The organism is Pseudoalteromonas sp. SWYJZ19, from assembly GCF_015864375.1.
Taxonomy (GTDB): domain Bacteria; phylum Pseudomonadota; class Gammaproteobacteria; order Enterobacterales; family Alteromonadaceae; genus Pseudoalteromonas; species Pseudoalteromonas arctica.
Window position 1 is genome coordinate 1 of record NZ_JADYXI010000023.1, and the last position, 57,671, is coordinate 57,671.

Here is a 57,671-nt window from a genome sequence, read left to right on the forward strand (position 1 = left end):
ACACTTAGTTTTAAACTTTCTTTCGACAATTTAAAACCGAAGTTTTACTTAACTCTCTGAGTTGTTCCTGCCTCGCTATGCGTTGGCGTTTCCCGTCTCAGTGGGGTCGCATTATAGGGAGATTCGAGCGGGGGTCAATGTTTTATTTCAGCTTTTTGACAATTAAATGAATTTAGTATGAAAGCTATACAAATAAAGGGCTGCAGAGCTTTATTTGCCTATTAAACAACCAACATATGAGCAGTTAAACTATGTGCATACATAAAACTACAATATTAGGTGCGTTAGGCTAAGCCAACTACAGTTTTTAGTTGGCGTTTAATAAAGTCTTACGTATGCCGTTAATTAAAAACTATAATTAAAGCCTGCGTAATAGCGTCGTCCTGAATAGCTTGAATTAAGTAACCGTGCATCTGTATCATCACCTAAACGCGTTACCGATTCCGACTTAGTTAAATTAATAACAGCAGCTGTTAAGCTTAGCCCTTCATACAAATTAACCGATGCATTAACATCAACCTGTTCGTACGGATCTTGATATACATTTAAACCACTATTAAGGCCTAATACTGTCTCCCCTCGTTTGTTATATGAAGCGCGCACATTAAAAGCGTCACCTTCATAATAAACAGAGGTGTTGTACTGATACTTTGCACTGCCTATTAATGCCGATTGACCAAACTCTTTACCATTTACGGTTACATCTGCTTTGTTAGTTTTGTTATAAGTGTAGTTTGCGTAAAAACCAAAACCATTATCAAACGCATGCTGAATAAATACTTCCGCGCCTTTAGATATTGCATCGGTACCATTACCTACAGTGCTATACGGAGCTATATTAATAGTATCTGCATCAACTATATTATTTTTACCGGCAAAGCTTTGCTCTGCATCTATTATTAGTGGCACAACAAAGTTATCTACTTTCTTATGAAAAAGTGCCAATCCAACCGCAGAACCCTTTGCATAATAATACTCAATAGATAAATCAGCTTGCACCGATTCAAATGGCTTCAAGTTTTTATTACCACCACTGCCGCTAAAACCTGGCTGTTCATTAAATGCAGCTCTATCATTTGCCCATTCATCCGATACAAACGTAATACGCTGCTGCGCACCTAAATCGCTGTAATCAGGACGAGACATTACTTTTGCTATTGCCCCACGAATAACTAAATCGTCAGTTGCATCCCACGCTATATTAAAGCTTGGTAGTATTTGAGTGTCTTCGTTTTGCTGAGTGACTAATTGATAGTCTTCTACAAAGCGTGCATCACCAGTTACTGGCTCGCCTGTTTCATCATTTGTGTGATCTAATTGGTAGGTATATAAGTCGGTAGATGAAGTAAATGTTTTTGTTTGCACAACACGCACGCCAAAATTACCTCTTACTTCACTAAATTCAAAATCGCCTTGTATATAAAAAGCAGATATCTTCTCTTCAATGTCGTAAACAAAGTTATCTTCAATGCGTGTATAAGGTACATAGTTAGCAGTGACCATATCGCGGTATTTGTCCCAGTCGATACTTGGCATTTGGTTTATATCAAAACCCCCTACTATATTACTCTCACTTGTAAATACATTTTGAGCTAATGGCATTCCACCATTCCATTGGTAGCTATCAAAACGAGTAATACCTTGCTCGCTTGCTTCGCCCGCAGCAATATCAAAATTAGGATCTAAAAAGAAGGTATTACCAGTTTCACGATGAAGCGTGGAGTTACGGTATTTAACACCGGTTCTAATTGTTTTTAAAAAGCCCCAATCAACATAAAAATCCACATCAGCTTGGTAATAATCTTCTTCTAACTCACTGCGTACAAAACTTGAGTTTGAAGAGCCCGCATCACGACCGCCTCCAATTCCATTTTGCAAGTTAGCTAGTGTATTTGGGTCAATATTAAGTGACACATTATTTTGGTTGAGTGACCAGCCTGCCATTTGAGCAGCATTTTGAATAGCAGTGGCGTTTACGCCCGCGTTTGAGCTTTTATATGCAGCTTCCCAGCTTTCTTCCGGCCCCCCTTCTGATTTTGTATTACCCACGACAAAGCGCGCTTTAAAATTATCGCCTTCATAAGTTAAATTAAAATCAAAGGTATCGGAGGTGGATTCTTCACGTACATAACTGCCGCGCATCCATGGAAACTGCATATCACTTTCAATACCGCTTGCCATCGCATCGTATTGCATACCTGTAACAATAGCGCCCGACTCATCAAGATTTACATCAGTTAAAAAATCAGAATTTAAAGACCACTCAGGTATATCAATCACAGATTCAGTTCTGTCTTGGCCGAGTGTAAAGCCAAAGTAATTAAATCCAAGCTCTAAACGATTTGTTGGTCGCCACTGTGTACTAACTTGAATTCCTTCGCGCTCACGTTTTTCGTTAAGAACTGAGCCTCGCACAACTTGTGGAAACCAAACACCATCGTAACTGTTGCCGTTTGCATCATTAATAGTATCCCAACCATTATTGTTATTAACTGCGTTACCATTTATATCTGTAGGTTGTCCACCGCCAGTGTAGCGCCATACATTTGCATCAGTTCCTCCCGAAAGTGTCCTGTTTGTTCGTTCCTGATAGGTATAGCCAACTAATACACCAAAGTTTTCGTTGTCGTTTTTCCATGAATATAAACCCGTAAACTGCGGTTCGTACTCTTTTGTAACATCAGCGTAAGTACTCTCTACATTAAATACACCTGAGTTTGCATCCATACTCAAAGGCTTTCGGCTATGCATTAATACAGTACCACCAACCCCTCCTTCATCTAAGCGTGCCTCTGGCGATTTATAAACCTTTACACTTTCAATCATCGAAGACGGTAACAAAGCATAATCAAACGAACGCGAAGGCTCTCCCGGAGAAGACGCAATAAAATTACCATTAAGCTGTGTAAAAGTTAGCGCCGACGACAAACCACGAATACTGACTGATGAACCTTCTCCGCCGTCACGCTCAATTACCACACCAGGTACACGCTGAAGAGAGTCCGCAACGTTTTTATCAGGGAACTTCCCAATGTCTTCCGCTGTAATTGCATCAACCACTGAGCCAGACATGCGTTTTACATCTAAGTTTTCGGCCATACTTGAACGGATGCCACGTACCTCTATTACTTCCATATCTTTTGTGTGCTGCGAGTTTTCGTTTTCTTGCGCTGCAAAAGCACACGTAGAACCCAAAGCAGAAAAAATTGATACATAAAGTGATGACTTACAAAACGTTGAAAAAGGGAAAGGGTATATACTTGCTACTATCATGTGAGAGGCTGTTCCATTTAAATCTGCTCATAAAACTAAAGCGAGAAGTTAGTCCTTTTACGCAAATTATTCACGTAATGGCAAAAATTGTTCCCAATTCTACACAGCCAAACTTAACCGTTTGTTAACCAACAATATTAAATTAAATAAACGTCTCTTTTAACTGTATTTATACCTATTAAATGAAAGTTAAAACCCAGCCCACACATCAAATCCGCTCTCAATTAACAAACTAAGAGCGGCTTTGTGGTATTTAATAGCTTAATGAAATAATTACAGTGCAAAAATCATCATAAAGTGTATACAAAAAAACGAAGGGGATAATTAGATGTGGTAGTCAGCAGTTTATACTTTAAAAAGCAAAACTGCCGGATGATATTTGAAAGAAGTAACAATTGCTAAATAGCGCTTGGTTAATCAAGCGTAGCAATAACCACTGAAAGCTCGAGTAATGTCGGCTTTCCACCATAATAATTGGTATCTATATGATAGCTATTACCCACCCAGAAAGGTGCTTTAGTTGAGTTATGTCCATGTATTGAAAAGTCGACTCCATGACTTTTAACTACCTTATTTTGTTTAACTACTTCGCGATCCCACAATAGAGATTGCACAATCACCGATTTATCATCAGGGTAATTTTCCCAATCCCACGATTGGGCAAATGTATGAGACAACCCAATTTTATAACCACGATATTCAAGTACTATCGAAAGAGGCTTAGTTAGTAACTCATCGCACATAACATTGAGCTTTTCACTCGATACCGACTTGTGCCAATTGCCACCATTGTCAGTCCATAATTTAAAAGCCGCTTCATCATTACTTAATAATGATTCCAACATTAAATGCTCATGATTACCTAATATCATACATGCCCTAATGGCTTGTAAGTATGTGAATAAGTCATATGTTTTATCCCCGCGATCAACAAAATCGCCTAGGCAAAACAAAGTATCTCTTTCAGGGGTAAAATTTACGTTATTAAGTGCGTTTTTTAAGGCCGGTAAATCACCATCAAGATCGCCAATTACAAACACTCGGCACTCATCATTAATAAATATTGCTTGTTTTGAAGATACAGCCTGAATAGCGTTAATACCTATATGCAAAATAGACTCCTATAGAATGCAATCTAAAACTTAGATTAATACTTGAGTTTATAAAGCCTTAAGGTAACACAATATAATTGATAATTAATGAAGGTAATAAAATTTGATTGAAACTAAAAATGCATGACAGCGGACTTTAACTACAAGCTAAATAAGTAATGTAGATAGTTTTTAGCCAATAGTAAAAAGCGGCTTAGCAAAATACCTGAACAAGTTATAAGTTCGTTAGCAGCACAAACTTATCAGCCAGCTCATCTAAACTTTCACGCTTATTAGGATCGGGCTTTATACAGTCAATAGGGCAAACACTTACACAAGTAGGTTTATCATAATGCCCTACACACTCAGTACATTTACTTGCATCTATTTGGTATATTTTAGCGCCCATATAGATAGCCTCATTAGGGCACTCTGGGTCACACATATCGCAGTTAATGCATTTGCTATTTATGAGTAGAGCCATTTTTTAGCCTTTTCAATTAATATCATTATAAAACAAAAAGATAAGTAAAAACAAATGTGTGTAAAGGCTAACTTTTGTGCAGTTCTAGTTTAATAAAAAACCGCTATTTTTCATTAAATCGTAACACAAATTAGTAACACAAATTTTTATTTTTGGGTGTAAATTACAGCCGCGAATTATGCCTATCTTTCTCTGTTGCTTTGTTGATCTTAATCAATAAAAATCGCCGCAAGGCCTTTATTTATATAGGTTTAATCAAAGTGAAAAAATCACTATCAACGCTTACCAAAGCTCAATACACGAAAGCGAAACTAGAATGGAAGCAACTTAAATCGCCATTTTCTATGCAGCACATAAATCGCTGTGTTATTTTGGCTTCTCAAATCATCTTTTTTGAGGAAAAAGAAAAATCAAAACAAGAGGTTAAGAAACAAGATACGAAGCGATTATCGAAATATGAGGCACAACACAATCTTCGTCTTATATTTACCCTATCTGGAACAGTATCTTTTTACTCAGCTTTCCCTAAATCATCTGGCATAGCTAATACCAAGTTAGGTGAAGCACCTGAATTAACAATAGCAAAAGCGCGTAAGCTTACTGATCAAATGAAGTATGGCGTTTTAAATAATCATAATATTAAAACTGTGTTTGATGCATATGAACAAAGCTTAATAGAGCGTCATAACATCGCACCCACTAAATTTGCAGCTTCATCGCTCAGAACATATCAATGCAGAATAAAAAAGCTCAGGCATCATTTTCCGCTTAAGAGAGCGTTCCAGTCTCTTACAGCTGGAGAGTTAGAAAAGATTGTAGATATAATTATAAAAACAGAGTCTAACAACCAAGCAATTGAGCTTTTTGCACAAATTAGAAGAGTATGGCGATTTGCCAAAAACAAATTTAACTCAGGTAAAAACCCAGCTGCTGATATCGATGACTTTTACGTATCTGACCGTGTAGAAAGCCCCCGTCCTTGCCAAGTTTATACAGACTTAGATTCGATAGCTGAATTATGGATAAATCTAGCATCGGCCCCAAATGTACATCAAAAAAATGCTGCGCGATTTATGATTTTGACAGGCATTCGCCCTATTAATATTCCACAAATGAGGTGGGAGTGGCTCAATAGTATCGACTTTCCAACCATAATTACCTTTCCGGCATCTGTTGTTGGGGTTCGTGGAGAAATGAAAAACCAAAAAGAATATAAGCTACCATTAACCAAAGCCATGCGCGCCATTATTTTAGAGCAGAGAGCCTGGATGGAAAATGCGCTTCCGAACTGTAACCCTGATCACATATTTCTTCAGCCACGGGACGTTAGAAAGCCATTTGCAAAAAGATCGTTAGATAAGGTGATAAAAGATTATTCACCCGTTGATGCAGTAAAAGGTGATCAAAGAAATATTGTAATGAAAGGATCGGCAGGTGCATTTTGCACTATGTGTCGAAGCTTTTTTAAATCCAACACAAAAGCGATTATGGTTGATAACGGCTACCATTTTAGACATGCAGAAGAACTAACCCGACTCGCGCTTCATCACCTAAGAAAAGAGGACGATCCAAACGGCTTGAATTATGATAAATCTGAAGAGCTATTTGGCACTTCAACAAAGCTAAAATTTAATGTATTCAAAATTCATGAAGCCAGTATTTTAAAAAGAGCGAAAGAACTCGAAAGCCAAAAACTCAGACTTACAGGTATGCAAAGTAAACAAGCTAAAAACCTTAAAGAAAACAACCAAAAGAAAGCCCTGAGAGATAGGATTAAAGATCATCTAGTTTATAAACGAGGTTATGTAAACTTCATTAATCAGCCTCTTGGTGATACGGGCAGAGTAGCAAAAGATTTGATCTTAACCGAAGAAGGAAGAGCTGTCGTTGAGAGATATTTAAGTGACCAAGAAGCTAAAGCAAAAAATAATTAAAAAAGTTTAATTTCGACTTACCAAAGTTTTTGTAAAAAAAATTAATTTCATATCATTGCCTTATTAGAGCGATACCTCATCAGTTATTTGATGATTTTAACTTTTTAAGGCTTATATATTAATGGCAACATCAGTATTAAATTCAATAAAACCATGTGAGGTCACGATTAAAAGTCGTGACCTTTACATGGCTGAATTTAATGCATTTAGGCCACCGTATAATGACGAGTCAATGGAAGAGCTAGCCAGCCTTGCGACTATTATATTAGCGCAGGACAAAGGTAGAAGGCTTTCAAAATATCAGCTTAAAGATCAAATAAGAATTGTATTCCAGCATGATGGCATTATTAAATTTTTTACTCATTTTAAAAAAGAACATGGCATAAAAAACACAAAGATTGGTGATTCTAATAATATGAGTTTTTCAGCAGCGAAATTAAAAGCGGCCGAAATATACAAAAAGAACACCTCTAATTACACATTCGAATTTGTAGTGAGTAAACAAATAGAAAACTTACAGGCAATTAATAAACATAGTCCTAGCAAGTTAGCTGAAACCACAGTAACAACATACACCTCTTACCTTAATGCAATTCAAAATGCCTTTGGTAAAAATACGTTATTTCAGACTATTACGCCTGAAATAATAGAAGCAACGCTTGACCAACTACTAACAGAGAAAAGTGGCCCGCATGTGGCTAAGTTATTCGAGCAAATGAAAAAGCTGTGGGTGTTCGCAAAAAATAAATATAATAATGGCGATAATCCATTCCTAGAAGTAGATAAAAATTATATATCTTCTCGAACGGCGAAGCCTATTCCTTGTAAGGCATACACTGATATATCTCTAATTTCTCAGCTATACATAAACCTAAAAACAGCTAAAAATAATACATTAATAAATGCGGTACTGTTGATGATGTTTACTGGGCTAAGACCCATAAATATTTGCAACCTTCATCTATCGTATATAGATGATTTAACTAACCCTAAATTTTTGACGTTTCCTGAAACAACCCATACCACTCGCGGTGCTATGAAAAACCAAAAAGAGTTTAAAATACAACTCACACCCGAGATGAAAAAAGCAATACAGCAAGAGTTAAAATTAAACTCAGACATAAACCGCACCTACTTATTTTGCAAGGTTAAAGACGACTCAAAACCCATCAGTAAAGAGAGTTTAAACCGAAAATTAAAGCAACATGCACCAGAGGGAATGGTAGCTACACCACGTGACAAAATATATATGAAAGGATCTGCCGGAGCATTTCCAACACTGCTGCGCAGCTTTTTAAAATCACATATGAAAGAAGTGCTAACTAAAAAAATTGGGTCATCAACAATTGCTGAAATTGAATCTAAAAAAATGTTACATCACTCTGTTTCAGAACATGATCCAATGAGTAAACATTATGACCACTCCAATATATTATATAACACTGATATAAAAGCACTTTACAAAAACTTTAACCTATTTGAGAAGGGAATTCTTAACGAAGTTAAAAAGCAAACTAAGTTAAGAAAAAAAACAACTCAAAAATCATTTTTAAAATTAAATTGTTTTAATAAGGTTGCTGCCAAGTTAAAAAGTACAACAAGTACTTATTCAACTATCTGGAGTAATATAGTTCAGCAAACCCAAAAGCTTAAAAAGAGCCGCCCTTTGCAAATATTAGAGTAGCGCTTACATATTGCAATACAACTTTTTCTTTGCTTACAAAACCTATAAAGAGCTTTTACTAGGTGGTGCAGATTGATTTCTTATAAAAGCAGGGATATCAAAAATATCAGATGCTTTTGGTTTAGTGGCGACTACTTTAGAGTTTGACTCATTTTTAGTGTCATCAAGTATAATTTTTGAACTCGCGCCCGTAGCAATAACCAGTAGCTCATAATTGGTTGTTAAGTTTTCTATTTTTGATACACCACAAATAACTAACGCATTAGGGCTTACTTGTTGACGCACAGTATCAGTAATAAGGTTATAGCTACTCAGTGAGATTTCATCTTTGCAATTTACTTGTATTATCACGCCAGTACTTGATGACATATCTACCTGATTAACCAGTGGGTTATTGAGTGCACTATCAAGTGCAGTAGTGAGCTCGCTCTCATCATTACACTTGCCTACGCCAAGTACAGCATCGCCTTGGCAATCCATAATTTTCGCAAAATCATTTAAATCAACGTTTATTAAGCCTTGATAGCAAAGCATATCGATGAGTGATTTTATCAGTGAGTGGAGTATTTGGTTTGAATGCTTAAACGCATCGAATAATCCTATATCGTTACCAAGCACCTCAATCAGTTGATCGTTTGGGAGAGTAATAACCGCATTAGCATGCTCTTTAAGCTCATTTAAACCTGCTTGCGCTATATTATTTCTAAACTGCCCTTCACTACTAAATGGTAATGTAGCAACAAATATAATGGGCTTACCTTGCTCACTAGCAAGTTGTGCAATATACGGGCTAGCGCCAGTCCCAGTACCGCCCCCCAACCCTGTAGCACACAGTATTATATCGCAGCCATTAATGAGCGTTAAAAGCTGATCTTTACTTTCTTCTGCCGCTTGCAGTCCAACTTTAGGGTCTGCGCCGGCACCGTAACCATGCGTGAGCTCAGCTCCTATAAGCACTGCTTCATCACTTTGTGTATGCTCAAGTACTACTTTATCGGTATTAACACTGTACAAGAATGCCTGATCAGACTCGCGTTGTTCAAAAATACTGTTCAGCGTATTACAGCCACACCCACCAATACCAAATACACCAATCGATAAACCATCATTTTGTTGAATTAATTGAAACATAGCTACTCCTTAACTTTAAAAGGAGCATACCAAACAGGTGCGTCAAATTTTGACGCACCTAAGTTAATTAGCGTTATTGATAGTTACTAGCAGCCGCTTTAAGCTTTGTGGTAATTCTTTTCCTAATGCGCTCAGGTTGTATGACTTCAAGCCAATGAGCACATTTAAATAGCTCATCGGTTAGTTGTTCCGTATCAATAGCCTGATAGGTAAGTAATACGTTTTTATCGTCAATTTGTTGCTTGTCAGTCTGCTCACCAAGCTCAATAAACCCTTGATTAACAGCCGAATGGGTAGGTACTTTTATTACTAATTCGATAGTTTCTTGCGGCATGCCTTTACTAATAGCACTACGTAACGATTTTAATTGCTCGGCACTTGGCTCACGTCGTGTCTTTTGCAAAATGTGTACATTACGAATGCGGTAAACCGGCATTTGGTAACACTTATCGTGAAGCGTCCCCACCATAAACTGCGCCATTAACACACCGCCTTGCTCAACTATGTTATAAAAACTCAACTCAGCAAACTTTAACCAATGTGCCTCATCGTAAAGTACTCTATAAAGCTCAGTGCTCACTGCACGCTTATGCTTAATCACATGCTCAATTTGCTCAACTAGCTGATTATCAATATTCACTTTTAACGACGACTTTGGAAGGATTGAAAGCCAGTCAGGCACATGGCCATTAAAACGTTTAAGAGCCTGCTCTGCTTTAATATGCACTGACTGCTTAACGTCACCCGGGACTGATTGCGGTAATAACTGCTCCAACAGCAAATAGTGTTCAGCCATTTCACTGCTCATTACTTTTGTATTACCACCTCGCCACTGCGCATTGATAGACCAGCCATAGGGCTTACTGCGGGTATCTTTTTCAAGCCCAAAGCAGCCTTGCTCGTATAGTGATTGAAGATCTCGTTGAAGCATGCGGGTTGATAAAACAATACCGCGATCAACCAGCTTTTGCTGAAGTTGAAGGATCGAGATAGAGCTAGGCGCTATTGGCACAAGCTCTAAAATTGATAAATGGCGGTGTGAGATCATTATATTAAGTGGTGTGGAGTCATTTTTGAATTACTCTAAAGTGCTCTTGGATACTTCGTCCAAATTTTATGTCAGCTGATAAAGCGATGCGGTACCCTCGTAAATAATGTTTATCTAACTTTGATCGATCTTTTAAAGGTACTGTTATGAGCTTTTTTTTCATAACTTCAACCGCATTCCATGCAGAAATATCAACTTCAAGAGAGGCTATTATTACTTGGTTTCCAGGACTCCCTGTAATACCAAGTATTAACGTCGGAGACAGTTTTTTATCTTTAATCCAAGTACCTAGATATTTATCATTTCCTAATTGCCAATATTTTTCTACTCTTTCGACGATTGCATCATCACTAGGTGGGTCTACTAAATTATACCCAACTCTATCGCCTAACGTTTTATCTGTGACCTTAACTAATATAATTGACTCTGTATTCCCTTTAAACAAACGGTCATATTCTAAAGGTTGTTGCTCAAGCCTAGTAATGTATTTTTCTGGCACACCCAAAGGACGAAAACTGTACTTAGAAGACTCTTTTCGCATATTAAATTCAGGCTGGTGAGTAGAAATTAATGCTTCTTCAACAGCAATAGCTGTTTGTTCATTTTCATACGGGCCTGCTATTTCGAGCTTATAGCTTGCTTTTTTCAGCCAATTCTCAAGTTCACTATTATGTGTCTTTTTTTGGTGCGATGAGGCTCGTGTAGCAGACTTGCCCCTCCCCGCATATTTAATTTTGGAAGTCTTTGGGTCTCTGTATATATAGACATACTGTTCATTAACTTTCATAGATACCCTTTTAAGAATTAAAGCTTTTAACTGTTTTTAAGTTATAAGCTGTGAGAAGTCCACTATTCTGTATCGAAAATTAGATGTAATTAATTCTAAAAACTAAATAACAAACCCAATCTTCTGCTTACCACCTTTTTTTAGGTCGTTTTGCTCTTGTAAAATCGATAACATTCGCTCTTGAGTCAGTCTTTTTTTTGAAAACTTCATTTGCCTTTTTACAATCGCGAAGTCACCAGGTGTGAGCTTTGTAAGCTGGAGTAACTCATGCATTAAGTGCTTATTTAACACTCCTGGGCCTAATGTATCTTTAAATAATTGCTTAGCCTGAACCGAGGTTAAATAGGTTAAATTTAAATTAAAATCAAATCGCCTCATTACCGCTTTATCTAAATTTTTAGCAAAGTTAGTTGCTGCAAAAAGTGGGAGTTGAAATTGCTCCATATGGCATAGTAATTCATTAACTATTTGCACCTCCCAATTTGCGTTAGCTTGTTCGCGGCTGCATAGCAAGCTATCCGCCTCATCAATAAATATTGCACTTCCTTCTTGTGTAGCTTGTTTAAATAGTTGAGCAATATTTTGCTCACTTTCGCCAACCCACTTGCTTAATAAGTCAGATGCTTTAACAGATATAAGTTTAAAATCAGCTTTTTCGCATAAGTAATTTACAAAAGCTGTTTTACCCGTGCCAGGCGGGCCTGTTAGCAGAGTTCGTGAACTCGAATATTCAATTACAGCCTCTTCTACCTGTTCGAGTGATGAATATTCAGACTCTATATTCACCATTTTAGGATTAAATTTTTGCGCTGCTTGATAAGTTAATTCGTGAGCCGAAAAGCCGCATGCAGTTAAAGTATCTTGAATATTCTCTTCTATGCAGTCACGCGCGGTTTGTGCTTTAAATCCGCATAACCTAGCTACATGAACAGCTTTAGCAATATGAGCTGGCAGTAAGTTTTGTTGAGTAGCTAATTTACTTATAAAACTATTACCAACACTCAAACCTTTAACATATTTGCCAATCATTTTTTCTTTAGTTGTTTTGTTTAGCTCAGGAATTTCGTAAACAATATTAAATCGCCTAATAACGCTCTGTGGTAACTCTTCTAGATGATTAGTGATCCAAATACTCACAACAGGATGATTTTCAATATAAGTATGAAGTAGCTCTTTTGAGAAGCTTTTAGAGAATAAATCACGCTCAAAAATGTTTTCACATTCATCCAGTAACAGCATTGTTTTTTTACGCTTGCCAACCAACTTACTCACCACATTAAAATGCTCTAAACGCAGCTCAGAGCTTGCGCTCCGGCTATCGAGTTCGTTAGTTGGGTTTATTAAGTTACTACCTTTAGCTTGTACCTTAAGCAACTGCGAACCACAGGCCTGCGCTATATATTTCGCCAATGAAGTTTTACCCGAACCTGGCACACCATAAAATAAAATACTCAATGGTTGCCCACCGGTCTTCGTCGCATTTTGCGTAGCTTTTAGTAAAGTATTTAAATCTAAGTGCGATAAATCAGCAGCGCTAAGTTCAGAAGCCTCACAGAGGGTGACCAAGTTAGATAAAATATCACTTTCACTATTTAACTTACCCTCGAGCAGGCTTTTAGCAATTGCGTTTGGTAATATTAAAAACTCATCTTCCCCAGCAAATATCTCCATATCCATTGAATACATGCTAGATTCAATAATTAACCCAATTTGCTTGTTGAGTAGTCCTTCATCAATATCAAGCACATAAGCTATTTTTTCTAAAATAACGCTCGCATAATCGTCACGTAAGTATTCAATAAGTTCGCGCAATGGTTTACTGAGCGTCATACAGCAAGAAAAAATAACTAATGGAGTTACCATTTTTGGTAGATCAAACGCGTTACAAAATATATGCACATTTTTTTGTAACGTTTTAGGTATTGTGTTTATTGCTAAATGATCTAATCGCGAGATCAAATCATCAACATCTAAACCTTGTAAATTTGCATAGTTAAAACCAGAAACGCTACATAAAGCCTTCTTAAATAGCTTATCGTGCCAAAGCTCTTCTACGTCGAATTCTTCTAATAATTCAGTGGTAAAGTGCGCAACTATACGCTTTAATTGAGGAGTTGGGTTCATGCTATGTACCTATTTATTTATAATCAATAAGTACATAGTAATTAGGTAAAGAGCTTTGAGTTCACGTAATAGCATAAAATCAAAGTCACCGTAAACAATTGAAATTAAACAGCTTTAAAGTTCAATTATCCAACCTTAAAAATAAATTTAATGTAAATTCTCAACATACTGTTTTATATATACTTTTGTTTATATTTTTAAGATATTTTTACGTATACAATTATCGGAAACTTAACATGGATGAATATAATCTTAACCCAGGCTCATCAGAAAACCCTATACTTATTAAAAATAAGCACCAAAACAATAGCTTATCAAAAGAGTATGCTACTCGAGGAGAAGAGTATGTTCATCGCCCTCTCTTACAAATGCATACTAAAAACAACAATGGAGAAAATGCATTCGCCTTTGATAAAGCTCCTGAAGGATATGAATTCTTCACACCAAACGTTATCACCAACCCAAACTTGCAACTACTAGACATAAAAGTAGCTTTATCTTTATTTGAATTACTCGATTGGCGTGATAACGGTGAAGGGATTGTTTACCCTTGTACTTCAGAAGACTTTGATCTTGAAAGTTACGGTGAACTTGGAGAATACATTCACTCAACCGACGGACAAATGATAGATATAGATCCAACACCGCTTTATGAGCACTTATCAGTTATACTAAACACTACTGTTAATAATAATGAATTAAATAAAGCACTAGCACGTCTCGATAGCTTCCACTACATAAACTTAACTCCTATTAATGAAGAAAACTCTAAACTTTATAAGAAAAACAGGTATCTTAGTAGTAATCCTAATCTAATACTTGTCGAAATTAACGATATGATGGATATAAAAAATTTAACTAACATTTGGATTTAATGTCTTTTTAGGTGCTTATAATTAGCTTAAAGGCGCAATTTATAGCATTTACATTTTTACAAATATCCACAATTTTGAAGGTAATAAAATGATACTCATAAAAGCAGGAACTAGATTTGACATCGATGAGGTAGCGCATTATGTATACTTACTCATCAGAAGCCGTCTTAACGACGATATAATAATAAATGAAGTCGAATTTAAAAAAGTAATTTATCAAATCCAAGCATCAATTGGCGACTTTGATTTATGGAGTTTAGTAAATGGGAGGTTTAGGTTTGGTGTACATAAATATCCTGTAGCTGGAGAGCTTTGTAAAAAGAATAAAGGCGCAGGTGTTTTCACTTTAAAAATAACAAATAAAAAAGCAGCTCTTTACATTGCTGGAGACGACAAGGTAAAAAAAGTAGTTCATGAAGAAATGGAATTAGATGGCGAGTCTAAACATCAGATAGAGTTAACAGATAATATAAATACAGATCATGCTATTAGTTTCATAAAGCAAGCTGTAAATACAGATAAAGTGCAATCACGCTTAATTACTGTTGACAATACAAACCCAACCGATATTTTTTATAGCTATCTTTCTCTTGATACAATAGCTTTGCAAGAAATAGAAACACTTGAGGATAGAGACACAAACGATAAGATTCGCCTTGTTTATGTTCGAGTAGGTCAAGGCCCGTTTAGAAAACAACTTTTAAGTATTTACGGTGAAACTTGCTTTATGTCAGGTAAATGCCCTGCGGAATCACTGCAAGCTACTCATATAATTCCACATGCTGATACTAACCACAAAGGTAACTTTGAAAATGAGAACGGCCTGCTTTTACGTTCTGATTTGCATAAGCTTTTTGATGATGATTTGATTAAAATTAATGATAATTTTGTGGTTAAGGTAAGTAATAAACTTAAAGATTATGACTTATACTACGAGTTAAATGGTAAACAGTTGCCGCAAACAAACAACTCAATTAACTTTGACAAACTAAAACAAAACCTGACTTTTCGAAATACTTTGTCAAAGTCAAAATTAGATAAAGCACTTGGTAAATAAAATTATTCATGTAACAGCCCTATGCAACTAACTATAAATTAATACCTTTACAGTTGCTAAGGGCTGTTAATTAGGGAATCTAGCACATTGTATACTATGGAGCTCTAACCTCTAATTCACAGGCAATCTTAATCTGCTCTATATGCTTGTTGTTCAATTCTATTTCCCTATCAATACGCTCTACTTCATCTTGTAGATTGCGTTTTTCTGAGTCGAGCTCTGTATGGGTTAACTTCATTTCAAATGGTATTCTTTCTATTTTCAACGATTGTACCTTAGTTTTATATGCCTTCGTTCGCTCTCTGACTAGATCATGTATTTTATTTCTAATTTCTAAGTTTCTATTAAATTCACTTAGACCTTCAGTAACTCCATCTAAAAAGTTACTTGCGCCTACTAGCGTCTGAGTAGCTGCAGATTTACTTTCATCATAAACTTTCTGTACCTCAGGTTTTGGTTTTGTGCACTTCATGATTAGGCCTGAAATGACCAAAAGTGGTAGAGCTATATAGGTTAGATAAACCCCTACATAAGTAACAGTAAATAGTGTTAGCAAATAAAGTGCTAATGTAAGCCAAAAAACTAAGCTTGCTTTAGAATGCATATAAATTAATCCCTTAAAATTAAAATTTCTTATCTAATTTGGCGCTGAAAATTCTCAAAGTTATTTAAGGCATCGAATGCAGTAAATACAGTCCAACCATGTCTTCTTAATATATTAGAATTACTCATATTAATAAGCACCGCTACTTTACGCCTTGGCCAGCAAAGATCGATTGAAACAAATGTTTCTTTATCTTGAATAACAATCCCTAGCTCAGCACCTGGTAATCTAGTCGACTCACATTTTTGTAAAAGGCCATCTAATGCTGTATCTGCACACTCTCGCAGATTATCGTAATTAAACACGTCAAACTTATGTTGTTCTCGTCTAAGCTGGTTAATTTTGAGAATATCTGAGTTACTTACATATATATGGTCATGATGTGGTTGCTTTTTATGGCAATCTGCACAAAGTACTCTCAAATTATCTCGTTCATTATCTGCTTTATTCCCATTGATATGATGAGTATGTAAGAGCCTTTTTTCAGATTTAAGATCAATGCCGCATTGCTCACATGAGTAATTTAAATCGCTTCTTAACTTAGCCGAAATTGATGGCCAATCTGACGTATAACCGCTTGTGCTTTTTTTACTGTTAACAGGTAAACTTTTAAAGTAGGAGCTATAAACTTCGAAAAATTGTTCAAATGAAAAACTATTAAATACTTGGTTTTTAACTTGAGAACTTTGAGTAGAATAACCCTTGTAATTAAGAATTTTTAAGCAGTTTTTGCATACACCTAAATCAGCCTCCCCCTCTGTATTAGGCCCTCCTCTGTAGCTAGAGCCAAATACAGGAAAAAAACCATCAACGCGATTAATTACATCATAGCGTTTAAACCGGCCTGTTTCTCGCATCAACTCAAGAGTAGAACACTCTGCCACATGGATACGTCGTCCCAATTTACCATTAGACAACACTGCTTCAATGTCATCGCCTTGATCAGGTATGTAAAGCATAACTTGATGGCCATCATAGTTTAGTACACCGTTTGACCCATCAATTTCATCTAACTGTACATCTTTACCTAAAATCATCCCTTGATTAAGGTGACTGCCAATACTTTCAAGTTCAGAAGCATCACTGGTAATAGAAAAGTCAGTTACTATTTGCCCTAAGGGTGCTACCGCTCTATGTAACGCACTAAAATCAACTGTTAGCTTCATTACTGTGCCTCCAGTATCCGTTTTATTTGAATATCAGCATTAGTAATAGCTCTAAAAGATACACGTCTTGACCTTGCAGCATCTTCCACTCCATTCTCTTTAATCAGGCGCGAAGATGAAAAACCAACTGCAGCAATATTAGCTTTAATCCAATCAGACTCATTAGGCATAAGTGCATAACCATACTCTAATACAGAACGTGTTCGACCCTGAGATAATCGCATATTATAAAAGTATGCTTGCGCTTCTGAAGAGCCTCTTAAACCAACACTCGAAGTATGACCCTCAATACGAATTTCATCTAAAGAGTCCCTAAACGGGGCAAGCACGTTGATATATCGAGGGAAAAAGTCGTTTAATATTTCTTTATATGCGTCACTTAGTCTAGTTTCATTATTAGCAAATAAAACATCAGGAGATTGAAAATTGAACGCTAACGTTTCTTTGTCTATTGTTGCTCCCCACTTATTAAGGTCTTTTTCAAACTCGCTTTCTAGAGCTTCATATATAGCAACTTGGTTTTGTTGGTAAGCAACAGCAACATCTTTAATCTTGTCGTTTTCTTTTTGAGTTATCATCATAAAAACAATAGCTATAAACAAGAATACAACCATTAAACCAGCCATCAAATCTGATACAGTTAACCAATGGTCACCACTATCTTGAGAGGTGTTTTGAGAGCCAAATATCTTTTCCATTACATTACTCGCTGACTTACAACTTCATTCATCGCTTTAGTTAGCTTAATATAATCATCTACAAATTTACCGCTTACCTGTGCAAGTGCCTTACCCATTTCATTCATTACACGGTTTATTTCTTGCTGCATCGCAGTATCAATAAGTTTTAGTTGCGAGTCTACGGCTTCACCAGTCATACCAACCTGCTTTTTAACCTCATTTTCCATTGCATCAAAGGTACGTTTAGCTTGATTAATTTGCTGTGTCGCAGCATCGTCAATCACTTCATTAAGGCGTTGCTGAAGTTTTTCTGCTGACTTAACTACAGTGTCACGCACCTGCTCTGTATCTGTCACAAGGTTTTGATTAGCTTGCTTCATAGTTGAAGTAATATCTTTAGCGTCATCTACTAATTTTTCAATCATGTCACGCATATTGTTATTTAAGTCAGTCACCGTATCTTGTAAGTGCTGCTTAATTACTTCAGTTTGCGACTGTAAATGATCAGATGTTGTCTTTAAGCTTTCGTTGGTTCGAGCTGTATTATCTGTAAACTCATTACCTGCAGTTTGAATTTCTTTACCAATCTTGTCTGAGCTTTCAATCAAACGCTCACCAACACTATTAATGCCTTTCTCTGTTTCATGAGCAAACTTGTCTAATAAATCATTAGATGTCTGAACGTGAGCTTTTATATAATCGTCTGATTGCGTAAGAAGGGTTTTATAATGGTCACTCGCTGTTGTTACAGCAGCCGATATATCGTTTACTGTAGCTTCAACTTGTTTTTGAATTTGCGGAACGGCTTCAACAGCTTTATCGCGCATATCTTTAAAGGCCTCTAGATGGCGTTCAAGCTCAGCTAATTGATGCTGATTAACTTCCATAACACCTTTCAATTCACCCATCGATTGAGGAATTATTTGGCTCTGCTCACTAATATGAGCAACAGATGATTCAGTAGCAGAAATAGAAGCAACACCATGAGCGTATTGGTCACTCATTTCTTTAAGCTGAACTTTATAGTTTTCTTGCCATTCAACTAATTTAATTACCGCTTCATTTAATTGTTTAAAGTTATCACCAAACTGCTCTGTTAAGTTGTTATTAAAATCACTAATCACCTGTTTTAGCGCTTCAATAACTTGCTCTGTAGCTGACTTTGATAAAGTATCTGCAAAGTCTTGTAGTTTAAGCCATAGCTTTTCACTAAACGCCTCAAAGTTCTCTTGTTGTTTTACAGCTTGTTCTTGGGCAATATTTATCGATGTTTTTGCATTGTCATTAATATCACCACGTAATATTTTTAATTGCCCAAACAGTGTTGATTCTTCATTACCAACAATCGCTTCTTTTAAAACTTTTGTTTCTGCAACCTGCGCTTGCATAGCACCTAATATCGCCTCAGGTGTTGCATGAGAAATGCTATCTTCTAGTTGCTTAGGTTTTAAAAATGAGAATGTAGACAGTGTTTTAAACACTAAAGATAAAAATATACCCGCTAAACTTGTAATAAATGCCGTTTTTAAACCTGCTAGTAATAACGGAATACTGGCTTCTATATCATTTTGATTAAATTCTAATAAACCAAGAACTATACCTAAAAAAGTACCAAATATACCCATAGTAGTTAATAGTGTTGGAACGAACTGAATAAATTCAACTTGCCTAGCCTTTTTGGTGTAAAACAAACCTGAACCAAAAACAAAAAGCATTAAAATTAATACTGCACCGCTAACAACGTTTGTATCAAAACTGCGTAGTAAACTTTCTAGTATATCCATATGATTTATCTTTTGTACTCTCGTAATTAAATAGACAACTACTTTGAAACCTCAAAGCAGAAAACACGCATTAATGGCGATAGAAAGAATTATAAAGAGGTATAAAATTAACAGTGGGGATATGGTAGTACTGCTCGGCTTTTATCCATAAAATCTTTACGCTCCCTTTCGCCATCCACAACTAAAATAAAGCAATACTTTAGTCGTGGCCAGATAGTATATAAATCAACTGTGATAAGCAAAAAAATAATGATAAACCACTAAAAAAGCAGGTTATATGACCAAATTTTAAGCTTATATTCAGCAACCTTTATTACTCAGCCAATATTAACCATTAATTATCAGCCGGGTTGTTAGCTAACTTCGACTTATCAATATCAAATGGTAATACTTTGAGTCTAAGCCCGTTATTAAAAATAAAATCAGGCAAGGGCTTTAAAAACTTAGCAGTCATAGGGTAGATCAGCCAAATAACTGCAGGTTCTGATTCATTCTTTTGATAAGTTTGGTTATAGGCCAACATCTGGTACATATCACTTTCACTTATTTCATACTTTTTGTTAGGTAAGTTTTCGTCAATCACCTTCCACTTTGTATCACCAATAATTAATTTATTTTCTGCTTGAATATGTAAGTCAGGCTTTAATTGGAAAAGCTTGCCATCATTAGTGCGTTTTTTACTGTCGCTAGGCGTATGACTGATTAAATATTGACTGCGGGTTTGTGTTTGTATGTCATAATTTTGAAATTGTTTTTTCAGACAAATTGGTACGTAATCCTCAAATACGCGTTCCATAGGAAATAATATAGACAACATACTTTTTGAACCATTTACCGATGTAGGGCTTTGATCTTTAAAAATCATCTCAATCCAAGGTCTAATCGCTTCATAATGAGACAAATGCCTGCCCCGTTGCCAAGAATTTAAATCCTGCCATATAGCTTTTGAAGTTGTTACTTCTTCAAAATGAAATAGTAACTCCCTACAAAGATGTTGCGTTTTTGCTGTCACACGCTTAAGCGACCAGAGCAAAGCACTTTTAATTAATCGGTTTTCAGGGCGATTAGTTATCAGCTCATCAAAGGCTATAAAATGATGGTGTTTATTAACTAAGTTATGCCTGATTTGCTGACTAACCAGTATTCTACCCTTTATAAAAGGTTCATTACTCTCGTGCGTTTCATACTGCCTTGCCACACCACGCTTAATTAATAAGCTTATTTCTTGCAAAAACAATTGTATGAATACATCAAGTAACGGCATTTTAGCCATATCTAACGATGCATTGTCAGCAACCTTACCTGGTAAATAACGCGTTGCCTTTAACATTTTTATGAGGTTAGAGCGATTACTATCAATACCACTTTCATCACTCTCACTATTTACGCTTTTTCGATGTGTTTTAGGCAATATTTCAATTTGATCGCCGCAAGGTAAGCAGATTACACCAACGTAGTTTTGGCAAACTAATACCTCTTGGCGCTTTTCAAAGCCATATCTAAATAACTTATCATGGTCTGCCTCACTGCAGGTTAACAGCTGTTTGAGCGCTTCAAATTGAGAGTGTTCTAGGTTTAAATTATCGCCTTCATACTTAGTAATATTACTTTTATACAAGCGAGAAAACTCATAAACAGACCATGTACGCATAAACCTTCCTTAGTTTTGCTCTTGTTCAGAAAAAAGCGCAGGAAATTTCTTGTCATCAATATTTTGATAAACCGCTGTATAATTTTCTATTTTATTAAAGGCTTTACCGTCTACATAGTAAGACTTCGCTGCATACTCATCAGAGTCATCAAGCCAAGTTGTATGCGCATCTTTAAGCTCAGAAACAAACCCATTATCATTAAATACTTTTTTAATTTTGTCCCAATCTTCAAAAAAGTATTCTTCCAGTAGCGGTATAATATTAGTGATAAATACTTTTTTAAGATCCGCTAAATTACTTAGATTCATTAATAAAGCGTGACCAATAATATGCTCTCTATCTAATAAAAGCTCTATCCGTTTGTTAATAGTAAATAAGAGCTTTCTTACATCAATACCATCTACATCACTTTTTAATAATGCATAGTCAGTTCTCAGCTCTTTAAATTCAAATCGGCGTCTTAACGCTATATCTATATGAGTTAAAGAACGGTCAGCAGTGTTCATTGTGCCAATAATATCGAGGTTGCTAGGTACAGAAAAAGGTAAATTTGAGTAAGGTAAAGTAACGGTAAGTTCGTGCTCTTTACCAGCACGTTTATCTATTTCTATAAGGCTTATCAACTCACCAAATATCTTACTAATATTGCCTCGGTTAATTTCATCAATCACTAACGCATATTGATGTTTAGAGTCAGCTTCAGCACGCTTGCACAGCCGTTTTAATATACCAGGCTTTACAACGTAACTTATATCACCATTGTCGTTAGTAACAGGCCTTAAACCCTCAATAAACTCTTCATATCCATAAGATTGATGAAAAGTCACAAACTCAAATCGCTTTATTTCGTCCTCGACAGAAGGGCCTGCTTTAAGCTCATTTAGTTGTTCCCTATAACTAACAATTAATTCATGTTCTTTATCAACAATAGTCCACTTACTATCTGTGTTTTTGTCAAATATTAACGGTTCAATGCGTTTAGCATACTTAACAGTTTTTGATTCTTGAATGGCATGTGTTTGCAAGGCTGCCCAAGCTGTCTGGCGTATGTTGGCAGTTCTGCCGTTAAGCGCTAACTTCTTTGTAAAATACTCATGGTTCACAATATCTATCACTGATACTTGTTCATCTTTATCAAGTAAAATAAGTGTAATCACTTCAAACCAACTTAATTCACTCAACTTATTATTAAGCCAAACTTCAGGTTCTTCAAAAGTTCCTGTTTCTGTGTAGTGTTCTTTTAACAGCTTTTGCAGGGTAAATGTTTTCCCCGTTCCAGGAGGGCCGTAATAAATAAGGTTTTTTGATTTTTTTTCCGATTTATTTAGTTCTGAGGTCATAGAAGGCTCGGTTTCGCCTTCTTCTATACATAAGTTTTCATCGTCACTTTCTTTTTTTAGCTTTTCAAACAGCCACCAAATGAATGTATTAAAAACGAGCACATTTTCAATTTTTTCTATCTTGCTTTTAATCTTCTTTGTAACAACCTGATTCAGCTCAGCCCAATTACCATCGCCATCAATACCTAGATCAAATGACTCATTTAAGTTTTTCGCAAAAGGCTTTAAAGCATCAATATTCAAAATCGTATTGTATTTTTTAGGGTCAACAGCCGCAAAAACTCTGTGGATTACACCACGCTTGACGGTGTTAAATTTTCCTTCTTTTTTAGCCTTATTAGCCCATTTATATATTTGTTCTAAAGTATTTGGAGTAGGCTCTTTGAAAATCAAAGCCGTAATTTCAGGTAAGTCGTCTAAAAGGTTTTTATATTCATCATTACTCAGAGTCCCTTGCTTAGCGCTCGCAATTCCATTAGTTTCAGATTTCCATAGTTTTTCTATAAAATCAGTTTCAAAATTGGAGGCTGTAGCACTTAAACTTTGCTCCACTTCTGCGCTAAAACGCTCATAAGCAGCGATCCAACCTTTATTAGGCTTTTTGAGGTAGTCGTTATATAAATCATTGATAGACTTATGTTCTACAACGTCTGTAATTTTGTAATTGAACTTAGAATTAACAAAGTTAATAAACTTGTTGGTGCCACTTGATTTGTCTCCATTACCGCTCCATTGATTACTCACATAAATAATGGTGTTATCTGAAAGTTTTAAAGATTCATCACCTGACTCAAAAAATCGTTTTTTATTATAATTTGTCTGCCTTTTTACGTGCTCTAAATCTTGTTGAGTAATAAACAAAGGTTTACTTTTAGTTCTGTATTCCTCGACCTCTTTGAAGTCATACTGTAACTGTTCAAATGTTGGATTATTCTCTTCAACATATTTTTTCATTATCGCTAAAATAAGACGCCCAACGCCCAATTGCTGGCCGTCAAAATCATACTTTTTTATAGTTTTCATATTGTTCCTTAATATTTATCTATATTATTTTTTGAGCGCAGTGCTGCTTAATTAAATCAAACATAGGCCTAAAAATTTCAAATTCAATTTCAGATAGATTGGGCACAAACTCTTGAGCGAATTTAACTTTATTTCCACTAAAAGTAATACGCTCGCCACCACATGATGTTTGCACTTTTGTAAAATAAGTACCTAACAAATCTTCTTTATAAAAAAGTAGCTCTATGGCTAAGTGAGAATCAGACCCTTTTCCCCACGGAGTATCATCCGCTTGTAAAACCTGTTTTTTAATGACATCAACATTAGGCACTGGAAGTAAAGCAACATATAAATTTGAAGGTGCCTTATTGAATATAAGCTGCCTAGTTAAGCCTTTGAATGGGTTTGACTCAACATTAGTCCCCTTCCCCCCCTTAGAAAGGCCGTTCCAATCATCATAAGCTTCGTCAAAGTCAAAAAGTGCAATGAAAGTTCTATTTGGAAAGTTATTTCTTAAATCTTCTCTCGACATCAAATTTCTTAAAAATTGTCTATCAAAAGCATTATGGATACAAAAAGGTCTTTCCTCGTTTTCGTATAGCTTTTTCCATGCAAGGTCTAATATATATTCGTCGGAAATGCCTTCTGTAAATAAAATCGGCTCTTTAGTATTTTTAACAAATGTTGAAATACTCATAATGCTTTCGTTTTTATCTAAGAAAATTTTATTTCCTGAAAGCTCCTTAATCAGCTTCATTTTGCTAACTGAGTTGACTTCAGAATTACCCTCAGCTGAAATTTGGATATTATTAAGCTGAGAAGTTAAAGAAGAAGTTAAGGTTGCTGCGCTATGGCTTGTCATTAATACTTGATTGGTTTTTAGTGCGGTGTCTGAAATTTCGTTAACTTGGCTTAAAAATTCAAATTGCCATTCAGGATGTAAAAAAGAGTCTGGCTCATCAAGAAGAGTTAAACAGTTATAATTTTTAAATATTTCGCTGATGCCGTAAATATAAACAGACTGAATTTGCCCGTCACTAAAAAAGTCTAAGCTTGCTTGAGTATCACAAGTGAGGGTTATATCAGCTTTGATGGCAGCCAACATATCTAACGCTTTTAAATTATCAAAATAACTAAATAAGCGGCCAGCATCATCATGCTCAAATTCATTGCGGAATAATTCAATATCTATGTTCAATACATATTGTTGTGGTGCTCTGAAATAAATTTCTCGATGCTTAAACGCACCCTTAATACATTTTTCAAGCCTTTTTACAAATTCTAAAGATCGCCCTTTTAAGCCCCAATAATGAGTTCTTGGATCAAAGTCATCAATCTGAGCGCCTTTTGCGTAAGTTTTACTTGGACGAGTAAGTGTCAGTTGAATAGACGTTTGTTGAGTAGCTAAACCGAGTTTATCAAATATAAACTGCCTAGCTTTATTTTCTTCCGGTAAAACCAGCATTGTTGCAAGTAACAAGTGCTTGTACTCAGAGCCGATACCAATAAAAATGCGGCTACTGTCGTTATCATCTTCATTACCTATTGCTCGCCTAAAGCGACTTTCATACTTTTCTAAAATTTTAGCTATGTTATTGTTTTTTCCTGAGTAATACATAAGTATATGCTCAGGAAATGGTATGTAGTCGCCCTCAGGAGGAATAACATAATTTGTTGTTAGTAACTCTCCAATATATTCAATTGACACTGTAGACTTATCAATTTCGTACTCAACTTTATATTTAAAGGGTGCGGGTATAATCTCTCTTCTATTACTGTCTCTATACTTAATCTCAGATTCATAAATATGCCTAAAAATCTCAATTAATGCTTCAAATAAATTTGATTTCCCTGAGCCATTTTTGCCTACAAATACTTCTAAAAAATTATCAGCCAACGTTAAGTTTAAATTTTTTAAATTTTTGTACTCGCTAATATATAGTGATTTCAATCTCATTATTATTGTTCTCTATATTCCGTTATAGATTAATTTACAGCCTGCCCAACAATGGCGTCGGTTAGATGAAGTTTGGTGGTTTGAGCATCGGTTAAACGGGTTTTGAGTTGGTCGCAAAGTGCCATTAGTTGATCGACTTTAATAACAATGCGGTTTTGTTCTTCTAATGGCGGTAGCGCTACTCTAATTTCTCGTATAGTCGTCATTGATAAGCTAGGTTGAGCTGTTGACTTCATTGATTTAAACAATTCAGTTTTACCTGCGGGGCTATTTAAATAAATACAAAGAAAGTAAAGGCTCGTGTTTGAATATGGCTCTACTTTAGCTACATTAGGAGCTAGGTGCCAACGCTCTTCCTTATCGAATACACAAACATCACCTATACCAGCACCAATAAACGTAATTAAGAGCGAAGGACGATCTAAAGCACTCCTAGGAAGCTGTGATGAAATATCTGAATCAATATACTTTAGATTATTTAATGCTGGTTTAAATGGGCGAACATTTTGTGCTCTAATAACAGGTACCTCACCTTTATCTGCCAGCTTGAAGTATTTGCTATATTCAAAGCCCGCTAATTTAGTAACAAATACTAAATCATTTAATAGTGGTGTCTCCCAAGAGGTTGGAACTTTAAATGCTAACTCTCCATCTATAATTACCTTCTTTGGCTTCTGAATTTCTTTATCTTTAATCCTTTTTGATTGGTGGGTACGTATTCGAGCCATTAACTCGGTTGCGGGTTCGTCATCTGGGTTTTGTGGTACGAGTTTGCCCATGACTGCGAGTTGTAAAATGGTTTGTTTTAGCGTGTCGATGCTGGCGGTGGTGGTGAATAGCGTGTCGAAATGTTCGCTTACACGTTGCCAGTTTTGTTGAAACTGTTCAGCGGTTTGTTCGGGTGTTACTCCTTGCTCTGGTGCTTTTAGTAAGGCCTCTAACAGCACTTCAACTAATGTTTGATGTGCCGTAATACTATCTTCAGTTTGCGCCTCAAGCGCATCACACAAGCTCATTAACTCATCGACTTTAGCAACGATGCGTTGTTGCTCATCCAATGGTGGGATTACTAGTAGCATTAGCGATAGTTTCCCTAAGTATATCCCCTTTTGAGCAGTGCCCTTTGCGTGTTTATCAAAGTACCTCATACAAATAGGTGATATAAATTGATTACATATAAACTCAGGGATTAAATCTGTACTAATAACAGCAACACTTCTTTGCAATACAAACTTAGGTGCCATCGGAGGTACAACTGCCGAGCGCCCTATTGAACCGACGATAGTGAGTAGAACATCATTTTCTTGAACTAGGGTTCTAGAGTGTTCCTTATCATAATTTTCTTGATCTACGTACCTCGAAGGATTTACAAAATCGATTTTGCCATAATTTACGTTTTGCCCACTTAACATAGGGTATCCTTCCCCGTTATTTCTAGAAGGATTATGAGAGCCATCCGTCAGCTTTTTTGCTATCTCACCTAGCCTTGCCCACTCCCAACCTTTTGGCAATTCAAACGGTTTTTCATCTCCACTAATCTCTGGCAGTGCTTTTGGCTTTTTGATTTTCTTATCTTTAACTAACTGCGTTTTTTCATCGGCTATTTGCTCAAGCAATACTGAGGCGGGTTCGTCATTTGGATCTTGTGGCACTAACTTGCCACGTACTGCGAGCTCTAAAATAAGCTCACGCAGTTTTTTAATGCCATGAAGTGAAAACTTTTTAGATGAGCCACGCCCTGCTGACGATTTTTGCTCGATGGCTGTGGTCCAAATATCTAGGTGCTCGGTTATTAGCTGCTCTGCGCTTGTGTTTGGTGCTTTAGTCTCAGCCATTACTTGCCCTCAGCATCTTTAGACAGCGCCGCTGATAATATGCCTTTAAGCTGATCGCGTAGTGCTTGTATGTCTGCTTGCTGCTTTGAGTAATCGGCTAATAACGCTTGTGGGTCGTGGCTTATTACCTCGCCTACATGCGGGTTTTTAATATCGAGATTGTAGTTACGAGCAATAATATCGTCGATTGATACTTTCCACGCTTGTTCGGTTTCAGTTCGACTCGCAAAGCCGTCTGTTTCATTGCCCCACCATTCGAGCTCCGTTTTGAATTCTTCAAACTTCATGGGTTTGGTTTTGTTGTAATTTTTTACACCTGCTGGGTATGGGTGCTCGTAAAACCAAACGTCTTTAGTTGGGGTGCCTTTGGTAAAAAACAGAATATTAGTTTTAATGCTCGTGTACGGGGCAAATACGCCATTAGGTAAGCGTACTATGGTGTGTAAGTTACATTCCTCAACTAACAGCTTTTTAATTTTGGTTTTAACGCCTTCACCAAATAGGGTGCCATCTGGCAATACAACCGCCGCGCGCCCTTTAGTGTTGAGCACTTCTATAATGAGTTGTAAGAATAGGTCGGCTGTTTCGCGGGTTTGCATGTCACTTGGGAAGTTTTTCTCTATGCCGTCTTCTTCGGTACCGCCAAATGGTGGGTTGGTGATGATTACATCTACTTGGTCATCCCAGCTTGAAAGCGGTTTATTTAGTGTATTGCCGTGTTTAACTTGTACCGGTACCTCAATGCCGTGAAGCATCATGTTGGTAGTACACAGTAAGTGCGGGAGTTGTTTTTTTTCTACGCCGTGTATTTGCTTTTGAAGTATTTGGTGGTCGTCGCCCGATTTAACATAGTTTGCTTTTACATGGTCGAACGCACAGGCTAAAAAGCCACCGGTACCACAAGCCGGGTCCATGATTGACTCACCTAGTTTTGGGTCGGTTACTGCCACTATAAATTTAGTGATGGCGCGCGGGGTATAAAATTCGCCCGCGTTGCCTGCGCTTTGTAAATCTTTTAATATTTGCTCGTACAGGTCGCCAAATAAGTGGCGCTCTTTTGAGTCTGTAAAGTCTATTTCGTTTAGCTTGTTGATAACCTGGCGTAGTAGCGTGCCGTTTTTCATGTAATTAAAGGCATCGCTAAAGGCTTGGGTGACTACATAGCCGCGTGGGTTTTTATCTATGGGTGCTATTAGGCTTTTAAGCTCAGGGAATAGCTTGTCGTTTACAAACTCTAAAAGCTCATCGCCGGTTATGCCTTCGTTGTCAGCCGCCCAATTACGCCATAAAAACTTCTCAGGGATTGGCTCGCGGTAATCGTCTAATTCTAGTTCTAGCTCTTCTTCTTGTGCGTCAAATACTTTTAAAAATAGTAACCACGACATTTGACCAAGGCGTTGTGCGTCACCATCGACACCGGCGTCTTTACGCATAATATCTTGAATTGATTTAATAGCTGAACTGATAGACATAGTATTCTCTTGTTTGATTATTTTTATAAACAGCGACTAAAAGCAAATATAAAAGCTATTTATTTTGATTGGTTTAATGCTTTGCTGTCGCTAATACATAGCGACAGCAAACATATAATTAAGCTGTTTTAGGCGTTGGCATTTGGTAAATTTCGGCTTCGAGCTCTTTAAGCGCTTGCTCGTATTGTGCTTTGCCACCAAAGCCATTCTTGATGATTTCTTTGGTATTACCTATATCTGTAAATGGCGCAACTTTTAACGCTTGTATAGATTCGATTTCTTGTACGCCTACATCAGCGTATTTTAACAGAAGGTTCTCGAGTACGGTGTGCGCGGTTCCCGAATATTTAGTGAAATAGTTACGCTTTTGTACGTTATCTGCGCGCTCTTTACGAGTAAGGGGTGGTTGGTCGTAAACTACATGGCAGATCATATCAAATGGGTCCATGTCTTTGCCTACTTCTTCCTCAAGCGCAGACCAAATAATGCCTTCTTCGGCAAGCTCGTCTACTACGGCTTGTTTACGCTCTGATTCATTCCAGCGTTTTACAAATTCATCCAATGAGCTGTACTGCTTGCTCATGGTTTTACGAGTGTAATCTATAAATGATTCGGTAACGAGTTTACCATCGGTATCGTAATACTGTACCCGCTCTGCCACTTTATTAACTGTAACACCTGATACGCGATACTTAACCATTTTATTGGTTTCATCGTCCCATTCGCCATCGAGGCTGCCATCGCCTTTAGGGTCATTTATAGTATCTGTTGTATCGTCAGCGGTTGATTGTTCATCGAATACACTATCAGGCTGCTCTACACCGGTTGTATCATCTTGTGATTCAAGATCAACGTCTTCGTCTTCAATGTCGGTGGGCGTTACTTTTATTATTTTTTCTGGTGTGCCATCAAAGCGTTCATCGGCAAACAACTCGGTGGCTTTTTTAAAGTCGAGTATGGTGAACCACAGCTTGCCGTAACGATCGTCAATACGGGTACCACGACCAATAATTTGTTTAAACTTGGTCATTGATTGAATGTTCTGATCGAGCACCACTAGCTTACAGGTTTTAGCGTCAACTCCAGTGGTCATGAGTTCTGAGGTGGTAGCAATAACTGGGTATGGGCGTTTAGGGTTTATAAAGTTATCTAGCTGTCCTTTGCCTAGTTCGTCATCGCCGGTGATCTTCATCACGTATTTATCGTTTTTAGCCATTTGCTCTGGGTTTAAGTTGGCAATGGCTCGGCGCATACGCTCGGCGTGATCTATGTCGTTACAAAACACGATGGTTTTAGCCATAGGGTCTGTACGTTTTAAATAGTTGGTAATGGTTTCTGCCACCAGCTGTGTTCGCTCGTCAATTACCATTGTGCGGTCAAAGTCTTTTTGGTTGTATATGCGGTCTTGTATTACTTCGCCATTGTTATCAACCTGCCCTTTTGTTGGTCGCCAGCCTTGTAGGTCTACATCAAGATCGACACGTACCACTTTATATGGCGCTAAAAAGCCATCTTCAATACCTTCTTTTAGGGAATAGGTATAAGCGGGGTCACCAAAGTAGTCAGAGTTTGATACTTCCTCTGTTTCTTTTGGTGTTGCGGTTAAACCTACTTGAGCAGCCCCTTTGAAGTAGGTGAGTATTTCGCGCCATGCGCTATCTTCACTTGCGCTACCACGGTGGCACTCGTCAATAATAATGAGGTCGAAAAAGTCTGGGTCTACTTGCTTGAACGCTTTTTGAGATTCTTCTGGCCCTGTTAGTGCTTGGTATAGTGCTAAATGTATTTCGTAAGCGGGGTCGATTTTTCTACCGGTAATTTTGGTCATTGAAGTACCAAACGGCTGAAAATCATTAATTCGGGTTTGATCGACCAATATGTTGCGGTCGGCTAAAAACAATATGCGTTTTTTAGCGCGTGATTTCCATAAGCGCCAAATGATTTGAAACGCGGTATAAGTTTTACCGGTTCCTGTTGCCATGACGAGGAGTACACGGTCTTTACCTGACGATATAGCCTCTACTGTTTTATTAATCGCTTGGAGCTGATAGTAACGGGGATGCTTGCCACTGCCATCATCGTAATAAGCTTGGTTGATTATAGGTAATTGAGATTCGGTATAGCCCTTGTAAGCGCAATACTTAGCCCAAAGCTCTTGAGGTGATGGGAAGTCTTCTAAGCGTATTTCTGATTCAAGGTTGTGCGCATCAGGCGTGCCTAGCTTGGTTTTATCGTGAAATATAAAGCCATCGCCATTAGAGGCGAATATAAACGGCACATCGAGCAGCCTAGCGTAATCTAAGCCTTGTTGAAGGCCTTTGCCTACTTCGTGCTTATTGGCTTTAGCCTCGATTACAGCAAGCGGCATACTAGGTTTATGGTAAAGCACTATGTCAGCCGACTTAACCGTTTTACGTACACCAAGTTGCCCACGGACGATTACTTTACCGGCACGTAATTTAACCTCTTGGCGTATTTGGGTTATATCGTCCCAGCCTGCGGTTTTAACTGCGGGTAGGATAAACTTGCTGATTATATCGGTTTCGCTGAGCTTTCTTTTATCCATAACTTAAACCATCCCTAAATACTGCGCTATGAGTGCGCACAACTCGTTGATTCAACGTGTTTCATGCTATTTAGTGATGCTATATAAAATAAGGTTAATAAGCAAAAATAAAAGGTAAAACTAAAAAACGAGAGACAGTGTCTCTCGTTTTAATTTAAGATAAACCTTTTAAGGCGTACTGCAATCATTCATTGTTTAAATATAATCACTTAACACTATGAGTATTTGCATTTATTTTCCGCAGCAATTTTTATACTTTAAATTAGAGCCGCACAAACAAAATTCATTTCGTCCTAATTTAGTGGCTTTAGTAAAAGGCTTTTGCGGTTCTACTTTTACTTTGTCACCTTTAATTTCGTCTAGTAAACCAGAAAATAGTTCTCTTATTTTTAAGTACTTTTCATCAAGGTACAAAGCTGCATCTAAGTTACCAGTAGCAATTGCTTGGCATAAGTAATTTTGAGCTAGTTCGTCATCTTTTTTAACTAACTCACCTTTGTAATAGATTTTACCTAATTCAAACATTGATTTATTACAGCCTAGCCTTACTGCTTTTTTAAAACTCTCAACTGCTTTATTACCATTAATTGAGCTAGCTTTAGCTGAAGAATATAAAACACCTAACCTCTGATATAGAAAAACAGTATGCTCAGCCTTTTTGTGGTTAAGGTATTTATGTGCTTTTTTATAGTCTTCACCTAAGTAATAGCACCAACCTAAATAAGCGTAAGCAGCGTAAAAGCCTCTTTTTGCTAATGCGTTTAATAATATTGTTACCTCAGTAATATGTAGGTTATCTACTTTATTGTTGAAACATAAAAGAGCATATTTAAACAGAATTTGATGGCTTTGCTGAGCAATACTAATTTGTTTATCATCAGCGCTAATAACATCAGTTATTGTTTTTTTTGAGCAAAGTTGAAAAGCACTTTTATAAGACTCAGCTGCAAAAGAATACATAGTCTGTGCGCGCGCAGTAAAAGATTTTTCATCTAAATCTTCACTTTCAAAAACTTCTCCCATTTTTTCGTAAAAATCACCTAATCTTAAATACTCTTTATAGTCACAAGAGATTAAACAGTTAAACCACAAGTCTTTATGTTCTTGGCCTCCCACATCTATTAACTCATATTGAGGTAAACGCTCGCCAAGCCCTAAGCTCAAGTAAGCACTTTCCAGTAAATCTAAGATTTTTGTTCTTGAGGCTAGCGCCTTACCCTGCAAGCTCTCGTTACTCAACTCCTTATTATGAACGCCATCGTTTGTTAACTCTCTAACAGCATGAAATAGCTCTCTATCAGCTCCATGAATTGCGCTGATATCTGCAAGTTCATTTATTTGCTCCCATAAGTTTTTATTAGTAAATTCATAACTATGGTGTTGCGCATATAGTAAGCATAAGGTCTCTAGTATTTTACGAAATTTAAACAAACTAACATCAGGGCTTACATTCATCAGTAATAGTGCATTTTTGTAATCTGAAGCAATGGACTCTTTAAACAATGCTGCGAATTGTTCATCATTATTTATAGTGCTCATGCTGAAGCTCCCTGTTTATACGCGGCGTTATTTTTAAGCTGATACTCGCTATTACTAATGAGGCTAACTGTATTATCCTTTTTATATCGGCTAGTAAACGTCTCCCAGTTTATTTCACAGACTTCTAATGCTTGCTTCACACCTACATCTAAAATTAAATCACCATAAACATATCCATTTTGAGTTGCGCTATTTTGATAAAAGCGTCCTTGAGGGTTAATCATTAAATAAGAATTTGTCATTGCTTCGTTGTCTTCTGCCACCATGACTTCTTTTAATGAAGCGTGGCGTTTTACAAACCCAGAAAATTGCTCATCAGAAACTAATAAGTTGCTATTTAGTACAGGCAGCACCTGAAACACCTTCCATTTTTCGGGTTTTATGTCTGCTATTAGCTGCTCGAATGATTCTTGGTAATTAAGGCTATTAACAACGGTGTTTAACTTTATTGTAATCGATGGATTAACGCTACGAATCTGTGTAACTGCTTTAATTAAATCGTGGCTTCCAAAAGACTTACCTTTACGATCTATTCGGCCAATATCTTTACGTGCAGTTGAAAATTGGCTATCAAAACTGATCCCAATCATTGAAAACATGGCACCATAGTTATCTATAAAAGATTTTGTTAGGTAGTGGCCATTGGTAATTAGCGATAAATTAAAGCCTAGCAACTTTGTTTTTATGATTAACTTTTCAAAACGTTTTTTAAGTATTAAGGGCTCCCCACCTGCAAAATTAATACGTACACTTTTGTAAGGGAAAACTGCTTTTACTTGGTTGGTATTATCGTCAAAAAAGTAATTGGCTAATTTTTCAAGCATTAACTCTGCATCTTGGCCATTAGCTTGTATTTCGTTGGGACGATCCCACTTTGCATAGCAAAATTTGCATGAGTAGTTACATACTTCTGTAACGTGATAATTAATGACTAATTCATCAATAGACTTATTCATGCGAACCTCCTAACACAAGGTTCAATAACGTTGTTTTAATAGCTGAATCAGCTAATGAAAGTTCATTGGTTTCATTGAGTAATGAAAAAAGAATTAAATGGTGCATTATAATCTCCTAATATCACCGCGGAGTGCGGTGACTTCAGGAGCAAGTATCAAACTGTGAAATTCACAAAAAAGGGAAGGCAGTAAATATTTTAATATTTATTCAGCAATAAACTATATTCTTCGTATTCTGCTTTTTTAGTGTTGTATAGAGTTACTAGCCATTGACCCTGTTCGCTAATAAACGCATCTGGGTTGTTGGTAATTAGTTTACCCAAAACACCAAATTCACCTTCGATGACGGCTTTAAGCGCTAAATCATATGGGCTCGATTGCGCATCAAACTCAATAGAATCAGCAATCATCTCCAATGAACTATATTGACCTTCATTAAATGGATATGGAATTTGATCTTGTGACCAATCTATATTTTCATCTGTTAGAAAGAGCCTTAAATCACCAATACGCTTATCAAGTGCTTGAAATAGTAATTTTTTAGCCTTCCACTCCTTGGCAAATTGCTCAAAACTTTCAGTGTTGATTTTTTCGCCATTGAGCCAATTTACAACTAATTTTTTATCTTCAAACAACGTATCTAGAATAACCAGATTGCGAATAAATACATGATTACCTGCTTTAATAGGCTTTGGCACATAATCGACTGACTCAGATTTTATATCTTCCTCATCAAGTAGTTTAGCTTTGAGATTTTTATCTTTAACGTAATAATTTAAACGACTTCTCAACCGCTCTGGTAACAAGTTGCGGTCAATTCCCAAAGCTTGACAGGCAACCGCTGCAATACTTTTATTTTTACCAGCCATACTGATTCCCATAGCAACCAAGACGTTTTTTTGCGCCTTGAACCGTTAAAACACCTTTCGCTACAAATTCGTAATCAATTCTGTTTGTCTCGACACCGCACTGTTTTGCTACTCTATAAATTGCGCCAATACACATCCCTGCCAAATTGGCCTCCTCTAAAGATGTACTCATTGAGCCAAGTAGTGAATTTTTTTGTTCTAAAAATTCACTACAATATTTTTTAAGATTAATTTTATAGTATGAATGGTATCCGGTGCACTGCCCCGCTAAGTGCGCTTCAGTCACAGAAGTTGAAAGCTTTTCTAATAGTGAGCGTTGTTGCTCTTTTTTTTCTTTACACGCAAGGTCTATATCAACTTTCGCTAAACTGCTTGAGCTGAAAAGAATGAATATGACGAATATAAACCCTTTAAACATTGACGGTGCCTGCTTTTGTTGAGTCTTTTTCAGCTACTTGCTTTAATGGTTTTTCGTCAGGCTTAAAGTTAATTAGACACGAAATAAATAAGCTAATTATTATCACGTCATCAATCCAATAAGCGTTGTATCTACTCACAATAAGAAAAGGAATAATGCCTAGTAGGCTTACTTTTATTAGTACGTTTAGTGACTGAATACCTAATAAGCTGACACTAAACCGAAAAGGAGTGATAGCTAATTTTTTATATTTCCCAATTAAATTGCTCGCTGTTTTAATATTTACAATCCAAAACCAGCCTACTAGTAACTTAACAAACAAATTATCCTGAGTTTTAACCAATACTAAGAGGCTAATAACCCCAAGCACTAAAATAACTATTAGCGTGATTAAGAAGTGAAATAAAGAATGAGCCCAAATGCTAGGTTTTGATAACTGCTCTATTTGGTTAGCTCTTGAAAAAAAGTAAAACTTTGCTGAGTTTCTAATTAAATCAGGTTTTTTTAGCTGAGATAAATATTCAAAAGCAATCATATGTTTGGCTTTATATGTTGCAAAGCCATTGTCTGATAATTGAAAATCTTCATTTTCGTCTAATAAGGTATTTTTTTTATCTAAATACGCTATTGAATCTAGCGCGGTAGTAACCTTTTCATCACTTTTATCGAGTTCTTTAGGTACTTCAAACCCTGTGTCTTTTTTTAGGGATGCAAGGTTTACTCGCCATTGCTGTATTAATTGATTCTGGGATAGGTGGTTATCTTGAGTTTCTGCTTCTACTTTTGCATTGGTGTCAGTGGTGTTCGAATGCTCGTTATTACTTTCCATACTTCTCTTAATATCCTTATACAAATAACTAAATTGAAGATTTTTATAATATTAAAACTAAAGCTCTTATATTTTTTATACTTTAAAGCAGAGTGACAGTTAGGCACTTTAATCCATTAAAATCACTTCATAAGGTGGATTTAACATGCATAACCTGATGATACCGCAAAAATTGAGACTTTATAAAACTTAATTTTAAAAATATGAATGGGTTCTTAATTACTAAATTATGATTTCACTTAAGCGCGCTAGTGCCACTCTACCGCTTTTACTAGCCTAGCCAACTTATAAAAAGGCTATTTTTATTTATTAAAACTTCATTCAATCAAAAGGGCTACTGTAAGGTAACCCCTTTGCTCTCATACAAAAAAAATTTATTTTACTAAGGTTTTCAAATCTGCAGCAGTGCCGTTATACATTTTCCAATTATCAACAGACTCTATAATTTCTGCATTCGGAGATAATAGGCCTAGTGTTAACTTTTGGTCACGCTTAAACAAAGCTAGTCCAATATAATCATCTACACGAAGCATCCCCGTTCGATTATAAGCAACACCATCTGAGTAAACTAATGAAGTCTGGTTCATTTCAAATGCTGGCGAGAACGCTACATCTTGGACATATGAAAAACGCGTATCAACTGCTTCGCCACTGTCATATTCAACAGACATACGCTCTTCAAAATCAACTTCATAAGCAACACCATCAAATTCACCTGCACTATCATCCGCTAAGCCCGTATAAATAGCATGGTACCAATCACGATCTCGAAGACCCATACCTTCATTCACAGCTGCAGAATAGTCATCCATCCACATGTAGCCACCACCATATCTCCTTCCGTCTACTATCTTTTCTACTTGAAACAATAGTGCGGTACCCGCATCTGATTTATGGCCATAAACTAAGTTGTAAATTAAAGTGTAACTATCTTGGCTTGTTATAACCATCAAACCATCACGATCAACGGTAAAATTATAACAATCAGCATCCACATCAGCGTTTAAAGGTTGCCCTGAATCAACAAACGCATTTTTTATACAAAACTGCTCCCAAGAATTCTCTGCTTTAATAGTTACTTGGCCATACTGATCACCATCAAGGCGGTCAAAATGGTATACACTCCAATCACCCACAAACGAAGAGAGCGTGGTATCTTGGATGAAATCACCTTCTACAACGTCAACCTCTACGCTCGGGACCTTTAAATAAAGCAAACCACTTTCATCAAGCTCAAATGAAATCTCACTGGCAACAACACCCGACTCAAGCGCTGCATAAACAGTATCAGCAGCAAGAGAGACGTCATACGGCACATCCGTTAAAGACACACCTTCTTGTAATAATTTAATTGCATAGTCAGATGCCAAGCCAACCAAAACAGCTTGTGCATTGCTATCATCTAGCGCCGTGTAGTCACCTTCAAACACACTTACATCAACCGACCATAAATCTGCGATTGATTCAACAGAGTAACCAGAGTCTACAGCCATCGTTGTTACAGGGCTTACATTCGCTGAGCCAGCTTCTGCATACATAGTGTATGAGTGACCCACAATGTTGCCCTCATTTACGTTCGCTGTTTTCTCTGACACTGCATCAACAATAATTGCTGTATCTGTGTAGTCACCTGACACTGTAAATGCACCTGATGCTGATGTGAGGCCTAAAAACTCAGATTCTTCACACGTTAAGTTTTGGTTTACGTCTGCACAAACGCGAGCATCGCTTAGTGGTCCTACGGTACCAATAACAAAATCAACATTGGTAACAACGCCTGTTGATGTGTCACCAGTCGAGTCCGGCACCTGCGTTTCAGAGCCAGAACCACATGCCGCAAGCAAGCTACAAAGAGATAAGGTAATTAATTTTTTCATTTTTATATTCCAATATTTTTAAGGTAGGTAAGCAACTGAGGTGCCTGAAGATTAAACTTTGATTTTTAGCCTATTTTTTGTTTGTAAACGCGCTCCACTTAGAGCTCTCTTTAAACGACTTACAACAACTCAGCTGTTGGCTACACTTTTAAGATGTTCTAGTAAAATTCCCATTAACTTTTCATCATATTGTGATGTCCCGTCAGGGCTTACAGAAACAGGATGACTTAAACGATATTCAACTTTTGACTTACCGCGGTACAAAAAAATATCTAAATCTACATACGCAACCATATCACCTGAATTAAATGTAAAACTATTCTTGTAGACTCGCTTATTTGACTTATTCTCATTCGGTTTTTGCTTTAATTTTCTCTCAAAACTTGTTTGAACAGATGCAGGGTCAAATTCAACATTAAATGAACCGCTAGAATAAACATGTCTATCAATATTTTTGCCGGGTTTATTCAATACATTATCGAGTAACTCTTGAAGTGTTTTGTCGCTAACTGGAGAAGATATTGGGATAAACAATGCGTCAGAAGCATCTTCTGCAGTCGCAGTCATTGCAGGTAAAAGGTTAACTTTAAAAGATTCAGTTGTTTCTTCAATTTGGTAAGGAAATGCAGTGTGAACTTTTGAAAGATAAGTACTGCCTGTGCGGAATTTATCCCCGCGAAAGTAGGTAATCTTCACTTCAGAATCAGTTAGAGAAACTTTTTTACCCCATATTGATTTTATGTCTGCCGTTTGCCACTTTCCGCATTCGATATCGCATTGCGTATATCCAGTATGTGCTGAAACATGCTCCCTTAAAGCATTTTTCACAGCTCCTAAAGTAACAACATTACTTGCAACGCCTGGTAGTTTTTTATATTCAAGTGTTTTATTTTTAGCCGTTAGACTCAACGGGATATCCCTGATATCGGGAGTTGACTTACAACCCGAAACAAAAGATAAAATAACAGCGATTACAGCAAGTCTTTTTAAGTTCATTATTAATAATTCCTTCTTATTTAAAGTTTAATTAAATGCGATTTTGTAAACTTATATACAATGGTTTTGAAGCATGTTTTTTCACGAAAGGAATATCTATGATTTTTTAAAAAGGAGGTAGTGAATAAATATAAAACAGTGTGATTTAGTGTGAAATATTATAATTATTAAATAGTTATAAATATTACGGAGATTGTTGAAATAATCAAAACAAATGGTTAAACTCCCCGAAAAAATAATAAAGCTCTTCCTGTGAACTATAAAATCAATGACTTTTTAATCTCACCAGATATTAATTCAGCATCAAGAAACAACGAAAAATTTGAACTGACCTCCCAAGAAATAATTGCACTTAAACTGTTTTTTTCGTCCGATGATGGTTTTGTTGATACACAAACTCTTGAATCAGAAATTTGGGGGGAACGCATTGTAACTAAAAACTCACTTCGCAAGTTGATAAGTGATCTACGCTTAAAATTTGGCGATAGGGAATCATTTAAAAACATAAGAGGTAGAGGCTACAAACTCAAATTTGAATCGATTGAACCCTCAACGGTTAATCACAAAAAAGTATGGATTTATAAGTACTTCCTCACTTTACTATTTATTATTTTGATATGTATTGTGGCAATTTTATCTTATCGCTATAAGGGTAAGATTGAAGCATTACCAAAGGTTTCAACCCAGACCGTTTTTGAATCTAAAGATTATATTTTGGACTATGCGACTCATAACAATGCGTTATTTGTTACTGCACGAGACAAAAATACATCAAAGTTATATAAAGTTGTAAATCGCCAAAACATTATATTGAAGTCGAAGGAATACTCAGGTGCTTATCGCGGCTTAGAAATTCACACTAGCGGCCGCACCATAATGCACATGGTTGAAGATTCGAAATGCAAAATTAAAATCTACCGAATACCAGTCGAAGACCAAATAGATGAAATTCCTTGTAACAGGCAAAATGCATTCCCCTCTTTTGATTGGATCGATGAAAATAGGTTTTACATTACTTTTAACGTTGATCCGAGTTCATCAATCAAACCTTTTGTATATGACCTGAAAACTAAGCGATTAGAAGAGGTCTTTAGTACCAATTTTGAGTCAGAAAATAAGAAAAATTTTATTGATGCATATATAAAAGGACACAATGATGGCGTATTTTCATTAAGAGAGAATCATTTAGATAAAATGTCTTTGACTTACTTTGAAGGTAATAATAGGAGAACACTTTATAAATTTAGAGCTAAACCTTATTCCGTTGCAGTTGCACAACAAAACCTATTCTTTGTAGGTAATAATAATGAGCTATTTATGTTGCCCTTATCAGATGACATATTATCTCAAGATATAAATTTATCGCTATTGATGGCATCGCAAGCTACCAAAATTGATGATCCTTTAGTTCTTGAAGAACAACTCTATTTTTCTTTAGGTAACGTTACCAAGGAAGTTATATATAGTTCATCAGGGGATTTTACTTATAGCTTAGAAAATGGTGTTAGAGACTTCACCTATACTGATAATGTGCTTACAGTTTTAGCATTAACCAATAGTGGTTACGCAATAGAACAACTCAAAGATGGACTTGTATTTAATACTATTTACTTCGATTCAAACCTCAGTCTCAGACATATAGCTTTTTTTAAAAACGAAATATTCTTGGCTGGTGCTGATGGTGTTTATAAGTTATTTGAAAATAAGCTGATTCAGATTAGTAATATAAAAACTATCGAGCTCGTGTCTAACGGTAAATGTATGATAGCAGAGGGTGACGGTATTCATTTATTTGAACAAAAAAAACATACCTTCATGAAAATAGTAGAGCAGGGTGAAAGAGCATTTCAAAGTGAGCAAGGGTGTTTATTTGTTGATACGCTAACTGGGAATATTGTTAATGAAAATCGTGAAATAATAAGTAAGCAAACAAAGAAAAGACTATTAATTGAGCACAAAGGAAAACTTGCACACAGATACAATGTCAAAGAACAAACACACATTGTGGATATTAAAACCGGTAAAGTAATAGAAAGAACGAGAGAGCGAGCCCGATATACAAGGCTTATTTCCTATGAGGATGATATTCTTTATTTAGGAGGAGCTGATGTTAATACTTCTATTTTGAGGTTGAAATTAGATTAAAAGCTTATCAGCTATAATCACCCTGAACTTATTATCGCTAGAGTATTTAATTTCATTGAGTGAGTAAGCGCATTGAAATTGGATGAATCTATAGTATGCAAAATTTCATTTTTCATACTATAAAACGTAAAAAAAGCGCCCTGATTAACTAGGAGCGCTTTGCGTTTAGGACAAATAAACGGGTTTTATACAAATTTAAATAACAAATATTTGAGCATGATTTTCATACTTCGGTTATTTCTCTGGCGATATTGCTCATAGTTAATTATGCCAATAGCCATCTTGGTACAGAATAAGGTCAGCGTAATAAACCAAGCAAAATTTTGAGTTGATTGGTACTGGAAAGAAAGTACTGCTGAGCCACCAAATACAATGGTCGAATATACGATTTCTATTCGATGCCGGCTTACTGCTTTCAATATCTCGGGCATTAAAAGCCGTCATCAAACGAGTCAAATGCATCAAAGCAGCCACCATCATTTGAATCCGCTATCGATTCTTCAACCTCGAAAACAGTCATTACTCTATCGTGTTGGCCTATCACATTGCCGCCTACATCTACGATATTGCAACTCGCATTAGTAATAGGAAGACCGCTGGCTGGATTAATAGCAATATCAGTAACGTCATTATTTTTCATTTTTTAAACCTTATTAATCATTAATTATTTATTTATGCTTTCAAATTTAATAATTTCGTGATAAAAATCAAACTTGTTTGACTGCGCAGCTCAGCAACAAACGGTTTGAATAAGGCATTCACTTTTCTTCTATTTTCACTTAACCTTTTAAGCAAAAATCCTTTCCTCTTTATCTAAAAAGTTTATTAATAAGTTTAATTTGAAGACGTTTTTTGTCTGAAAGACAGGTTTTTAGATCGCATTATTCGGCACGAAGAACTGCAAAAAAAAGCGTCTCAGAATGAGGCCAACAAGCGCGTAATGTGGTGTAGGCGAAGCCGAAGACACATGGAGAAAGCGCGAATGTACAGCTGGTCTGTACTAACCGCGATAGTGTTTCGCATCAGCGAAATTCGATATCAATTTGGCACAAATTGATATCGAACCATCTATTTTCGTAGAAAATAAAAGCAGATGAAAAATGCAAATTATGGGGCACCCATTGCATTGTCAGGCGCGGCAGTATGGCGGTTAGTACGGAGCGTAGCTCGGTGCATTCGCGCTGGGTCTAAAACGCTAGCGCGATAGCGCGTTGAGCCAGCTCGTTGCGGAGCAACAACCAGAGCTGGCGGGCGTTTTAGGCCCTATGGTTGAGTAGCGCAGCGACGAAGCCATCCGCTGAAAGCGGCTTTTGTTCCGATATTTATCGCGACAATGATTTCGTGCATGCTGTCAGAACATCTCGGAATGAAAAACGGCAATATAATTATAAAATGATGATAATTTTTGTGTGGCGGTACTAGTTAATTTTAACAATTAACTCACCAAAAGGATTTTTGAATTGACGTCGCAACAAACAAAAGATTTAGAATCAAACAACCCACTTCATACTCTCTACCCTCGCTATTTTGATATTAATATGCGGTATTATCCAGGTGCAAATAACCATCAAAAAGGGGTTAACAGGACCAAGCTCTCGGTTCTTATTGCAATTCGATTTTCTATTGTTACACCAGGGATTATTCGCTGGCTTTACGGCATCAATCATCGCCTCGCATTAGAGCATTTAAACCGACTGGAAAAAGATGGGCTATTGTGTGTGGTAAAAACACACCGCAGTCCTGATGGTCGCGTCTATGTGCCTACCTATACTGCTGCCAAATTCGCAGAGGAATTAATGGGCATCGACATACATTTTAGAGCGAATAGAAACCCCGCTTTGCAATTCAATCAAAATAATATAATGCATAATCTAATTAACGCATTTGTCATGCTGCGCGGTATACACAATTATCACAGTGATGAAACATATGCACCAATGTGGAGTGGATTCATTACCGAGCCTGAATTTCAACGAATTAACAGCCTATCCGCTGCAAGAACTGTGGATGGCGCTGTGCAACTTCCTGATGGCTCAATAGCCGCTATTGAGGTGGAGCATTCATTTAAAAATAAAACTGCACGACAGGTCATTTTACTAAAATATTTGGCCTCGTTAAAAAATGGCGATTACAGTAAGATTTTTTTATTCTCTCAGTCGGTCAAAATTTTTGATGATATAAAACGACTCCACGAACAGTTATTTGAGGAAATGCCGCAACGTTTTGATAAAAAAACACGCATTCCACTGATTACCGAAAGCGATACTGAATTACTTTGTTCGTCTATTATTTTCCGTACTAAATTATGTGAAGAAATTAATGAAATGTTTTATTAATAAACGATAGATAAGCAAAGGGGAATGGATAGTAATCCATTCCCCTTTGCTTTTGGCCTATTTACAGCCTTGCCAACATTATTATTAAAAACACGCTTTTGTGAAGTAATAACAAGGCGCTATATTTGCATCACGCCTTCCCCTAGAGGTGTAATCTCTATTAATGAGATTGAGCTGCTTAAACCAGATTTCAGCTTAAGCAGTGAGCCTGCAAATAATGACTCATGGCATATTTTAGGGGTAATGATTAGGCAGTTATTTTATTATTAAAATAACTTATATTTGTCCTTTATTATTTATTTAGAAGACTGTTTATTGAATCTTGGATATTACAATCAATACGATCTTGTTCAAACTCGTCAACAAATTCATTTTCAATATCATTTTTATAGTCGTCTTCAAATTCATCCTCGAACTTGCTGCCAAAAACTGAATCAAAGCGCTCTTCTGGCGCATCACTAAATGCTTGCTCTGGCTCTTCATAAAACTCGTCATCGTAATCAGGATATGCTGGTACGGGTTGGTTTACATCGTTTATTAAACAAATCATTAGTTTATATATCAGAACTTTTACGCCACGATAATTAAGATGTTTTTTATTAAAAACTTGAGGCTCTACAATAGCCCAAAAGCCTTTAAAGTTAGGGTTATCTGCACTTAGCATGAGTTTGTTTATTTTATGATCGTTATCCCTTACAACCGTTTTGACATCTTCTAACAGGGTGATAATGTCTAGAGTAGAGGTATATCTGCAAGTCATAGAATTTCCTTATTTAAAATTAACTTAATAATTATTTACTCCTCTTATTGTGAGGCTACTATTAAATAGGCACTTTCAGGGAGAAATAGTGACTTTTTTGTGAGTTTAAATTATTTATTTAAAACTCAATTGGATCAAAATTTTTAAAAATAAAAAAAGCGAGCCTAAAGGCTCGCCAGAGTTTATGAGCTTTCAATTAACCGTAACCAACTGTCTTCTGCAGCTGCAAAATATACGTTGGGTTTTAGCATAAATAGTTGCTCAAATTCTGCAGAAAATAAATTGCAGAAGTTCGTTATGTCTTCAATATGTATGAGTAAAAAGGCATACATTTCAATACCCTCCAAATACCGATCTGAGAACTCAGGATTAGCAGCTAATAAATCTTTAGAAATACTAATACCCAAAACACTCCCCACGCTATCTCGGTGTAAATAAATGTAGTTTGTGAAGCCCAGCTCTAGTGTTTGCTTATCAATAACATCAGCTAACAGCAAAAGGGTTGAAGCATCTTCCCACGGTGATTTACTAGCGCGTACATATTGGCGTATAAACGGTGACTTTTGATCTTTCATGGTTTTTCCTAGTTATTTGTCCTAAAACTAACTAGGCATAAGTCAGGAGAAAAATTGAAAGGTAATAGATAAACGACTTAAATTTGCAAAATACCTCAAAAACATTAAGGTTAAGGTACTTTTTCAAATACTGAGAATTTAAAATGAGTGATTTTATATGGCTATTACCAGCTGCTGTGCTGACGATAATATTAATTAGGCTTATTAAACAAGCTAAGGAAGTAGATTAAGTAAAAACAATACTTAACTTTTTTGCTATAACCGCTGGCAGTTAAAGTGACCTATATGTCACTTTAAGGCCCAAAATGCAGCTTAATGATCCCTATAAGGCACTTTATAGTGAGAGTTAAAAAAAGAAAAATCTAAGTTTTACTTTTATTTAACTACCAATTCTCTTTTCCAAATTCATTCTAGAAGCTACAAAACACAAATATAAGATTCAAACACTCTACCAGTCTAAAATTTCAACTATTCAGTTAATACAATTTGCCTTTTAAGGCTGTTTTTAAGATACTAGCCAGGTGCTTATGAATTTCTAAAAATCGTAGCACAAACCATAGCACGACAAAGCAACCATATGTTTTATATGTATTTAATTAAAAACCTTATAACTGTCGCAGTTAATGCATTTACTATTTATGAGTAGAGCCACTTTTTAGCCTTTCCAATTAAAGTTCATATAAAACAAAAAATGAAAAAATAGAACATTTACTGCTTTATTTTAAATTATATGATTAACAGCGTTAAATTATGCATTTTATTGACTTTTTCTTTGTTGATCTTTATCAATAAAAACTTCTGGCTTCTCTAATGAAATTCTAAAGCGTCGCTGTTAATATTGCCTACATCCTAAACAATAAAGTAGTTCTGATGGCAGCTAATTATTCTCTCGATGATTTACGTTACTTTTGCACCATAGTAAAACTAGGTAGCTTTAAAAAAGCATCAATAAGCCTTGATATTTCACTATCAACTTTGAGCCGTAGAATACGTTTATTAGAGCAAGCTCTGCAATTAACGTTACTAAATCGAGATGCCCATCGAGTTACACTTACGCATACTGGCGAATTATATTACGATCGCTATCGTAAACTGTTTGATGAAGTAGAGTGTATTGAGCAAGCACTTTGTGATGAGAAAAACCAACCTAAAGGGAAAATTAGGATCTGTGCACCCATTTACATGGGTAAACATTTTTTAAGTGCTATTTTTTGTGATTTTTTACTGCAGTATCCCGATATTCAACTAGATTTACGCTTTTCAAATAACCTTATTGATATTGAAAAAGAAGGGATTGATATAGCGTTTAGAGTAAGAAATCCTGCCATTGATAATTGGGTTATTAGGGAGCTTAAGCTTACTCACAATATATTATGTACTCAATTAAATCATGATTATCAATCCATCACTCATCCTAAGCAATTAGAAGATCACCCAAAAGTTACGTGCGTTGGATTGGTACCGTGGCAATTAAAAAATCAGCAAACGAGTGAAGAGTACAGTTTTAATCCAAACACACATGTTCGATTAGAAGTTGATGAAATTCAAATGATGAAACAAGCAGTTGAGTCTGGTGTGGGTATTAGCTACATCCCTGATTATATAGCATTACCACTTATTAAAGCAGGAAAGCTTAAACACATTCTTCATGATTGGCAAAGCAAAGGGCAGCCATTTTCTATGCTTTATCGCGACAGAAAACAAATCCCTTATCGAGTGCGATTACTTATAGAGCATACACTGCAACACTTCACTAAAATGTAGCAGTGTAGGCTTTTCACAGCAAAGTAATTAAGCTAATTCATCTTTTAAAAACTAAGCCTTAGTACGATTACACCTAAAAATGCCGTTGTTAATCCTATAACTTCTTGCCGTGTAAAAGACTCTTTTAGAATGATGCGTGAGTACAACAAAATAATTAAAATATTCATACCTGAAATCGCTGAAACTAGCCCTGTATTACCAATAGCAAAAGCCGATATTATTGCAACCATGCCAGCCACATTAGTTAAACCAATAAGTAACCCGCACGAAAATGTTTTACCGGCAGACCAATACGCTTGAGAAGAGCCTTGCTCTGCTAGCATTTTTTTACGCTTTACTAACCAACTAACGGCAAAAAGAAAGCTACCAAACCCAAACATAGACGTTAAAGTTGCAAACGTATCCGCCTCAAGAAGCGTTGATTGCTTACCCATTAAATCATTAAATGCAAAGGACAGTGCCGCGAGTAATCCCCATTGCGCGCCTTGTAAGTTACTTAATGAGATATCGCTGGAGTAGCGAATAATATAAAGGCCGCCAAAAATAATAAAAAAGCCGATTAATTGAATAACAGTTAAGGTTTCTTGCCATAATAAAAAGGCAAATAAAAGCACAAATAAAGGCGTTAACCCCGACAGAATACTAATTAAAGACGCTTTCCCAACCGAAAACCCTTTGTGTAAAAACCCATTAGCCGCAAAAGATCCAAAACCTAAAGCGAGTCCAACAGTAATGTCAGCCCAGCCGTACCATGTGTGCTCAAACACCACAGTACCTAGCGCACTAATTATAAATCCCACAAAAAAAACACCGAATAATAATAGATTACGATTAATCTTTTTTTGTGACGTCCATTGGTACATTATTCCTCGCGCACCAAAAAAAACAGTGGCGAGTAATGCAAAAATTATCCACATATAAGTGAGACCCTTTATAATTTACTTTGATAAACCCGAATAAAAAGTGGTTATTTAACATTGTTGAATGGAGTAACTATTACATAAAGGTTCAGCAGTAAAGCACGTAGCCACTACAAGAGCGTTACCCGATACCTAGCTTCTACTCTATAAAATAAGCAGCTTAGGCTTCACATAATAAAATACTAGCCACACAATTACACTTTAATAAACAACAACACCAGTATATTTAATCTATAAATATTATAAATAGGCATAAGTGGCACTATAGATCCCATAAATAGCACTTAACTATTTAGTCGCTTAGCTTCAATCACATAGTGAGCAACTAACACACAGAAATAACAACAATTTAGTGAAAAAAACGAATTTATAAAAACATAAAAAAAACAGTTTTAAACTGTCATTTTATCGCCAATATATTTTTAACCTAAAACTCAATTGACTTTATTTTTAAACTCAATATGATTGATTTAAACAAAGAGGATAATATGTTTACTTTAATCACATATCTGCTAAAAACAAATACCACCTTCGGAATTTAAGCCGAGTGTAACCCTTACACTCGGCAGTTACACTGTACCTTTATATATTTAAATTCGATTTAGTTTTTGTGGGGATTAGTCCGTGCTTTCTTTTCTGTTCGAGCGTAAAAAATCTTTCCTGTCTAAAAATGACTTCACAGACGCAGCGGTACTATTACAACCGTTAAAGCTTGCGTATTTACTACAAGAAGTCGAGTATTCACAGCGGCCTTGGTCAAAATTCAATCCGCATGTACAAATTAATAGCACGGTGGTTATTAAAAATATAACCACCGGTTTTAAGCGCCGTATAACTTTAGTGCCTCCAAACCAACGAAGGCACTTTATTAATGACGTATCATTTCACTCTCCTCTTGGGGTCGCTCTTTTAGGGCATAAAATAAATCATATTATTGAATATAAAGAAGCTGGGGAATCCCACCTTTGGGAAATAATAGCCATTAATATTAAGGAGGAAATATAGAGTAAATTATTTCAATTTTTATTTATTAATTTTATATATTTAATTGGAGTTATTTGTAATGAGTAAAGAAAAACCTAAAAAACATGCAAGCAAAACATTAAAACAAAAACGTAAAGAGCGAAGAGATAAGCTAAAGCAGCTTGAAAAATAATTAATATTATTTTAAATAAAGTCGCAAACTCGGGGTTTTTATAACCCCGAGTTTTTTGAAAAAACTATATTCAGCTGTAGCTAAACAGCTTGTTTAAATGGATTACGAGTATCTTGGTGTTCCTCAAGATTACGCATTAAAATAGCATGCGCTAAGTTAATGTCTTCATCTAGCAGTATTTTTACAATGTGACCGGAGCCTTTAGCATCGCTAATACTTTCGCCCTTTTTGTTTTCCATATATTCAAGCTTAAAAGTAAAGTTACCTTGTGGTGTCATAAGCTCTAAAGAGTGGCCTGTACAAAATTTATTTTTAACGTCTATTTCAACTAATCCATTTTCGCAGCGCCCAAGTACTTCACCCACAAATTGCTGTTTAGTTGATACCGAATGACCGTACTCATAGTTTTGATAATCTTGATGAGCGTGGCGTTTTAAAAAGCCTTCGGTATAACCACGATGCGCTAAATTCTCAAGCGTTTTAAATAAGTTAGTATCAAATGGTTTACCCGCAGCTGCGTCGTCTATTGCTTTGCGATAAACTTGTGCTGTGCGCGCTACATAATAAAATGACTTAGTACGCCCTTCTATTTTTAAACTATGTACACCCATTTTTGTTAACTGCTCTACGTATTGCACTGCGCGTAAATCTTTTGAGTTCATAATATACGTGCCGTGTTCATCCTCAAACGCAGGCATATACTCACCAGGGCGACCTTGTTCCTCTAACATAAATACATCGTTGCTTGGCGCGCCTTCACCCAGAGTAGGAATCACCTGTTTGGGGTCAATTTTATGCACCATTTCGCCAGTTTCGTTCTCAACACCAGGCTTTACATCGTAATCCCAGCGACATGCATTAGTACATGTGCCTTGATTTGGATCGCGCTTGTTTATATAACCAGAGAGTAAACAACGCCCCGAATACGCCATACACAGTGCGCCATGTACAAACACTTCAAGTTGGGTGTCTGGGCAGAGTGTGCATATTTCAGTTATTTCTTCGAGCGACAGCTCCCGCGATAAAATAACGCGTTCAATTCCCTGCTTTGCCCAAAATTGTACACTCGCGTAATTTACCGCATTCGCCTGTACTGATAAGTGAATAGGCATGGCTGGCCATTTTTCACGAACAAGCATAATCAAACCAGGGTCTGACATAATCAGCGCATCGGGCTGCATCGCAATAACAGGTTCTATATCACGTAAATACGATTTAACTTTGGCATTATGCGGCGCAATATTAGACACCACATAAAACTTTTTATTTTGCGCATGCGCCTCACTAATGCCTACTTTCAGAGTGTCTAGGTCAAACTCATTATTACGCACACGCAAACTATAACGAGGCTGCCCCGCATAAACCGCATCTGCGCCATAAGCAAACGCGTAACGCATGTTTTTTAAACTGCCTGCGGGGCATAATAATTCAGGAATAAAAGGCATTGAAGAAATAACGGGTGACATGTGCGCTCCATACATCAAACTGGGTTTAAGCCAGTTGCATAAGTAGTTAACCTAAACTCTGAAAAATAAATCTATCCCAAGCAGAATTCAGATTAGTCATTAACAAATAAGTAAACAGAAGCGCGGCAGTATAAATGCGGTCAATAATTTGCGTTTGATCGAGATCACAAAACGGCAACCAAACTGGTTTTTAATAAAATTAGGATTTTTCACTTAAAACGCGTATAATTCGCGCCCGTTAATATTCACACTTTTACTTAAAATTATTGGAGCATAAAGATGGCTTTAGAACGTACTTTTTCAATCGTAAAACCTGATGCAGTTGCTAAAAACCACATTGGCGCTATCTACAACCGTTTCGAATCTGCTGGCCTTAAAATCGTTGCAGCTAAAATGGTTCACCTTTCACAAGAGAAAGCTGAAGGTTTCTACGCTGAACATAGCGAACGTCCTTTCTTCGGTGCTTTAGTATCTTTCATGACATCTGGTCCAGTAATGGTTACAGTTCTTGAAGGCGAAAACGCTGTTCTTAAAAACCGTGAAATCATGGGTGCTACTAACCCTGCTGAAGCACTAGCTGGTACTTTACGTGCAGACTACGCTGATAGCATCGACGAAAATGCTGTTCACGGTTCTGACGCTGTTGAATCTGCTGCTCGCGAAATCGCGTACTTCTTCGCTGACGAAGAGCTTTGTTCACGTACTCGTTAATTCGAATTCGTTAACATATTGAAAAGGGCTTTCGGGCCCTTTTTTAGTCATTACGTAAAGTATTAATCAGAAACTCATGATGTTTTACTTAATGATTAAAGTGAGTGAATTGTGTACAATTCGTCCTCGTAAATTTTATCTCCACCGTCACCGATTGAGGTTGTTTCATGACCGAGCAAAAAAAGATTAACTTATTAGATTTAAACCGAGAAGCAATGCGCGAGCTATTTGCATCGTTCGGTGAAAAGCCGTTTCGTAGTGACCAGGTGATGAAATGGATTTATCATTTTGGCGTAGATAACTTCGACGATATGAGCAACGTAAACAAAAAGCTTAAAGAAAAACTTAAAGCTGAGTGCGAAATTGTAGCGCCAGAAATCACTGTGCGCCAACAAGCAAGCGACGGTACTATTAAGTACGCACTTATTCTGGAAGGCGGCCAAGAAGTAGAAGCCGTTTGGATCCCTGAAAAAGAGCGCGCTACGTTATGTGTATCATCACAAGTGGGTTGTGCTCTTGAATGTACTTTTTGTTCTACTGCTCAACAAGGCTTTAACCGTAACTTAAAAGTATCTGAAATTATTGGTCAAGTTTGGCGTGTAGCTAAAGATATAGGCCTTGATGGCCATAGCGAAAAGCGCCCAGTAACTAACGTTGTAATGATGGGTATGGGCGAGCCTTTACTTAATCTTAAAAACGTAGTGCCAGCAATGGAACTAATGATGGACGATTGGGGCTTTGGTTTATCTAAGCGCCGCGTAACATTAAGTACTTCAGGCGTTGTACCTGCACTTGATTTACTAAAAGAGAAAATTGACGTAGCACTGGCTATTTCACTTCACGCACCCGATAACGCACTGCGTGACATTTTAGTGCCAGTTAATAAAAAGTACCCTATTGAAGAATTTTTAGCCTCGTGTCGTCGTTATATCGATGGCTCAAAAGCAAATAAAGATGTAACGGTTGAATACGTGATGCTTAACGGTATTAACGACAGCACCGATCAGGCGCATGCATTAGTGCAAACGTTAAAAGGCACACCTTGTAAGGTAAACCTTATTCCGTTTAACCCATTCCCGGGTAATGAATACACGCGTTCAAGCAATAGCCGTATTGACCGTTTTTCAAAAGTATTACAAGCAGCAGGCGTTACCTGTATTGTGCGCCGAACTCGCGGTGACGATATTGACGCCGCTTGCGGACAGTTAGTAGGTGATGTAGTTGACCGTACTAAACGTTTAGCTAAAAAGAAAATGCGTGACGATAACGCAATTAGCGTTAATATCCACCAAGCATAATCTGTAACCACCCTATGTTAATTAGTCATGTAGGGTGGTTAAGTTGTTTATTTTTAAATAAATGATGCAACAACAAAGGTTTTAGGTAAGATAGGCGCCATGGACTAAAAATAAAGAGATAAGGTAATGCGATCTATACTTGCTATAACACTATCAACACTTGCCTTAAGTGGCTGTGTTAGCGAAAGTAGTTATAACGGCAGTAATAAACCCGTCGTCGAAAATAAAATTAATAATACTGGCGCAGCACGAACACGAATTGCTTTAGCCCTACAGTATTTAAAAACGGGTAATAACTCTCAAGCCAAATACAATTTAGAACGTGCAGCTGCATTTGCTCCTGACCTACCTGAAGTACATTACTCTCTTGCTTATTACTATCAACAAGTAGGCGAAAACCCGCTAGCTGATAAAGCCTACCAAAAAGCACTCGAAATAAAGCCTGACGATCCTAATACCCTTAATAACTACGGCGTGTTTTTATGTGGTATTGATGAATACGATCGTGCAACTGATCAATTTTTAAAAGCCATTGAAGTACCAAGTTATATTCGCGTTGCCGAAAGTTACGAAAATTTAGCCTTGTGTGCTATTGAATTTGATGATTTTGAAAATGCAGAAAGTTACTTTCAACAGGCACTTAATCACAGCTCTCAGCGTACATCTACGTTAATTAGTTTAGCAGCGCTGTATTACGCAAAAAGTGACTTATACAAAGCCAGTGAACTTTTAAAACGCTACGAAAGCACAGGTCGAGTATCTTCTCGCGCATTAATGCTTAGCTACCTTGTAAAAAACAGAATGGGCAGAATAGAAGAGGCTGAAAAAATTTCCAGCACTATCTTACAAACTTACTCTAGCAGTAACGAAGCCTATGCATTAAAAGAGAAAAGAACACGTTTTAATGAGTTTGAAATACTGCGAGAAAAATACCGTAAAGCGCAGTTAAAAGAACTAAAAAATGACGAAAGCGGCGCGCACGTTAGTTCAAAACCAAAAATAAAAGTAATCAGAAAGAAACGTTCACCACAAGACGGTTCAACAAGCTTGGTAACAAACGACGAGCAAAAAACAGATAAAAAGATCGCAATAGCAAATAACCAAGATGTAAATCCAGTTATAGTAAGAGAAAAGCAAGCTAAGGCGGTACAAAACACGGCCAGTAAGCAAGCCGATGAAACAGCCGTAATAGCAAAACAAATAACAACTCAAAAAGAAGATGCTCCTAAAGTCGTCGCGCCAAGCAAACCTACCGATACATCGGCTGTTATGCTTGCACTTACTACTGAGCACGACTCTGCAGATTCCGTAGTAGCTGCACCTAAAAAAGCTAAGCCCGTTTACGAACCTCAAAAAGAAGCTATAGCAGCAAAGCAACCAACTAAAGCTGATGACGAAGTTACAATAATTTCGTTTGGCGCACCTAAAACAGGCCAGTTTAATTCGCAGCAAACTAGTAACTATAGTAATTCAGCTCCTGCGGTTACCGCTCAAAAAAATAGTAGTGACGTGGTATTCTACGAAGCGACTAAAAATACAACTGTATTTGAAAATAGCAGCTATCAAAATGATGCAGATATTGAATTTAAAAGTTACGAAGCAGTACAAAAAACAGAGCTCCCAATGCTTAACCCTAAAGTATCGCCTTTACGCGTGCCATTTCACGTAATTGCTGTTGGCGAAAACCTATTTAGCATTTCGGTGCGATACAATGTTAAACTACAAAAGCTCCTGCAATGGAATGGTCTAAAAGAGTCGGATCGGGTAATGAATGGAAGTAAAATATACCTAAACGATCCAAATATTTATTACGAAATTAAAGCTGGTGATTCCCTTTACGATATAGCTACCCAGCGGCATGTGTTAATTGATGAATTAATGCGATGGAATAAATTAAGTCCTGATATAGCACTAAAACCAGGGCACAAACTTTTACTAGTGGATCCAGACTCATACACATTATGAATGAAGAAAATACGCAAACACAGAGCGAACAGCCAACTGTAGGCCAGATATTAAAAAATCACAGAGAACAAGCGAACGTTAGCATAGCGACTATTGCTGCACCGTTAAAGCTGTCTGAACTTCAAATTAAACGCCTTGAAAATGATGAATTTACATTACTAGGCCCTATTACTTTTGTTAAAGGCTATATAAAAAACTATTGCCGTGAATTAAAAGTAGATAGCGCACCTATATTAGCAATGATGCCAGCCCCACCGGAGCCGGCTAAACCCGCTAATATGCAGAGTTTTTCACGCCGTACAGAAAAAGAAGCAAACGACAGCCGCTTAATGTTTTTTAGCTATTTAATTTTAGCGATTGTTATTGGCTCATCTGCTTTATGGTTTTGGCAAAACGCGACACCTATTGAAGAGCAAACGAGTAACATAAACGTTGCCAACTCAAAAATGAGCGAGCGCCAAGCCGCTCAACCCAGTATTTCAGAGCAACAGCAACAAGCCGAAATTGACGATGAATCATTATTAGAATCACAAAGCACGTCTAGTGAAACATCAACAAGCCCAGAAATAGTTAAAGAAACGGCTCCTATTGCTTCTAACAGCGCAAGTCAAGACGATGCTAGCAGTACAATTGTCATGAACTTTAATGGCGAAAGTTGGGTTGAAATTTACGACGGCGAAGGCGAAAAAATAGCATTCGGCGTTAAAAAAGCAGGCTACATTATGACCGTAAGCGGTACGCCTCCTTTTTCAGTTGTGCTTGGTAAGCATGACGCTGTAGACATTACTTTAAACGGTGAACCTGTAGATGTTTCTGCATTTCCTCAAAACCGTTTAGCCAAATTTACATTACCACTAGCAGAGTAGTCGCTATGTTTTCAGAATCTCCAATTAAACGCAGAAAATCCACCCGAATCAATGTAGGTAACGTCCCTATTGGTGATGGTGCCCCTATTGCAGTGCAATCAATGACCAACACCGACACCATGGATGTTGATGCAACTGTTGCACAAATACAGGCAATACAAGATGCAGGTGCCGACATAGTCCGTGTATCAGTACCAACAATGGATGCAGCCGAAGCGTTTAAAAGTATTAAAGAACAAGTGACTATTCCGCTAGTAGCCGATATTCATTTTGATTATCGTATTGCCTTAAAAGTAGCAAAATACGGTGTAGATTGCCTGCGTATAAACCCGGGTAATATAGGTAGTGAAGAGCGTATAAGAGCCGTAGTAGACTCAGCACGCGAGCATAACATTCCTATTCGTATTGGTGTAAATGGCGGTTCACTAGAGCGCGACTTACAAGAAAAATACGGCGAACCAACACCAGAAGCCTTATTAGAATCAGCAATGCGCCATGTAGATATATTGCGCCGCCTTGATTTTGACCAATTTAAAATATCAGTAAAAGCGTCTGACGTATTTTTAGCTGTAGGTGCATATCGCTTACTCGCTAAAGAAATAGACCAACCACTGCATTTAGGTATTACCGAAGCGGGCGGCATGCGCTCAGGCTCTGTTAAATCTGCAGTAGGTTTAGGTATGCTTCTTGCCGAAGGTATTGGCGATACCCTGCGTGTATCACTTGCTGCCGACCCGGTACAAGAAATTAAAGTAGGCTTTGATATCTTAAATTCATTGCGCATTCGTTCGCGTGGAATTAACTTTATTGCCTGCCCTAGCTGCTCACGCCAAGAGTTTGATGTAGTAAGCACCATGAACCAACTTGAAGAGCGCTTAGAGGATATTATCGAACCTATGTCAGTTTCGGTAATTGGTTGCGTTGTAAATGGACCAGGTGAAGCGCTTGTGAGTGATATAGGGCTTGCCGGTGCAAATCGTCGTTCTGGTTTGTATATAAATGGCGAACGCCAAAAAGCGCGCATTGATAACAACAACATTGTTGACCAGCTTGAAGGTTATGTACGCGACTTTATAGAGAAAAAGCAGAACCAAACACCGATTGACATAAAAATAGTCGAATAAATACCGTTCAAGGTGGCAAACCCCGTAGTTTGCCGTTTACCTTTATAGCTAGTGGATACCCAAACGACCCTAAGATACAGAATTCAGCGTTTCACAGGCTCTTAATATCAAGGCGTTACTTTGCAAGAATGGCAATCCCTTTTAAAAAGTAACAACGATGAGAGTAAGTGTCTGTGAACCGCCCAACGGGTTGGTTTAAAAGCGATTTATACTGCGTTATTGATTTTAACAATAGAACCACTATTACTTTCAATCAATGCCTTGCCTAAATCGCTTTTAATTCCAACTGAAACTCGCATCATGGGGTCATTTGGGTATATAATGACGGGTCAATTTTTAGCATTCTTGTTGTGTAAGCATTTTTCATTACACAAAAAACAGCATTTAGGATTTATCAGTGGCAAAACAAATTCAGGCAGTTCGCGGTATGAACGATTGTCTGCCGGGCGATACACAAGTTTGGCAGAAAGTAGAAAACATTTTACGCGAGACAGTAGCATCGTTCGGTTATCAAGAAATTCGTTTTCCTATTGTAGAATCAACCGACTTATTTAAACGCTCTATTGGTGAAGTTACCGATATAGTAGAAAAAGAAATGTACACCTTTGCCGATCGCAATGGCGACTTATTAACACTTCGCCCAGAAGGCACCGCAGTATGCGTACGTGCTGGCAACCAAAATGGCTTACTATACAACCAAGAACAACGCCTTTGGTACATGGGTCCAATGTTTCGTCACGAGCGCCCGCAAAAAGGTCGTTACCGTCAGTTTCACCAATTTGGTTTAGAAACATTTGGTATTGCTACAGCCGACATAGACGCAGAAGTTATTTTATTAACAGCGCAGCTATGGGAAGCCTTTGGTATTACTGAGCACGTTCGTTTAGAGCTAAATTCTTTAGGGTCTAACGAAGCGCGTGCAGATTACCGTGATGCGTTAGTAGCCTACCTTGAGCAACACCTTGATGTGCTTGATGAAGACTCAAAACGTCGTATGTATTCAAATCCATTACGCGTACTTGATAGCAAAAACCCAGACGTACAAGCAATTTTAACTGATGCGCCTAAATTGTCTGAAAATTTAGATGCTGAATCAAAAGAACATTTTGAAAATTTATGTGAACGTTTAGACGCTGCTGGCGTCTCATATACGATTAATGAAAAGTTAGTACGTGGTTTAGACTACTACAACCGCACTGTATTTGAATGGGTAACCGACAGTTTAGGTGCACAAGGCACTGTATGTGCTGGCGGACGTTACGATGGCTTAGTTGAACAACTTGGCGGCAAAGCAACGCCAGCAGTTGGTTTTGCAATGGGTCTAGAGCGCTTAGTATTATTACTACAAGCACTTGAGTGTGTAGGTGACATTCGTCGTAATGCTGATGTATATTTAGCAGCAATGGGCGACAAAGCAAGCATTCAAGCTCCTGCAATTGCAGCGCAACTACGTAAAGACGTACCGGGTTTACGCGTTATGGTACATGCGGGCGGCGGCAACTTTAAAAAACAATTAAAACGTGCTGATAAAAGCGATGCACTTGTTGCAGTGATT

At 37.0% G+C, this 57,671-nt stretch carries 43 protein-coding genes (1 of these 43 running past the window's edge); 14 read left to right on the forward strand and 29 right to left on the reverse strand.

Annotated elements, in window-relative coordinates; translation table 11 throughout:
• Positions 1-345: 345 nt before the first annotated feature.
• The 3 genes from I6F45_RS18110 to I6F45_RS18120 all read right to left on the reverse strand — a co-directional run bounded on the left by I6F45_RS18110 (position 346) and on the right by I6F45_RS18120 (position 4,848).
• Complete coding sequence (locus tag I6F45_RS18110) at positions 346-3,273, reverse strand: TonB-dependent receptor (protein ID WP_197161511.1); 2,928 nt, start codon at positions 3,271-3,273, stop codon at positions 346-348.
• Positions 3,274-3,686: 413 nt separating this feature from the next.
• On the reverse strand, positions 3,687-4,385 hold the full coding sequence (locus tag I6F45_RS18115; RefSeq protein WP_197142791.1) for a metallophosphoesterase: 699 nt from the start codon (positions 4,383-4,385) through the stop codon (positions 3,687-3,689).
• A 214-nt stretch (positions 4,386-4,599) separates the two neighbouring features.
• On the reverse strand, positions 4,600-4,848 hold the full coding sequence (locus I6F45_RS18120; protein WP_165728747.1) for a YfhL family 4Fe-4S dicluster ferredoxin: 249 nt from the start codon (positions 4,846-4,848) through the stop codon (positions 4,600-4,602).
• A gap of 260 nt (positions 4,849-5,108) precedes the next feature.
• On the opposite strand from I6F45_RS18120, the gene I6F45_RS18125 reads away from it, so the two are divergent.
• Entirely contained in the window at positions 5,109-6,782 is a 1,674-nt protein-coding gene (locus I6F45_RS18125) for a tyrosine-type recombinase/integrase (RefSeq protein ID WP_197161514.1), read from the forward strand.
• 232 nt (positions 6,783-7,014) lie between these two features.
• On the forward strand, positions 7,015-8,466 hold the full coding sequence (locus tag I6F45_RS18130; protein WP_231609703.1) for a tyrosine-type recombinase/integrase: 1,452 nt from the start codon (positions 7,015-7,017) through the stop codon (positions 8,464-8,466).
• Between the two features lie 42 nt (positions 8,467-8,508).
• Here I6F45_RS18130 and I6F45_RS18135 read toward each other — a convergent pair whose 3' ends face one another.
• The 4 genes from I6F45_RS18135 to I6F45_RS18150 form a co-directional block, all read right to left on the reverse strand.
• Positions 8,509-9,597 carry a cell division protein FtsZ gene (locus I6F45_RS18135; protein WP_197161520.1) on the reverse strand — a complete coding sequence of 363 codons (1,089 nt, stop codon included), beginning with the start codon at positions 9,595-9,597 and terminating at the stop codon, positions 8,509-8,511.
• A 73-nt stretch (positions 9,598-9,670) separates the two neighbouring features.
• Positions 9,671-10,645 (reverse strand): WYL domain-containing protein, encoded by a 975-nt coding sequence (locus I6F45_RS18140; protein ID WP_197161523.1) that lies wholly within the window; start codon positions 10,643-10,645, stop codon positions 9,671-9,673.
• Positions 10,646-10,664: 19 nt separating this feature from the next.
• A complete protein-coding gene (locus I6F45_RS18145; RefSeq protein WP_197161526.1) occupies positions 10,665-11,432 on the reverse strand; it encodes a hypothetical protein in 768 nt (255 codons plus the stop codon).
• A 102-nt stretch (positions 11,433-11,534) separates the two neighbouring features.
• On the reverse strand, positions 11,535-13,556 hold the full coding sequence (locus I6F45_RS18150) for an AAA family ATPase (RefSeq protein WP_197161529.1): 2,022 nt from the start codon (positions 13,554-13,556) through the stop codon (positions 11,535-11,537).
• Between the two features lie 236 nt (positions 13,557-13,792).
• Here I6F45_RS18150 and I6F45_RS18155 point away from each other — a divergent pair, with 236 nt between their 5' ends.
• On the forward strand, positions 13,793-14,431 hold the full coding sequence (locus I6F45_RS18155) for a hypothetical protein (RefSeq protein WP_024597746.1): 639 nt from the start codon (positions 13,793-13,795) through the stop codon (positions 14,429-14,431).
• 88 nt (positions 14,432-14,519) lie between these two features.
• A complete protein-coding gene (locus I6F45_RS18160; RefSeq protein ID WP_197161532.1) occupies positions 14,520-15,488 on the forward strand; it encodes an HNH endonuclease in 969 nt (322 codons plus the stop codon).
• A 94-nt stretch (positions 15,489-15,582) separates the two neighbouring features.
• On the opposite strand, the gene I6F45_RS18165 is transcribed toward I6F45_RS18160, so the two are convergent.
• From I6F45_RS18165 to I6F45_RS18245, 17 genes are all read right to left on the reverse strand, one after another.
• Positions 15,583-16,092: a hypothetical protein gene (locus I6F45_RS18165; protein ID WP_197161535.1), complete on the reverse strand. Its 510-nt coding sequence runs from the start codon at positions 16,090-16,092 to the stop codon at positions 15,583-15,585.
• Positions 16,093-16,121: 29 nt separating this feature from the next.
• Positions 16,122-17,258, reverse strand: coding sequence for an HNH endonuclease (locus I6F45_RS18170; RefSeq protein WP_197161538.1), 1,137 nt, complete (start codon positions 17,256-17,258; stop codon positions 16,122-16,124).
• Positions 17,258-17,956 (reverse strand): OmpA family protein, encoded by a 699-nt coding sequence (locus tag I6F45_RS18175; RefSeq protein ID WP_197161543.1) that lies wholly within the window; start codon positions 17,954-17,956, stop codon positions 17,258-17,260. The genes I6F45_RS18170 and I6F45_RS18175 overlap by 1 nt, the downstream gene beginning before the upstream one ends.
• Positions 17,956-19,722 (reverse strand): MotA/TolQ/ExbB proton channel family protein, encoded by a 1,767-nt coding sequence (locus tag I6F45_RS18180; protein ID WP_197161545.1) that lies wholly within the window; start codon positions 19,720-19,722, stop codon positions 17,956-17,958. The genes I6F45_RS18175 and I6F45_RS18180 overlap by 1 nt, the downstream gene beginning before the upstream one ends.
• 334 nt (positions 19,723-20,056) lie before the next feature.
• The gene (locus tag I6F45_RS18185; protein WP_197161547.1) at positions 20,057-21,373 is read right to left on the reverse strand and encodes an McrC family protein; all 1,317 of its coding nucleotides are present in this window, start codon (positions 21,371-21,373) and stop codon (positions 20,057-20,059) included.
• Between the two features lie 9 nt (positions 21,374-21,382).
• The gene (locus I6F45_RS21455) at positions 21,383-23,737 is read right to left on the reverse strand and encodes an AAA family ATPase (protein WP_231609704.1); all 2,355 of its coding nucleotides are present in this window, start codon (positions 23,735-23,737) and stop codon (positions 21,383-21,385) included.
• 19 nt (positions 23,738-23,756) lie between these two features.
• A complete protein-coding gene (locus I6F45_RS18195) occupies positions 23,757-25,673 on the reverse strand; it encodes an AAA family ATPase (protein WP_197161550.1) in 1,917 nt (638 codons plus the stop codon).
• A gap of 29 nt (positions 25,674-25,702) precedes the next feature.
• The gene (locus tag I6F45_RS18200) at positions 25,703-27,508 is read right to left on the reverse strand and encodes a restriction endonuclease subunit S (protein ID WP_197161552.1); all 1,806 of its coding nucleotides are present in this window, start codon (positions 27,506-27,508) and stop codon (positions 25,703-25,705) included.
• The gene (locus I6F45_RS18205; RefSeq protein ID WP_197161554.1) at positions 27,508-28,980 is read right to left on the reverse strand and encodes an N-6 DNA methylase; all 1,473 of its coding nucleotides are present in this window, start codon (positions 28,978-28,980) and stop codon (positions 27,508-27,510) included. The genes I6F45_RS18200 and I6F45_RS18205 overlap by 1 nt, the downstream gene beginning before the upstream one ends.
• Positions 28,981-29,098: 118 nt before the next feature.
• Positions 29,099-31,546, reverse strand: coding sequence for an EcoAI/FtnUII family type I restriction enzme subunit R (gene hsdR / locus I6F45_RS18210; protein WP_197161556.1), 2,448 nt, complete (start codon positions 31,544-31,546; stop codon positions 29,099-29,101).
• A gap of 231 nt (positions 31,547-31,777) precedes the next feature.
• Positions 31,778-33,085 (reverse strand): DUF4145 domain-containing protein, encoded by a 1,308-nt coding sequence (locus tag I6F45_RS18215; protein ID WP_197161558.1) that lies wholly within the window; start codon positions 33,083-33,085, stop codon positions 31,778-31,780.
• Positions 33,082-34,041 carry a viperin family antiviral radical SAM protein gene (locus I6F45_RS18220; RefSeq protein ID WP_197142763.1) on the reverse strand — a complete coding sequence of 320 codons (960 nt, stop codon included), beginning with the start codon at positions 34,039-34,041 and terminating at the stop codon, positions 33,082-33,084. Before I6F45_RS18220 ends, I6F45_RS18215 begins: the two co-directional genes overlap by 4 nt.
• A 197-nt stretch (positions 34,042-34,238) precedes the next feature.
• Positions 34,239-34,910, reverse strand: coding sequence for a hypothetical protein (locus I6F45_RS18225; protein WP_197142765.1), 672 nt, complete (start codon positions 34,908-34,910; stop codon positions 34,239-34,241).
• Positions 34,900-35,328 (reverse strand): hypothetical protein, encoded by a 429-nt coding sequence (locus I6F45_RS18230; RefSeq protein WP_138490232.1) that lies wholly within the window; start codon positions 35,326-35,328, stop codon positions 34,900-34,902. The genes I6F45_RS18225 and I6F45_RS18230 overlap by 11 nt, the downstream gene beginning before the upstream one ends.
• Positions 35,321-36,157 carry a hypothetical protein gene (locus I6F45_RS18235; protein WP_197161559.1) on the reverse strand — a complete coding sequence of 279 codons (837 nt, stop codon included), beginning with the start codon at positions 36,155-36,157 and terminating at the stop codon, positions 35,321-35,323. The genes I6F45_RS18230 and I6F45_RS18235 overlap by 8 nt, the downstream gene beginning before the upstream one ends.
• 374 nt (positions 36,158-36,531) lie before the next feature.
• Positions 36,532-38,034: a hypothetical protein gene (locus I6F45_RS18240; RefSeq protein ID WP_197161562.1), complete on the reverse strand. Its 1,503-nt coding sequence runs from the start codon at positions 38,032-38,034 to the stop codon at positions 36,532-36,534.
• A 129-nt stretch (positions 38,035-38,163) separates the two neighbouring features.
• Positions 38,164-39,030 carry a hypothetical protein gene (locus I6F45_RS18245; protein ID WP_197161566.1) on the reverse strand — a complete coding sequence of 289 codons (867 nt, stop codon included), beginning with the start codon at positions 39,028-39,030 and terminating at the stop codon, positions 38,164-38,166.
• Positions 39,031-39,282: 252 nt separating this feature from the next.
• Here I6F45_RS18245 and I6F45_RS18250 point away from each other — a divergent pair, with 252 nt between their 5' ends.
• Positions 39,283-41,175, forward strand: coding sequence for a winged helix-turn-helix domain-containing protein (locus tag I6F45_RS18250; protein WP_197161569.1), 1,893 nt, complete (start codon positions 39,283-39,285; stop codon positions 41,173-41,175).
• 430 nt (positions 41,176-41,605) lie between these two features.
• On the opposite strand, the gene I6F45_RS18255 is transcribed toward I6F45_RS18250, so the two are convergent.
• Positions 41,606-41,815, reverse strand: a complete 210-nt coding sequence (locus tag I6F45_RS18255) for a hypothetical protein (RefSeq protein ID WP_197141617.1) — start codon at positions 41,813-41,815, stop codon at positions 41,606-41,608.
• Positions 41,816-42,635: 820 nt separating this feature from the next.
• On the opposite strand from I6F45_RS18255, the gene I6F45_RS18260 reads away from it, so the two are divergent.
• Entirely contained in the window at positions 42,636-43,511 is an 876-nt protein-coding gene (locus tag I6F45_RS18260) for a hypothetical protein (protein ID WP_197161572.1), read from the forward strand.
• A 292-nt stretch (positions 43,512-43,803) separates the two neighbouring features.
• Here I6F45_RS18260 and I6F45_RS18265 read toward each other — a convergent pair whose 3' ends face one another.
• Together I6F45_RS18265 and I6F45_RS18270 are read right to left on the reverse strand one after the other, a co-directional pair.
• Positions 43,804-44,271, reverse strand: a complete 468-nt coding sequence (locus I6F45_RS18265; protein WP_231609705.1) for a hypothetical protein — start codon at positions 44,269-44,271, stop codon at positions 43,804-43,806.
• A gap of 182 nt (positions 44,272-44,453) precedes the next feature.
• Positions 44,454-44,846: a hypothetical protein gene (locus I6F45_RS18270; protein ID WP_197161575.1), complete on the reverse strand. Its 393-nt coding sequence runs from the start codon at positions 44,844-44,846 to the stop codon at positions 44,454-44,456.
• Between the two features lie 870 nt (positions 44,847-45,716).
• On the opposite strand from I6F45_RS18270, the gene I6F45_RS18275 reads away from it, so the two are divergent.
• A complete protein-coding gene (locus I6F45_RS18275) occupies positions 45,717-46,610 on the forward strand; it encodes a LysR family transcriptional regulator (RefSeq protein WP_197161578.1) in 894 nt (297 codons plus the stop codon).
• A gap of 44 nt (positions 46,611-46,654) precedes the next feature.
• Here I6F45_RS18275 and I6F45_RS18280 read toward each other — a convergent pair whose 3' ends face one another.
• Positions 46,655-47,527 (reverse strand): DMT family transporter, encoded by an 873-nt coding sequence (locus tag I6F45_RS18280; RefSeq protein ID WP_024591184.1) that lies wholly within the window; start codon positions 47,525-47,527, stop codon positions 46,655-46,657.
• Positions 47,528-48,154: 627 nt separating this feature from the next.
• On the opposite strand from I6F45_RS18280, the gene I6F45_RS18285 reads away from it, so the two are divergent.
• Positions 48,155-48,535 (forward strand): GreA/GreB family elongation factor, encoded by a 381-nt coding sequence (locus tag I6F45_RS18285; RefSeq protein WP_197141625.1) that lies wholly within the window; start codon positions 48,155-48,157, stop codon positions 48,533-48,535.
• Between the two features lie 231 nt (positions 48,536-48,766).
• On the opposite strand, the gene trhP is transcribed toward I6F45_RS18285, so the two are convergent.
• Complete coding sequence (gene trhP / locus I6F45_RS18290; RefSeq protein ID WP_197161580.1) at positions 48,767-50,152, reverse strand: prephenate-dependent tRNA uridine(34) hydroxylase TrhP; 1,386 nt, start codon at positions 50,150-50,152, stop codon at positions 48,767-48,769.
• A 279-nt stretch (positions 50,153-50,431) separates the two neighbouring features.
• Here trhP and ndk point away from each other — a divergent pair, with 279 nt between their 5' ends.
• The 6 genes from ndk to hisS form a co-directional block, all read left to right on the forward strand.
• Positions 50,432-50,863: a nucleoside-diphosphate kinase gene (gene ndk, locus I6F45_RS18295; RefSeq protein ID WP_007377442.1), complete on the forward strand. Its 432-nt coding sequence runs from the start codon at positions 50,432-50,434 to the stop codon at positions 50,861-50,863.
• A 167-nt stretch (positions 50,864-51,030) separates the two neighbouring features.
• Positions 51,031-52,161: a bifunctional tRNA (adenosine(37)-C2)-methyltransferase TrmG/ribosomal RNA large subunit methyltransferase RlmN gene (locus tag I6F45_RS18300; protein WP_007583420.1), complete on the forward strand. Its 1,131-nt coding sequence runs from the start codon at positions 51,031-51,033 to the stop codon at positions 52,159-52,161.
• 126 nt (positions 52,162-52,287) lie between these two features.
• A complete protein-coding gene (gene pilW, locus I6F45_RS18305) occupies positions 52,288-54,126 on the forward strand; it encodes a type IV pilus biogenesis/stability protein PilW (protein WP_197161582.1) in 1,839 nt (612 codons plus the stop codon).
• Positions 54,123-54,992: a RodZ domain-containing protein gene (locus I6F45_RS18310; protein WP_007583424.1), complete on the forward strand. Its 870-nt coding sequence runs from the start codon at positions 54,123-54,125 to the stop codon at positions 54,990-54,992. Before pilW ends, I6F45_RS18310 begins: the two co-directional genes overlap by 4 nt.
• A gap of 5 nt (positions 54,993-54,997) precedes the next feature.
• Positions 54,998-56,116, forward strand: coding sequence for a flavodoxin-dependent (E)-4-hydroxy-3-methylbut-2-enyl-diphosphate synthase (ispG, locus tag I6F45_RS18315; RefSeq protein ID WP_010554970.1), 1,119 nt, complete (start codon positions 54,998-55,000; stop codon positions 56,114-56,116).
• A gap of 397 nt (positions 56,117-56,513) precedes the next feature.
• Positions 56,514-57,671 carry the 5' portion of a histidine--tRNA ligase gene (hisS, locus tag I6F45_RS18320; protein ID WP_197161584.1) on the forward strand. Its footprint extends 123 nt past the window's final position, so the window shows 1,158 of its 1,281 coding nt (coding positions 1-1,158); its start codon is at positions 56,514-56,516; its stop codon lies beyond the right edge, outside the window.

Bases quoted from the DNA above. Each gene is read 5' to 3' on its own strand.
- I6F45_RS21455 (WP_231609704.1), bottom strand. From the start codon at position 23,737: ATGAAAACTATAAAAAAGTATGATTTTGACGGCCAGCAATTGGGCGTT.
- I6F45_RS18165 (WP_197161535.1), bottom strand. From the start codon at position 16,092: ATGCATTCTAAAGCAAGCTTAGTTTTTTGGCTTACATTAGCACTTTAT.
- trhP (WP_197161580.1), bottom strand. From the start codon at position 50,152: ATGTCACCCGTTATTTCTTCAATGCCTTTTATTCCTGAATTATTATGC.
- I6F45_RS18170 (WP_197161538.1), bottom strand. From the start codon at position 17,258: ATGAAGCTAACAGTTGATTTTAGTGCGTTACATAGAGCGGTAGCACCC.
- I6F45_RS18230 (WP_138490232.1), bottom strand. From the start codon at position 35,328: ATGTTTAAAGGGTTTATATTCGTCATATTCATTCTTTTCAGCTCAAGC.
- I6F45_RS18195 (WP_197161550.1), bottom strand. From the start codon at position 25,673: ATGAGATTGAAATCACTATATATTAGCGAGTACAAAAATTTAAAAAAT.
- I6F45_RS18240 (WP_197161562.1), bottom strand. From the start codon at position 38,034: ATGAAAAAATTAATTACCTTATCTCTTTGTAGCTTGCTTGCGGCATGT.
- I6F45_RS18225 (WP_197142765.1), bottom strand. From the start codon at position 34,910: ATGGCTGGTAAAAATAAAAGTATTGCAGCGGTTGCCTGTCAAGCTTTG.
- I6F45_RS18160 (WP_197161532.1), top strand. From the start codon at position 14,520: ATGATACTCATAAAAGCAGGAACTAGATTTGACATCGATGAGGTAGCG.
- I6F45_RS18185 (WP_197161547.1), bottom strand. From the start codon at position 21,373: ATGCGTACATGGTCTGTTTATGAGTTTTCTCGCTTGTATAAAAGTAAT.
- I6F45_RS18270 (WP_197161575.1), bottom strand. From the start codon at position 44,846: ATGAAAGATCAAAAGTCACCGTTTATACGCCAATATGTACGCGCTAGT.
- I6F45_RS18235 (WP_197161559.1), bottom strand. From the start codon at position 36,157: ATGGAAAGTAATAACGAGCATTCGAACACCACTGACACCAATGCAAAA.
- I6F45_RS18120 (WP_165728747.1), bottom strand. From the start codon at position 4,848: ATGGCTCTACTCATAAATAGCAAATGCATTAACTGCGATATGTGTGAC.
- I6F45_RS18150 (WP_197161529.1), bottom strand. From the start codon at position 13,556: ATGAACCCAACTCCTCAATTAAAGCGTATAGTTGCGCACTTTACCACT.
- I6F45_RS18300 (WP_007583420.1), top strand. From the start codon at position 51,031: ATGACCGAGCAAAAAAAGATTAACTTATTAGATTTAAACCGAGAAGCA.
- I6F45_RS18205 (WP_197161554.1), bottom strand. From the start codon at position 28,980: ATGTCTATCAGTTCAGCTATTAAATCAATTCAAGATATTATGCGTAAA.
- ispG (WP_010554970.1), top strand. From the start codon at position 54,998: ATGTTTTCAGAATCTCCAATTAAACGCAGAAAATCCACCCGAATCAAT.
- pilW (WP_197161582.1), top strand. From the start codon at position 52,288: ATGCGATCTATACTTGCTATAACACTATCAACACTTGCCTTAAGTGGC.
- I6F45_RS18275 (WP_197161578.1), top strand. From the start codon at position 45,717: ATGGCAGCTAATTATTCTCTCGATGATTTACGTTACTTTTGCACCATA.
- I6F45_RS18265 (WP_231609705.1), bottom strand. From the start codon at position 44,271: ATGACTTGCAGATATACCTCTACTCTAGACATTATCACCCTGTTAGAA.
- I6F45_RS18145 (WP_197161526.1), bottom strand. From the start codon at position 11,432: ATGAAAGTTAATGAACAGTATGTCTATATATACAGAGACCCAAAGACT.
- I6F45_RS18280 (WP_024591184.1), bottom strand. From the start codon at position 47,527: ATGTGGATAATTTTTGCATTACTCGCCACTGTTTTTTTTGGTGCGCGA.
- hsdR (WP_197161556.1), bottom strand. From the start codon at position 31,546: ATGGATAAAAGAAAGCTCAGCGAAACCGATATAATCAGCAAGTTTATC.
- I6F45_RS18130 (WP_231609703.1), top strand. From the start codon at position 7,015: ATGGAAGAGCTAGCCAGCCTTGCGACTATTATATTAGCGCAGGACAAA.
- I6F45_RS18255 (WP_197141617.1), bottom strand. From the start codon at position 41,815: ATGAAAAATAATGACGTTACTGATATTGCTATTAATCCAGCCAGCGGT.
- I6F45_RS18155 (WP_024597746.1), top strand. From the start codon at position 13,793: ATGGATGAATATAATCTTAACCCAGGCTCATCAGAAAACCCTATACTT.
- I6F45_RS18180 (WP_197161545.1), bottom strand. From the start codon at position 19,722: ATGGATATACTAGAAAGTTTACTACGCAGTTTTGATACAAACGTTGTT.
- ndk (WP_007377442.1), top strand. From the start codon at position 50,432: ATGGCTTTAGAACGTACTTTTTCAATCGTAAAACCTGATGCAGTTGCT.
- I6F45_RS18245 (WP_197161566.1), bottom strand. From the start codon at position 39,030: ATGAACTTAAAAAGACTTGCTGTAATCGCTGTTATTTTATCTTTTGTT.
- I6F45_RS18220 (WP_197142763.1), bottom strand. From the start codon at position 34,041: ATGAATAAGTCTATTGATGAATTAGTCATTAATTATCACGTTACAGAA.
- I6F45_RS18200 (WP_197161552.1), bottom strand. From the start codon at position 27,508: ATGGCTGAGACTAAAGCACCAAACACAAGCGCAGAGCAGCTAATAACC.
- I6F45_RS18140 (WP_197161523.1), bottom strand. From the start codon at position 10,645: ATGATCTCACACCGCCATTTATCAATTTTAGAGCTTGTGCCAATAGCG.
- I6F45_RS18110 (WP_197161511.1), bottom strand. From the start codon at position 3,273: ATGATAGTAGCAAGTATATACCCTTTCCCTTTTTCAACGTTTTGTAAG.
- I6F45_RS18310 (WP_007583424.1), top strand. From the start codon at position 54,123: ATGAATGAAGAAAATACGCAAACACAGAGCGAACAGCCAACTGTAGGC.
- I6F45_RS18135 (WP_197161520.1), bottom strand. From the start codon at position 9,597: ATGTTTCAATTAATTCAACAAAATGATGGTTTATCGATTGGTGTATTT.
- I6F45_RS18215 (WP_197161558.1), bottom strand. From the start codon at position 33,085: ATGAGCACTATAAATAATGATGAACAATTCGCAGCATTGTTTAAAGAG.
- I6F45_RS18175 (WP_197161543.1), bottom strand. From the start codon at position 17,956: ATGGAAAAGATATTTGGCTCTCAAAACACCTCTCAAGATAGTGGTGAC.